The organism is Billgrantia desiderata, assembly GCF_900108215.1.
GTDB lineage: Bacteria > Pseudomonadota > Gammaproteobacteria > Pseudomonadales > Halomonadaceae > Halomonas > Halomonas desiderata.
On the sequence record NZ_FNVC01000014.1, the window covers coordinates 55676 to 113346 of the forward strand.

Consider the following 57671-nt stretch of genomic DNA (forward strand, 5'->3'; position numbering starts at 1 on the left):
GCGGGCTTGTGGCGAATGCCGCGCACGCGCGGATGGTCGCAGTGGGCGGCCAGTACTTCTGCCACATCGGGCCGGTCGAGCCGGGCCTGGGCGACCATCACCGTCGGTAGCCCTTCACGTTCGGCCAGCTCATGCACCCAGCGGGTTTCCGCCACCGGCGTGCGCGGGTCCCACTCCGTTTCCACGAACACGCTGCCGACCACGTTGAAGCCCCGAGTATCCTGGCGGTAATCCGCAGGCATGTAGTTGCGGCGAATGGCGCTGTAGTCGCCGTAGCGAAAGGGAATGGGCGTCTTGTCGCACAGCCAGGGCAGATAGTTGCGCTCGAGATCCCAGAAGTGCTGATGGGCATCGATGATCGGAAAGTCGTTCATGCTATGGCCTCTCATGCATTGCCCTGTCGCGCTTGGTCTTCCAGCAGGGTCACGATGGCGGCGCCATCGAGTTCGCCCTTGCCCTGGGCGATCAGCATGCTGTAGAGCGAGTTGGCCATGCCGGCCATGGGCATGGCGACGTTCAACGCATTGGCCGCGTCCTGCAGCATGTGCAGGTCCTTGAGGATCTGGCGCGCATAGCCGCGCGGCTCGAAGTCGTTCTCCACCATGCGTGGCAGCAGGTCGTTGAGCAGATTGCTGCCGGCGTAGCCCGAGGAGAGCGCCTCGGGGATCTTGCTCACGTCGATGCCGAAGCGGTTGCCGAGGTTGCAGGCTTCGGCGATCACGCAGTAGTTCGAGAGCACCAGCGCCTGGTTGATCAGCTTGGTGGCCTGGCCCGCCCCCACCTCGCCCATATGAGTGAACTGGCCGAGCCGCTCCATGATCGGCGTTACGGCTGCGATGGCCTCTGTCGTGCCGCCTGCCATGATGGCCAGGCGACCTTCCGCGGCGGCGCCGGGCCCGCCGGACACCGGGGCATCCACGAACGCCATGCCGTTGCGCCGCTCGAGCTCCGCTGCCAGGCGCCGGGTGGTCTCCAGCTCCGTGGTGGAGTGATCGACCACGACCTTGCCGCCATCCTGAGCGACCTCGGCGATGCCGTTCTCTCCGAGCACCACCGCCACCACGGCGGCGCTGGTGGTCACGCAGATCTGGATGAGATCGGCACGTGCGGCCACGGCGGCCGGCGAGCCGGCGATCTCGGCGCCGCGGGCTTTTGCCGCTTCGCAGTGAGCCGCTTCGATGTCGTAGCCGACCACGGCATAGCCTTCGTCGATCAGCCGCGACACGAAGCCGCTACCCATCTTGCCCAGTCCAATGAATCCTACGGTAGAAATCGTCATGGTGAACTCCTTGCATTCTCAGCGCATGAAGCTTGGCAGCCACAGCACCAGGTCGGCGGCGAAGGTGATGATGGCCAAGGTGGCGACGAGCGGAATGTAGAAGGGGATCAGCGCTTTCAACAGCTGTCGCAGCGATACCTTGGCGATGGATGAGACGAGGAACAGCGAGAGGCCCATCGGCGGCGTCAGCAGTCCGATCATCAGGTTGAAGATGCACACGATACCCAGGTGCACGGGATCGACACCGGCGAGCACCATGGGGGGTGCCACGATCGGGACGATCAGCAGGGTCGCGGTGGTGGAATCCAGGAAGATCCCTGCCACCAGGAAGATGAGGTTGGCGATCAGCAGCAGGACCAGCGGCTCGTGGGAGATCTGCAGAATGAAGGTGGCGAAGCGCTGGGGGATCTGCTCGACGGAGAGTATCCAGCCGAACATGGCTGCCGCCGCCACGATGATCAGAATGGCACTCGTCGTCCTGAGCGTGGCCAGCAGCGAGAACATGAGGTGCGACCAGGTGAGCTCCCGATAGAGAACGGCGCTGATGAAGACGACGTAGGCTGCCGTCACCGCGGCCGCCTCCGTGGGGGTGAACAGGCCCATGAGCATGCCGGAGATCATCAGTACCGGGGCCAGCAGGGCGGGCAGGGCGGGGATCAAGGCACGATTGAGCTCCATCAGCGTCGGCCAGCGCTCGGCTCTCGGCATGTCGTGGCGCAGCGCCAGCAGGGCCGCCGTGATCATCAGCAGCACGATGCAGATCAGCGCCGGCACGATACCGGCAAGCAGCAGCTGAACGATCGAGACGCTGGTGACCGAGCCGTAGACGATCAGCGGGATGCTGGGCGGAAAGATGGGGCCGACCACCGCGGAAGAGGCCGTGACGGCGGCGGAGAAGGGCGCTCCGTAGCCGCGCTTCTTCATTGCCTCTATCTCGATCTTGCCCAGCCCGCCGACGTCGGCAAGCGAGGCGCCCGACATGCCGGAAAAGATCAGACTGGAGAATATGTTGACCTGAGCCAGCCCGCCCGGCGCCCGGCCCACCAGGGTATTGGCGAAATGGAAGATCCGGTCGGTGATGCCCGACTGGTTCATCAGGTTGCCGACGAAGATGAAGATGGGTACGGCCACCAGGGGGAAGCTGTCCAGGGCATAGGTGACTCGCTGCCCCATCAGGCCCAGCGGCAAGCCCTCGAGTAACACGTAGATCGCAGAAGGAATCAGGATCGCGTAGACGACCGGAAACCCGAGCAGAAAGAGAACGAGAAAGATGCCGAGGATAATCAAGCCCATGGAGGTGCCTTATACGCCGGAGTCGGATTTGTTATCGGTCGTGCTCGTGCCTTGCACAAGATGCACCAGGGCTGCGCCCAGGAGGCCAAGAACGGTGGTGCCGAAAAAGATCCAGTAAGGGATTTTCAGTACCGGGGTCGCCCTGTTGAAATTTGTCTGTACGGTGGTGGCGGCGGAGTAGGCAACGAACAGGCAGATGATGATGGAGGCCACCATGATCAGCCGGTTCAGCCATCGTCTCGGTATTGCCGGAAGGGTGTCGCGCAGCTCCGACATCTGTATGTTCTCGCCGCTGGCGATGACCAGCGGGTAGGATGAAAAGACGAGGCAAATCAAGAGAAAGCGCGTCAGTTCGCCGGAGCCGGGGATCGAGGTACCGAGCAGGTCACGAGAAAGCACTTGCAGGAACGGGACCAGGATCATGCCGGCGAGAAGCAAGGCGCAGAAGATCTCGAGCCATTTTTGTCCGTATCTCATTTTTCACCCATCGGGTCATGTTCCGGCGAGAGGCCATTGCCCCTCGCCGGTGTATGGGTAGCTGGGTAGATGCTCTAGCTGGACCGTTACTCCACTTCCCCGATCATCTCGATGTAGGGCTCGAAATTGGGGTAGTCGCGGTTGATCTGTGCCAGTACCTGCTCGCGGAAGGCATCGATATCCAAGCCATCCTCTTCGGTGATGATGGTCATGCCGCGCTGCGTCAGCTCCTCGATGAGTTCCTCTTCGGTCTCTTGCGCCCAGCGCAGGGACTCTTCCGCTTTCTCCGTCAGCACGTTGGTGATGGCCTCCTGGTATTCCTCATCCAGGGACTGCCATACGTTCTCGTTGATGAAGACGGCGAGGATGGAGTGCATGTGGCCGGTCATGGAAACGTGCGACTGCACTTCGTGCAGGTTGTCGGAGCGGATCATGGTCAAGGGATTTTCCTGACCCACGACCAGTCCCGTCATCAGGGAAGTGGGGAGCTCCGAGACTTCTACCGGGGTGGGGTCGGCGCCAAAGCCTCGAACCATGGAGATCCAGATGTCGAGCGGTACCGCACGAAACGGCTTGCCCGCCAGATCGTCGGGAGATGTCACGGGGAAGTTGGCCGTGATGTGGCGAGCGCCGCGGTACATCCTGCCGATGATGCGCATGCCGGCCTCTTCGATCAGCTGCTCGTTCATTTCGCTGATGACCGGCGAGGTGGGGTCAGTGGCCCTGAGCGCATGCTCCGCATCGCGATATATGAAGGGCGCGTTGAACACGGCGATGTCCGGTACGGATTGCGCCAGGGAGGCGAACTCATGATGGGCCATGGAAATGGAGCCCAGCGAGACGCCATCCACCATCTCGGCCACGCCGCCCAACTGGCTGGCAGGGAAGATGGTGATGCTGACACCGCCGTTGGTGGCTTCCTCGATGGCGGCGGAGGCTTCCGAGGCGAAGCGGGTCTGCGCATCGCCTTCCGCGCCGACGTGGGCGTAACGCAAAGTAGTGGCGGAGACGGAAGCGGAGGCAAGCCCAAGGACAAAGGCTGCCGCAAGGGCGAGTGGGAACCGGTGTTTGAGCGTCATGTTGGACCTCGTTGTTGTTGTAGGACGGGTGCCGTGGCCTGGGCCTGGCCCAGGGCGCGGGCGTGCCTTCAAGGTGCTTATGTTATTATGAACTCATAATTCATTATTTTTATATAGACTTTCGTCTACTCCTCTCTGTCGATTGGGTTAAACGCCGCGGTTGCGGGCATGATGCGCCCCCATGCGGCAGGCGATGGCGAAGGCGTGGCGCATGGCCTCGACGCTGGCCTTGCCCTGGCCGACGATGTCGAAGGCGGTGCCATGGGCCGGCGTGGTGATGGGAATCGGCAACCCGCCCTGGACGGTGACGCCGCGCTCGAAGCCCAGCAGCTTGAGGGCGATCTGGCCCTGGTCGTGGTACATGGTGACGACGGCGTCGAACTCGCCGTCGCGAGCACGGCGAAAGAGGGTATCGGCGGGGAAGGGGCCCTGGGCCGGATAGCCGGCGGCGACACAGGCCTCGACGGCCGGCGCGATGACGTCGATCTCCTCGCGACCGCAGGTGCCGCCCTCGCCGGCGTGGGGGTTTATCGCCGCCACGGCGATGCGCGGCTGCGCCACGCCCGCTGCCACCAGGGCGTCGTGGATCAGGCGGGTGGCGTTCAGGATGCGCTCCGGCGTGACGTAGCGGGCGGCCTCGCTGAGCGGCACGTGGGAGGAGATGCGCGAGGTCCAGAGGCTGCCGAGGGTGTTGAACTCGGACACCTCGCCGGGCACCTTGAGGTATTCGGCGAAGAAGTGCAGCTCGTCCTCATGGCGCAGGCCGCCCTGCTTCATGGCCAGCTTGTTGAGCGGCGCGAAGCAGATGGCATCGATGCGTTCCGCCTGGGCGGCGTCCAGGCAGTGGGCCAGCACCTTCAGCACCGAGGCGCCGCAGGCGGCATCGACCCGGCCGAACTCGACCTCCTCTGGCCGGATGGTGTCCAGCGGCAGCAGTACGGGTCCGGCCTGGCCGCGGGCCTGCTCCCAGGAGGCGATCTCGGGCAGCGTTAGCGCGGTGCCGGCCACCCGCTGGCCTTCCTGCCACAGCCAGGGGTCGCCCACCACCACCACGTCGGCTCCATCGATTGCCTGGCGCTCGGCCAGCAGCTTGGCGACCAGCTCGGGGCCGATGCCCGCCGGGTCGCCCAGAGGTACGGCGATGCAGGGTCTTGCGTAGGTCATCTTGGGTCTCCTTCGCAGTGGGTCAGCCGTCCTGCCAGGCGGCGCCGTCCGGATAGGCGTGGCGCGACAGCGACTCGGGGTGGAGGCTGATGCTGTAGCCGGGGGCGGTTGGCACCTGATAGTGGCCGTTGCGGATCGTCACGGGGTGCAAGAAGTGCTCGTGCAGATGATCGACGTACTCGAGGATGCGCCCCTCGAGGGAGCCCGAAACGGCGATATAGTCGAACAGCGAGACGTGCTGCACGTACTCGCAGAGCCCGACGCCGCCAGCGTGGGGGCAGACCGGCACGCCATGCTTGGCGGCCAGCAGCAGCACCACGATGACCTCGTTCAGCCCGCCGAGACGGGCGGCGTCGACCTGGCAGTAGTCGAGGGCGCCGGCCTGCAGCAGCTGCTTGAACATCACCCGGTTGTGACAGTGCTCGCCGGTGGCCACCCCGATCGAGCCCAGCCGGCGGCGGATCTCGGCGTGGCCGAGGATGTCGTCGGGGCTGGTCGGCTCCTCGATCCACAGCGGATCGAATTCGGCCAGTCGGCGCATGTTGGCGATCGCCTCGTCGACGTCCCACATCTGGTTGGCGTCCATCATCAGGGCGCGCTCCCAGCCGATCTCCTCGCGCAGGATCTGGGCGCGGCGGCGGTCCTCCTCGAGGTTGCCGCCCACCTTCTGCTTGAAGTGTGTCCAGCCTTCGGCCAGCGCCTCGCGCGCCAGGCGCCGCACCTTGTCGTCGTCGTAGCCGAGCCAGCCGGCCGAGGTGGTATAGGCCGGGTAGCCCTGTTCGCGCATCTCCCGCTCACGGTCGGCGCGGCCGGCGGCATTGCGCCGGAGCAACCCCAGCGCTTCCTCGGGCGTCAGGGCATCGGTGACGAAGCGGAAGTCGAGGCAGCGGATCAGCTGCTCGGGGGGCATGTCGACCAGCAGCTTCCACACCGGCTTGCCTTCCGTCTTGGCCCACAGATCCCAGACGGCGTTGACGATGGCCGCCGTGGCCAGGTGGATCGCGCCCTTTTCCGGCCCGATCCAGCGCAGCTGGCTGTCGCCGCTGGTCAGCTCGCGCCAGAAGCGGCCCATCTCGGTGGTGATGTCGTCGAGCCGGCGACCCTCGATCAGATAGGCCAGCGACTCGACGGCCTTGACGCAGATTTCGTTACCGCGGCCGATGGTGAAGGTCAGGCCGTGGCCGCTGAGCCCGTTTCCGGCATCGGTGTGCAGGGTGACGTAGGTGGCGGAGTAGTCCGGTGCCGCGTTCATGGCATCGGAGCCGTCCAGCGAGCGCGAGGTAGGAAAGCGGATGTCCTGAACCTCGAGGCGGGTGATGGTGGTCATGGCGACAATTCCAGCAAGGTCTAAGAGAAGTAAAGATTTGTTGTCCAACCCAGCCTGGCGGCCAATTCAATAACCTGCCAATCGTTTTTTTCGTATCTACGTTAACCAGGGGTTATCGATTCGCGCTGCAGGGCCTGCCATGGCCCTCGAGGATGCGGCGCGTCCGGGTTCCTCTCGACGAAAGTATGATTCTTAATTTTGGATTCATAATTCAAAGTTCAAGATCATTCTATGTCAGACAGTCCGTGATTAAACAGTCCGTGGTCAGACAGCCCGTGATGCGAGAGGAGGCAGGAGAAGATGCGCGAGGACATGGGAAACGAGAATAGGGGAGACGAGGGCATTGGAGACGAAGACATTGGAGAAAAGCGCAGCGCGACCGGCGGTCGGCAGCCGCAGCTGCAGGACCCGGCGCTGTTCAGGCAGCACGCCTACATCGACGGAAGCTGGGTCGATGCCAGCGACGAGGCAATCATCGAGGTGGTCGATCCGGCCAGCAACACGCGGCTGGGTAGCGTACCCCGCCTGACCCAGGCCCAGGTGCGAGAGGCCATCGAGGCGGCCGACCGCGCCCTGCCGCAATGGAAGGCCAGGACCGCCAAGGAGCGAGCCGCCATCCTGCGGCGCTGGTACGAGCTGTGCATGGCCCATCAGGAGGATCTGGCCCGTATCCTGACCCTGGAGCAGGGCAAGCCGTTGGCCGAAGCTCGGGGTGAGATCGCCTACGGCTCTGCCTTCATCGAGTGGTTCGCGGAGGAGGCCAAGCGGATCTACGGCGACGTCATCCCGGCCCATGCCGGAGATCGCCGCATCGTGGTCACCAAGGAGCCGGTCGGCGTGGTGGCCGCCATCACGCCCTGGAACTTCCCCAACGCGATGATCACCCGCAAGGCCGCCGCCGCCATGGCGGCCGGCTGCACGGTGGTGGTCAAGCCGGCATCCAGCACGCCCTATTCGGCGCTGGCCCTGGCCGAGCTGGCCGAGCGCGCCGGCGTGCCCCGGGGCGTGCTCAACGTGGTGACCGGTAGTGCCCGCACGGTGGGTGACGAGCTGACCGCCAACCCGCTGGTACGCAAGCTCTCCTTCACCGGTTCCACCGAGGTGGGCAAGGTGCTGCTCGCCGCCTGTGCCCAGACGGTCAAGAAGGTCTCCATGGAGCTGGGTGGCAACGCGCCCTTCATCATCTTCGATGATGCCGATCTCGATCAGGCGGTGGCCGGGGTGATGGCGTCCAAGTTCCGCAACACCGGCCAGACCTGCGTGTGCGCCAACCGCATCTTCGTCCACGAGCGGATCTACGCTGACTTCGCCGAGCGCCTCGCCCAGGCGGTGGCGGCGCAGCGGGTCGGCAATGGCCTGGAGGAGGGGGTGACCCTGGGGCCGCTGATCGATCAGGCCGCGGTGGCCAAGGTCGAGGAGCACATCGCTGATGCCCGCGAGCGCGGTGCCAGCGTCTACCTGGGCGGGCAGCGACATGCGCTGGGCGGCAACTTCTTCGAGCCGACGATTCTCACCGACGTCTCCAGCGATGCGCGGCTGATGAACGAGGAGACCTTCGGTCCCGTGGCGCCGCTGCTGCGCTTCAGCGACGAGCAGGAGGTGGTGCGCCTGGCCAACGATACCCCATACGGCCTGGCCAGCTACTTCTATACCCGCGACGTGGGCCGGGTGTGGCGGGTGGCCGAGGCCCTGGAGTGCGGCATCGTGGGCATCAACGAAGGCATCATCTCCAGCGAGCTGGCCCCGTTCGGCGGCGTCAAGGAGTCCGGTATCGGGCGGGAGGGCTCCAAGTACGGCATCGAGGACTACATCGAAATCAAGTATCTCTGCATGGGTGGGTTGTGACATGAGCGACACGCAGTCGAAACAGCGAGTGGGCATGATCGGCATCGGCCTGATGGGCCACGGCATCGCCACCAACGTTCAGCGCGCCGGCTGGCCGCTGGCCTTTCTCGAGCACCCCGGCAACCAGCCCGTTGCTGCCCTGCTCGAGAACGGGGCGCAGGCGTTCGCCACGGGGGCGGAGCTGGCCCGGCATGCCGACGTCATCATTCTCTGCGTGACCGGCTCGCCCCAGGTCGAGGAGGTGCTGCTGCGCGAGGATGGCGTGCTGCAGGGGCTCAGGCCCGGTAGCGTGATCATCGACTGCTCCACGGCGATTCCCAGCTCGACGCTGCGCATCGCCGAGGCGGTGGCGGAGGCGGGCGGACGTTTTCTCGACGCCCCCATGACGCGCACGCCCAAGGAGGCCGCCGAGGGGCGGCTCAATCTGCTGGTGGGGGGCGATGCCGAGCTGTTCGCGGCGCAGCGGCCGCTGCTCGAGAGCTTCGCCGAGAACATCACCCATGCCGGCCCGGTGGGTGCCGGCCATCAGCTCAAGCTGCTGCACAACTTCGTCTCGGTGGGGTTCTCCACCGTGCTGGCCGAGGCGGCGGCATGCGCCGAGCGGGGCGGCATCGACCCGGAGGTCTTCGTCGACGTGCTGGCCAAGGGCGGCGGGGCGGGCACCGTGCTCGAGCGGCTGCGGCCCTACATTCAGGAGCGCGACACCTCGGGCTTCCGTTTCAGCATCGCCAACGCCCACAAGGATCTCGGCTACTACCTGGCCATGGCCGGCGACCTGGGGGCGGCGAAGGTGGCCGCGGCAGGTATCGACGAGGTGCTGGGGCAGGCCGAGGCGGCGGGGCATGCCCAGGCCACGCTCCCCGAACTGATCGGTCTGCTCGGCAGTCACGACGCCTGACGGCGGCGAAGGCGTGGTTGCTCCCGCTGGCAGCAGCGCCTATGTTGGTTGATCGGCATAGGTTATCAGAGGGCCGGAAAACGTGGACAAACTGTCATCGGCCGGCCTGTGCGGCTGGATGCGCTTCAAGCACCTGCTGCTGCTGATCCACCTCGACAAGCGCCGCAACATGCGCGCCGCCGCCCGGCACATGCATCTCAGCCAGCCGGCGGCGAGCAAGATGCTGCGCGACCTGGAGACCCATTTCGGTTTTGCCATCTTCGAGCGCCAGCCGCGGGCGATGGTGCCGACCGAGCTGGGGGCTCAGCTGGTGAGGCACGCCGAGATCCTGCTCAATGACATCGAGCGCATGGTCGAGGACGTCCAGCGCATGCGCGAGGGCGGCTACGGGAGGCTGCTGATCGGCGCCATCCCGGCGGCCGCCCCCGAGATCCTGCCGGCGGCCATTGCCGCCCTCAAGCGACAGCGGCCGCGGCTGTCGGTCAGCATCGACGAGCAGAGCAGCGATCGTCTGCTGCAGGCCCTCGAATACAAGCAGCTCGATCTGGTGATCGGCCGGCTCACGGCGGTGAATCAACACAATTTGTTCGACTTCGAGCCGCTGCTCGAGGAGCCGCTGCGCGTCGTGGTGGCTCACGATCATCCTCTGGCCGGCCAGCAGCGGGTCGAGCTCGCGGCGCTGCGCCACTGGCCGTGGGTCCTGCACCCGCCCACCAGCCCCATGCGCCAGGTCATCGAGGCCGCGCTGGCCGACGCCGGCATCGCCTCGCCCGACGATACCATCGAGACCACCTCGACCCAGACCACCCTGCAGTTGCTGCTGAACGCGCCGATGCTGGCGGTGCTGCCCTGGTCGGTGCTCAAGCGTCCCCTAGCCAGCGGCCAGTACGCGGTACTGCCGCTGACCATCGGCAAGCCGCTGGACTACTACGGCATCATCACCCGCAAGCGCGAACCGCTCTCCAGCGCCGCCGCCGAGCTGGTGACGGAGCTGCGCCGGCAGGTGGCATCCGCCAGACCGAGCGTGCCGCGCCCTGCCTGAAGCGCTGTCACTCGCCGCGGCTAGACCAAAGTCGACGTTGATGAAATGAATTATGAGTTCATAATTATTTTTAAGCGGAAGGAGACGCCCATCCGACCGTGCCCGTGAATACGCCAGTTGCCGCCATGTCTTGGCGATGGCTTCTGAACCGACAACGACAACAGGGTGATCGAGAGATGACGAAAACAGTGATGGTCGGCAAGACCGCACTCTGCGGAGTGCTCTGCCTGGCGCTGGTTGGCGGCGCCCATGCCTGGGAGCCGCAGCGCAACGTGGAGTTCGTGGTGCCATATAGCGCCGGCGGCGGCAGCGACATCAACGCACGCATGCTGGTCGAAGCGATTCGCGAGACCGGCATGGTCAACCGCAACATTCTGATCAACAACCGCCCCGGCGGCTCCGGTGCGGTAGGCAACAGCTATACCTACAGCAAGCGCGGCGATGGCCATACCATCACGACCTTCAACGGCGGTCAGATGATGAGCATGGTGGTCAACGACGCCTCGGTGCAGCTCGACGATCTCACACCGCTCGCCACGCTGTCGCTGGACACGCTGTTCGTCGGGGTCAGGGCCGAGAGCGACATCGAGAATCTCGACGACCTGATCGAGCGCGCCGAGCAGGACCCGGGCGGCATCACCGTTGGTGGGGCCGGTCGCGGCGGCGAGGACCACCTGGCCTTCGCCATGCTCGACGACAACCTGGGCGTCGACTTCCAGTACGTGCCCTTCGACGGCACCGGCGACGTCACCTCCGCCTTGCTGGGCGGCCATATCGATGCGGCCATCTTCAAGCTGGGCTCGCGGGTCGACCAGAGCATGGTGCGCTTCCTGGCCACCTATTCGGAGGAGCGCCTCGACGCTCCCTTCGACGAGGTGCCGACCTTCGACGAGCTGGGCTATGAAGGCCTCGAACTGATGATCTTCCGTGGCTATGCCGGCCCGCCCGACATGCCCGAGGAGGCCGTCGAGTTCTGGGAGGACGTCTTCCGTGCCGCTGCGGAAACCGACAAGTGGACCCAGGAGTACGTCGAGAACAACGGCCTGATCCCGACGTTCATGGGGGCCGAGGAGAGCGCCGAGTACTACCAGCGCGAGCAGGAGCGCTACCGGGCGCTGTTCCAGGAAGCCGGCATGATCGACTGAGGCTCGCGGGGCGCGGCCGCCGATGGGTGGCCGCGCCCCGCTCGTTGCTGCGGCCACCTCGTTCGTTTCCGGTCGGTCGCTACCGCAAGAGGCGCACACTATGTCAAGCGTGAATCAAGAGCCGGCCCATGAGGGCCGCTCCTGGCTCTCCCCGCTGGTCACACTGGGCATCATCGTGATGGGGCTCGCCTGGGCCGGCTTCGGTTGGTGGAAGTATGGGGTATGGATGCACAACGGCCCCGGGGCCGGCTTCTTCCCCGTGGTGATGGGGCTGGGGGCGGCTCTGCTCGGTGGCTACGAGCTGCTGCGCCGCCGGTTCGAGACGGATCGCGTGAGCTGGCGCAATCTATGGCCCGCCGTGGCCATGGGGCTGGCCATCGCCAGCATACCGCTGTTCGGCATGGTGCTGGCGATGACGCTGTTCATCGTGCTGTGGATGGCGCTGATCGAGCGGCAGTCGTGGCTCAAGTCCGTGGCGATCGGCGCCTGTGCGGGCGGTGCGATCTATCTGCTGTTCGGCATGTGGCTGATGGTGGCTTTCCCCGAAGGCGCGCTCATGGCGCCGTTCACCTAACCGAACGAAGAGTCGCATATGGATATCCTACAGTCCCTGATGCAGGGGTTCGCCACCTCGCTGACGTTCAGCAACATCCTGGCGGCCCTGGTCGGCGCCGGTCTCGGCATCATCGTCGGGGCCATCCCCGGCCTCGGTTCGGTCACCGGCATCGCCCTGCTGCTGCCGCTCACCTTCCAGATGGACCCCATCACCGGCATCATCATGCTCGGGGCGCTCTACTACGGCTGCATGTACGGCGGCTCGTACAGTGCCATTCTGCTCAACATCCCCGGCGATGCGCCGGCCGTGGTGACCTCGCTGGACGGCTATCCGCTGTCGCAGCAGGGGCATGGCGGCAAGGCCCTGTTCACCGCCAACATCTCCTCGTTCATCGGCGGTACCGTGGGCATCATCATGCTCACCTTCATGGGGCCGATACTGGCCCACGTGGGCCTCATGTTCGGGCCGGCGGAGGTGGCGGCGCTGATCCTGCTGGCGCTCTGCTCCATCGGCTGGCTGCTGGGGGACAACCCGCTCAAGGGCCTGATCTCGACCTTCATCGGCGTGATGCTGGCGACGATCGGCATCGGTACGGCCTTCGGCCAGCCGCGCTTCACGTTCGACTCCATGTATCTGCTCAACGGCATCTCCTTCATTCCGCTGGTGATCGGCATGTTCGGTTTCAGTCAGGTGCTGGTGATGATGGTCAACCGGGTCGATCCCTCGGCCAAGGGGCTGAGCGGCCGGCTGGGGCTGAAGGAGAGCCTGCTCGATCGCAAGGAGGCGCTCAGCATCCTGCCGGTTTCGCTACGCTCCGGGGTGCTCGGCAACCTGGTGGGCATTCTGCCGGGCGCCGGGGCCACCACCGGCTCCTTTCTCTCCTATGTGCTGGAGAAGAAGGTCGGCCGCAACGGCGACGAGCTGGGCAAGGGGCGCATCCAGGGGGTGGCGGCCTCGGAGGCGGGCAACAACGCCGCCGCCGCCGGTTCGTTCGCCCCGCTGCTGTCGCTGGGCATTCCCGGCTCGGGCACCGCGGCGGTGCTGCTGGGCGGGCTGATGATGTGGGGCCTGCAGCCCGGGCCGCTGCTGTTCCAGAACAATCCCGACTTCGTCTGGGGGCTGATCTCGTCCATGTACCTGGGCAACGTCATGGCGGTACTGGCGGCGCTGGCGATCATTCCGTTCCTGGTCAAGCTGCTGCTGATCCCGGCCTCGATCATGATCCCGGTGATCGCCGTGGTGTGCGTAGTGGGGTCCTACAGCGTCAACAACAGCATGTTCGACGTCTGGTTCATGCTCGGCGCCGGGGTGGTGGCCTTCTTCATGACTGCCGCCCGCTACCCGATCGCGCCGCTGCTGCTGGCCTTCGTGCTCACGCCTCGCCTCGAGACGAGCTTGCGCCAGGCGCTCGACATCTCCCGCGGCGATCCGATGATCTTTCTGCGGAGCCCGATTGCGGCCACACTGCTGACGCTGATCCTGCTGTTCGTGCTCTATCCGCTCGCCAAGCGGCTGTTCATGACGGTACGCCGGCGCGGTCACAAGGCAGCGGCCGAATGAGACCGAGCCAACCCACTCAGCACATCGAATCGTTTTCTGAAAAGAGATGCCGACATGACGCACCACGACGATGCCGTCGCCGCCTTCACCCAGCTGCTGGGAGCCAATGGGGTAATCACCGCGGCCGCCGACCAGGAGCGCTACGTGCGCGACTGGGCCGGCGCCCGCCTGGGCATGCCGCTGGCCGTGGTGCGTCCCCGGACCACCGAGGAGGTGGCGGCGGTGGTGGGTTACTGCCACCGTAACGGGATCCGCATGGTCGCCCAGGGCGGGCATACCGGCCTGGTGAAGGGGGCGTTGCCGGATAGCCGGACACCCGAGGTGGTCATCAGCCTCGAGCGCATGACGCGCATCCGTGGGCTCGATCCGCTCAACTTCAGCATGGCGGTGGACGGCGGCTGCATTCTCGAGGAGGTCAAGCGCGCCGCCGAGGAGGCGGACTGTTTCTTTCCGCTCTCGTTGGGCGCCCAGGGCAGCTGTCAGATCGGCGGCAACATCGCCACCAATGCCGGCGGGGTCAACGTGCTGCGCTACGGCATGATGCGCGAGCTGGTGCTGGGTCTCGAGGTGGTGCTGCCCGACGGCGAGATCTGGAACGGCATGAAGGCGCTGCACAAGGACAACCGCGGCTACGACCTGAAGCAGCTCTTTCTGGGCAGCGAAGGCACGCTGGGCATCGTCACCGGGGCGGTACTCAAGCTGACGCCGCGCCCCGAACAGTCGCAGACCGCACTGCTGGCGGTGCCTTCGGTGGAGGCCGCGGTGCGGCTCTATGCCCTGGCCAGGCGCCGCTGCAGCGACCTGCTCTCCGCCTTCGAGCTGATGCCGCGCCTGTGCCTGGAGCTGGCCTTCGAGGCCGCACCGCAGCTCGCCGACCCCTTCGATGAAGCGTATCCCTACCATGTGCTGCTCGAACTGACGGCCACCGGGCCGGTGGATCTGTCCGGGCTGCTCGAAGGGCTGCTGGAAGCGGGCATGGAACACGAGGTGGTGCTGGACGGCGTGCTGGCCTCCAGCGTCGCCCAGGCCGGTCAGCTGTGGGCGATTCGCGAGAGCATGGTGGAGGGTCAGTTGCTGCGCGGTGAGCACCTGCGCACCGACGTCTCGGTGCCGATCTCGGCGATTGCCGAATGCGTGGAGCAGGCCACGGCGGAGGTCGCGGCGCTGTCGCCCACCTCGCAGGTCATTGCCTACGGCCATATCGGCGACGGCAATCTGCACATCAACGTGCTGCCACCCGCCGAGACGCCGGCAGAGGCGCTGCCGGCCCTGTTCGAGCGCCTGGAGAGAGCGATCTTCACGGTGGTGGATGGCTTCGATGGCAGCATCAGCGCCGAGCACGGCATCGGCCGCAGCAAGCAGGCGGCCTTTCTCGACCGGCTCACCGTCACCGAGCGCCGCCTGCTGGCGGGCATCAAGGCGGTGTTCGATCCCGACGATCTGATGGGGGCAGGGCGCATCCAGCCGGCGAGCAAACGCTCCTCGTCGTCGTGACGGGGCCCCGGCCAGGGCTGGCGGCAAGGAGTTAGCAGCCAGGGTGAGCGGGCCGGCTGGCCCGCGGGTCAGTCCAACGGTGTCAGCTCGGCCAGGAAGCGTGCCTTGCGTTCCACGTAGCTCTGGCTGCTGGCGCTCAGGCCGGCTACCTCTTCCGGGCTCAGCTTGCGCACCACCTTGGCCGGCGTGCCCATGATCAGCGAATTGGGCGGAAATTCCTTGTTGGAGGTGATCAGCGATCCGGCACCGATCAGGCAGTTCTCACCGATACGCGCCCCGTTGAGGACGGTGGACTGCATGCCGATCAGGGTGCCGTTGCCGATGCTGCAGCCGTGCAGCATCACCAGATGACCGACGGTGACGTCGGTGCCGATGCTCAGCGGGAATCCCGGGTCGGTGTGCAGCACGCAATTCTCCTGAATGTTGCTGTTGTCGCCGATGCTGATGGGCTCGTTGTCGCCGCGCAGCACGGCGCCCGGCCAGATGCTGACGTCCTTGCCCATTCTGACGTCGCCGATCACGGCCGCTTCGCGGGCGATGAATACGCTGTCGTCGTGGCGGGGGCGGGTCTCTCCGAGTGCATACGTCGTCATGCGCTAGCTCCTTGTCGTCGTTCGTTCGGGCAGCCGCCGGTGGGGCCGCCGAGGCGTGGCTCATGCAGGGGATGGCTCCAACTTAGGGAGCCAAGTCCGAGACGTCAATAATTCAGAATTCATAACGAATTTCTCTCTGTTACTCTGATCTCGTTCATCTCATTGTTTTCATTAGGTAGTTCTTCGGCTCCTCATGCCAATGATAGCCAAAGGTCTAACTTGATGAAATGAATTATGAGTTCATAATTACGAAAAGAGGCGCTAGCTCGACTCTGGCGCCGGCTGAGAAGGCAGGTGAGGCCTAACGGCTGCTGCCAGCCGCTGATGAAGCAGGAGGTCAAATGGAGCCGAAATCGACGGCCGAGCTGGAACTCATCAAGGACGGACGCATCGCGTGGCTGATCTTCAATCGCCCCAAGGTGCGCAATGCCATGACCTGGGGCATGTACGACGCGCTCGAGCGGCACTGCCAGACCCTGAGCGACGACCCGGAGGTGGACGTGGTGGTGCTGCGCGGCAGCGGCGGTGAAGCCTTCGTTGCCGGCACCGACATCAAGCAGTTCACCGGCTTCGAAACGGCACGGCACGCGCTGGACTACGAGCACCGCATCGACGAGGTCATCGGCGCTCTGGAGTCGCTTGGCAAGCCCACCATCGCGCTGCTGGAGGGGTTCTGCGTCGGCGGCGGTGCGGCCATCGCCATGGCCTGCGATTTTCGCTACTGCACGCCCGATCTGCGTTTCGGCGTGCCTATCGCCAAGACCCTCGGCAACTGCGTCTCCATTACCAACGTGTCGCGCCTGGTCGATCTGGTCGGTGCCGCCAGGGCCAAGGAGGTGCTGATGCTGGCCAAGCTGTTCGGTGCCGATGAGGCGAAGCAGGCGGGTCTGGTCACCGAGGTCGTCGCCACCGAGAAGATCGAGGCGGAGGTCAGGCAGGTGGCCGAGAGGCTGGGTGGCTTTGCGCCCTTGACGCTGCGCGCCTCCAAGGAGGGGGTCAGCCGTGTGCTGGCGGCACGGCGGCCTCCGGCTGGCAGCGAGGAGGACCTGATCGCGCTCTGTTACACCAGCCGCGACTTCAAGAGCGCCGTCAAGGCCTTCGTCGACAAGACCCCCCATGTCTGGCGCGGTGAGTAGCGTCGGCTTCGCGAGTTTTTCCTCAGCACACCCCCAATCACAACGAGGTGGCAAGCATGCTCCCCTTAATGAAAATGAAGGTTCTCGACATTTCCCAGATCATGGCCGGTCCGTATTGCACCATGGTGCTCGGCGACCTGGGAGCGGACGTCATCAAGGTGGAGAAGAACGGCGGCGACGACAGCCGCCAGATGGGACCTTACGTCAACGAGGAGTCGACCTGTTTCGCCCAGATCAACCGCAACAAGAAGAGCATTTCGCTGAACCTCAAGGAGGAAGAAGGGCGCGAGATATTCTATCGCCTGGCCAAGGAAGCCGACGTCATCGTCGAGAACTACCGCACCGGCGTGGCCAAGAAGCTGAAGGTGGATTACGAGACCATCAAGGCCATCAACCCCGGCATCATCTACTGTTCCATCTCCGGCTATGGGCAGACCGGCCCCTACAGCCACAAGGGGGGCTTCGACCTGGTGGCTCAGGGCATGACGGGGCTGATGTCGATGACCGGGGAGCCGGGGCGGCGTCCGCTGAAGACCGGCATCGCCGTCTACGACATCGGGGCGGGCATCACCGCCGTCTATTCGATCCTGGCCGCCTACATCCACAAGCTGAGCACCGGGGAAGGGCAGCACGTCGACGTGGCCATCGCCGAGTGCGGCCTGCCCTGGTTCACCTGGGAGGCGGCGGCATTCTTCGCCGAAGGCACCGTGCCCGAGCCCACCGGCTGGCGCCACCGCGTATCGGCACCCTACCAGGCGATCAAGGTCAGCGACGGTTACATCATGCTGGGCTGCGCCAATCAGCGGAATTGGGAGCGGCTCTGCCACGAGGTGATCGATCGCCCCGATCTGCTGCAGGATCCGCGCTTCGTCAGCAACCACCTGCGGGGGCAGAACGTGGAAGCGCTCGAGGCGGTGCTGGAGGAGATCTTCGTGCACGACACGCGCGAGGCCTGGCTGGCCAAGTGCGATCAGGCGGGCGTGCCCGCCGGCCCGATCAACGACTTCGCCCAGGCGCTGGACGATCCGCACTATCAGGCCCGCGGCATGGTGCAGGAGATGGAACACCCGGTCATCGGCCGGATGAAGACCATCGGCTTTGCCAGCAAGCTTTCCGGCACGCCGCCGCAGATTCGCCGTCCGGCACCGCTCTATGCCCAGCACACCGACGAGATCATGGCCGAACTGGGCCTCGACGAGGCGCGCTGCGAGGAGCTGCGGCGCAAGGGGGTGATCAAGTGAAGCAAGGTCAGGGCGGCACGCCTGCTTGACATCGGTTCAAGGGCAGGACTACTGTCAATGAAGAATTTAGAATAAAGAATTCATTATGTGAGGTGCAACTTTTTTACGGCAAGACTGAAAGTCCGGTATGGCAAGACTGTAGTGCGCAAGCCAACATTAGAACAAGAGGAAACACGCCATGTATCTGCTACGTCTCACGGCGGTTGCTGCAGCTGTCGCCCTCGTCTCCGTTCCCCTCCAGGCCCGCGAGATCACCTTCGGTCATGTCGGCGGTCCCGACTCGCTGTTTGCCGACTCCGCCGATCATTTCGCCGAACTGGTCAACGAGCGCCTGCCGGAGCCTTACGAGGTGGTGGTGTTCGGCTCCAGCCAGCTGGGCACCGACTCGGAGCTGCTCCAGCGCATGCGGCTTGGCACCGTCGACCTTGCCTTGCCCTCGACCATCATGTCCTCGGTGGCGGACGAGTTCGGTCTTTTCGAGCTGCCTTATCTGATCCAGGACCGCGAGCACATGAAGCGGGTGGAGGAGGAGATCTTCTGGCCGCACCTGGCGCCGCTGGCCGAGCAGAACGGTTACCGCATTCTGGCCGTGTGGGAGAACGGCTTCCGTCACATCACCAACAACCGCCGCCCGATCAATACCCCGGAGGATCTGCGCGGCATCAAGCTGCGGGTGCCTCAGGGCGTATGGCGCGTACGGATGTTCGAGGAGTACGGCGCCGAGCCTTCGCCGATGTCGCTCTCCGAAGTGTTCATGGCCCTGCAGACCGGCGTCATGGATGGCCAGGAAAACCCCCTGGCCCAGATCGCCGGGCAGCGTTTCCAGGAGGTGCAGGACTACCTCTCCCTCACCGGACACGTCTACACCCCGGCCTATCTCACGGCCGGCCGTCGCTTCGACAATCTCCCCGATGAGGTGCAGGAGATCATCATCGAGGCGGCCAAGGAGACCCAGGCGTTCGTCTACGAGCACGCCGCCCAGCTCGACGAGGACCTCATCGATGTGATTCGCCAGGCGAATACGGAAGTGAACGAGGTCGATACCTCTGCCTTCATCGAAGCCTCCGAGGCGATCTACGAAGCCTTCTCCCGTGAAGTGCCCGGCTCTCAGGAGCTGATCGACAGGGTGCTGGAGCTTGGCGAAGGCTCCTGAGCCGCCCTGTGTGACGGCAAGGCTCCTGCCCACGTCCCTTCCGCGGGGCGTGGGACGCCCACCCCTCTTCCTGAACGAGTCGAGAGCCATGGGTACCTTGAATCGAATCTCCCGCACCCTGGAGCGCCTGCTCGAGATCATCACGGTAGTGCTGATGGTTTCGCTGACGTTGGTGGTGCTTTATGCAGTGGTGACCCGCTACGCCTGGCGCACCCCCTCATGGTATGACGAGGTGGCCGCCATCATGCTGGTGTGGCTGACCTACTACGCCGGGGCGCTGGCAGCGCTCAAACGGGGGCACATCGGCGTCGACGGGGTGCTGGCCGCGATGCCGATCAAGTTGCGCATGCCGGTCGCCTACTTGTCCGAGGCGCTGGTCATCGGCTTCTTTGCCGTCCTCTGCTGGGCCGGCCTGGTGGTGATCGAGGTGATGCAGGGCATGGCGCTGATCACCCTGCGCTGGGTGCCGCTCAGCTTCACCCAGTCGGTCATTCCCATCGGGGCGGGGCTGTTCATCATCGCCCAGCTGCTCAGCATGCCGGCTCACCTGGCCAAGGTGCGCTCCGGCCGGACTCAGGAAGAGGAGGAGATTCGTCACGCCATCACCGAGGCGGAGCGCGACAATGCACGGGCCGGCTTCACGGCGGATGCGCTGACCAAGAGGGAGCTGCCATGACACTTCCCCTGATGATCGTCGGCCTGCTCGGGCTGATCCTGATGGGACTGCCCATTGCCGTGGCGTTGGCGATCGTGGCGACGGTAGCCATCGTGGTTTTCCAAGGCGTGGAGATGCTGCCCAACATCGGCTTGACCATGTTCGAGGGGGCGAGCAGTTTTCCCCTGCTGGCCATCCCTATGTTCGTGCTGGCCGGGGCCATCATGAACACCGGCGGCATCTCCAAGCGTCTGATCGCTTTTGCCTCGGCGCTGTTCGGCTTCATCCGCGGCGGGCTGGCGATGATCAACATCGGCGTCTCGCTGTTCTTCGCCGAGATCTCCGGCTCGGCGGTGGCCGACGTGGCCGCCACCGGCTCGGTGCTGATCCCGGCCATGAAGAAGCGCGGCTATCCCAGTTCCTTCGCTGCGGCCGTGACCTCGTCGTCGGCATCCCTGGCGATCATCATTCCCCCCTCGATTCCGATGATCCTCTACGGGGTGATGTCGGGCGCCTCCATCGTCCAACTGTTCGTTGCTGGCATCGTGCCCGGGCTGCTGGGCGCGGCAGGCCTGATGGCGCTGAGCTACTACTATGCGCGCAAGTACAACTGGCCGGTGGAAGAGGTCTTCCAGTTCAAGCGCGTCAGGCAGACTGCCAGGGAAGCCGGCTGGGCGCTGACCCTGCCGATCATCATCCTCGGCTCCATCTTCGGCGGCTTCGTGACGGCCACCGAAGGGGCCGGCCTGGCGGTGGCGGCGGCGATCTTCATCAGCGCCGTGATCTACCGTGAGCTGGACCTGCGCACCCTGTACAAGGCCATCGTCGATGGCGGCCAGCAGACCGCCGTGGTGATGCTGCTGGTGGCGGCTTCGGCGCTGATCGGGGTGTTCCTGACCGAGATGCGCATGCCCCAGCAGCTGGCCCAGGCGGTGCTCAGCCTGACCGACAACAAGTACGCCATCCTAATGATGCTGAACGTCTTCTTCCTGCTGATCGGGCTCTTCCTGCACTCGGCGGCGGCGATCATCCTGGTGGTGCCCATCGTCATGCCGCTGGTCGGGGCGGCGGGCATCGATCCGGTCCACTTCGGTCTGGTGGTATGCCTCAATCTGGCCATCGGCCAGCAGACCCCGCCGGTGGCGAGCGTGCTGATCACGGCCTGCTCGATCGCCAAGGCGGATGTGTGGTCGGTGACCCGCTCGAACCTCGGTTTCATCACCGTGCTGCTCTTCATTCTGCTGCTGGTGACCTACATTCCCGCCATTCCGATGGCCTTGGTGGAGTTCTTTTACCGCTAGCCGGGTGGCATTCAATGGCCGCGCCGCCTGCGGCCTATGACAACGATCAACGCTGGAGCACTTGCGATGCTGAACCTCGACTTCCACCCATCGGGCCGCCACTTCCTGCAGATCCCCGGGCCGTCGCCGGTGCCGGATCGTATCCTGCGGGCCATGAGCCTGCCCACCATCGACCACCGCGGGCCGGAGTTCGGCGCCCTGGGCCTGGAGCTGCTGGCCAAGCTCAAGCAGGTGTTCAAGACCGAAGGGCCGGTGATGATCTATCCGGCCTCGGGTACCGGCGCCTGGGAGGCGGCACTCGCCAACGTTCTCTCCCCCGGCGACCGGGTACTGATGTACGAGACCGGCCATTTTGCCGCCCTATGGCACAAGATGGCGCTGCGCCTGCAGCTCGAGCCCGAGTTCATCGGGCTGCCGGGCTATGAAGGCTGGCGCCAGGGCGTGCAGGCCGACATGATCGAGGCGCGCCTGCGGGAGGATGCCGAACACCGGCTCAAAGCGGTCTGCGTGGTGCACAACGAGACCTCCACCGGCGTGACCAGCGACATCGCCGCGGTGCGTCGCGCCATCGATGCCGCCGGCCACCCGGCGCTGCTGCTGGTGGATACCATCTCGGGCCTCGCCAGCGCCGACTACCGGCATGACGAATGGGGCGTCGACGTCACCATCTCCGGCTCCCAGAAGGGGCTGATGCTGCCGCCGGGCATCAGCTTCAACGCCCTTTCCGACAAGGCCATCGCGGCCAGCCGCGAATCGACCATGCCCAGGAGCTTCTGGGCCTGGGACGAGATCCTCGAGGCCAACCGCAACGGCTACTGGCCCTATACCCCCAGCACCAACCTGCTCTACGGTCTCAACGAGGCGCTGGACATGCTGCTCGACGAAGGGCTGGAGCACGTCTTTGCCCGCCACCAGCGCTGGGCCGCGGGGGTGCGCACGGCGGTCGAGGCCTGGGGCCTGGAGATCCAGTGCCAGGATCCGGCGCTCTACTCGCCGGTGCTCACCGGGGTGGTGATGCCGGATGGGGTCGATGCCGACGCCGTGCGCAAGATCATCTACGAGCGCTTCGATCTGTCGCTGGGCATGGGGCTCGGCAAGGCCAAGGGCAAGATGTTCCGCATCGGCCACCTGGGCGACTGCAACGACCTGACGCTGATCGCCACCCTCGGCGGCTGCGAGGCCGGCATGAAGCTCTGTGGCGTGCCCCTGGCGGGCAGCGGCGTGGCGGCGGCGCTCGAGTACTTCGCTGACAACCCGCTGAGGTCGAGCGATTCCTGCAACGGCTGAGGAAGGCACGATGACGTCTCTGACGGACAAGAGCGTTGCCCCGGATGCGCGGGTCAAGCCGGTGACCGAACTGGCGGCCCGGCTGTCCCGGGAAATGGAGGGCGAGGTGCTGTTCGACCACGCCGCGCGCGGTCGCTACTCCACCGATGCCTCGATCTACCAGGTGATGCCGTTGGGCGTGGTGATCCCGCGCCACCAGCGCGACCTGACGACGGTGCTGGAGGCCGCCCGCGATGCTCAGGTGCCGATCCTGGCGCGGGGCGCCGGTACCAGCCAGTGCGGCCAGACGGTGGGCGAGGCGCTGGTGATCGACACCACGCGCTGGCTCAGGGAAATCGTCGAGTTCGACCGCGAGGCGGCCACCGTGGTGGTCGAACCGGGCATCGTGCTCGACCACCTCAATGCCTGGCTCAAGCCTCATGGGCTCTGGTATCCGGTGGATGTCTCCACCAGCGCCCAGTGCACCCTGGGGGGGATGGCCGGCAACAACTCCTGCGGCTCGCGCTCGATCCGCTACGGCAACATGGTACACAACGTGCTGGGCATCGAGGCCTGGCTGGCCGACGGCAGCGAGGCCCACTTCGGCTTCTTCGACGAGCTGCCGCTCAAGGGCCGCGAGCGCGCACTGGCCGAACGGGTCAAGGCGATTGCCGAGGGGGTGTCCGCCGAGATCCGCGAGCACTTTCCCAAGGTGCTGCGCCGGGTTGGGGGCTACAACCTGGATCTCTTCGACTGCCAGAACCCCAAGCCCTACGACCCGCAGGGGCGCGTCAACCTGGCCCATCTGCTGGTGGGCGCCGAAGGTACCCTGGGAGTTAGCCGGCGCATCAAGCTGCGGCTCTCGCCGCTGCCGACGCACAAGGTGCTCGGTGTGGTCAATTTCCCAACCTTCTATCAGGCGATGGACTTCACCCAGCACATCGTCACCCTCGACCCCACCGCGGTGGAGCTGGTCGATCGCACCATGATCGACCTGTCGCTGGAGAATCCGGCGTTCCGTCCGGTGATCGAGAAGGCGCTGATCGGTCGGCCCCAGGCGGTGCTGTTGGTGGAGTTCGCCGGTGAGGAGCGGCAGACCCAGCTCGCCTCGCTCAAACGTCTCACCGAGCTGATGGCCGACCTGGGCCTGCCCGGCAGCGTGGTGGAGATGCCCGAGCCCGCCGCACAGGCGGCGCTGTGGAACGTGCGCAAGGCCGGTCTTAACATCATGATGAGCATGAAGGGGGACGGTAAGCCGGTCTCCTTCATCGAGGACTGCGCGGTGCCCCTCGAACATCTGGCCGAGTACACCGACAAGTTGACCGAGGTGTTCCATCGCCACGGCACCGAGGGCACCTGGTACGCCCACGCCAGCGTCGGCACGCTGCACGTGCGGCCGATCCTCGACATGCGGCGGGGCGGGGCGCGCAAGATGCGCGAGATCGCCGAGGAGGCTTCCGCTCTGGTGCGCCAATACAAGGGAGCCTACTCCGGCGAGCACGGCGACGGCCTGTGCCGCGGCGAGTGGGTGGCCTGGCAGTTCGGCGAGACCCTCAACGACGCCTTCCGGGCGATCAAGGGCGCCTTCGATCCGCAGAACCTGCTCAACCCGGGCAAGATCGTCGATACGCCGAAAATGGACGACGAGCGCTATTTTCGCTTTTCCACCCGCTACCGGCGCATTCCGCTCACACCGCTGTTCGACTGGTCGGCCTGGAACGTCACCCGCGACCCGCTCACCGGCGAGCTGGGCGAGCCCGGCAGCGCCGGCGACGCCACCCATGGCCTGGCGATGGCGGTGGAGATGTGCAACAACAACGGCCACTGCCGCAAGTTCGATGCCGGCACCATGTGTCCCAGCTACCGTATTACCCGGGACGAGCAGCACCTGACCCGGGGCAGGGCCAACACCCTGCGTCTGGTGCTCTCCGGGCAGCTCGGCGAGCAGGGCCTGGCCGACGATGCGGTCAAGGAGGCGCTCGACCTCTGCGTCTCCTGCAAGGGCTGCAAGCGCGATTGCCCCACCGGCGTCGACATGGCCAAGTTCAAGATCGAGGCGCGTGCCGCCCGGGTGCGCACCAAGGGGCTCGCCCTGCGCGATCGCCTGATCGGTGAGATGCCGCGCTATGCGCCATGGGCGAAACGGTTCGCGGGGCTGCTGGGCGCAGTGGAGCGTCTCGACTTCCTGGCGCATCCGCTGAAGCGGGCGCTGGGTTTCGCCCCGCAGCGCCGTTTCCCGGCCTTCACCGGCGATTTCCTCGGCGAATATCACGGCACGCCGGCCCTGGCCGCGGGCGAGGTGGTCTTGTTCGTCGACACCTTCAACAACTATATGGAGAGCGACAACGCCCGGGCCGCCAAGCGGGTACTGGAGGCGGCCGGCTATCGCGTTCATCTCAACCTCAAGCCGGGGGAGAGGCCGCTGTGCTGCGGGCGTACCTACCTCTCATCCGGCCAGTTCGACAAGGCGAAAGCCGAGGCCAGGCGAACGCTTGACGCCCTGATGCCCCATGTCGAGCGCGGCGTGGCCGTCGTCGGGCTCGAGCCCTCCTGCCTGCTCGGCATGCGCGACGAGTTCCTGCAGTACGGCTTCGGCGAGCAGGCGCGAGCCCTGGCGGATGCCGCGATGCTGTTTGAGGAGTTTCTGGTCAAGGCCCGGCAGGCGGGCGAGCTCTCGCTCGATCTCAAGCCGCTGCCCGGGCGCGCGCTGCTGCACGGCCACTGCCACCAGAAGGCCTTCGACGCGCTGCGTCCGGTGGAGCAGGTGCTATCCTGGATTCCCGATCTCACGGTCGAGATCGTCGACTCTTCCTGCTGCGGCATGGCGGGCAGCTTCGGCTACGAGGCGGAGCACTACGACGCCTCGCTGCAGATGGCCGAACTGTCGCTGTTGCCGGCGATCCGCGAGGCCGACGACGACACCGTGCTGGTGGCCGACGGCACCAGCTGCCGCCATCAGATCCGCGACGGCAGCGGCCGCGAGGCGATTCACGTGGCACGGCTGCTGGAGCGGGCGCTGGTGTGAAAAAAAGCCCCCAATGGCAATGCCATGGGGGCGCAAGCGTGCGGGTAAGGTAAGGTCGGCTTAGTCTTCCAGCTCCGCCTCTTCGAAGGGCTCCGGCTCAGCCTCGGCCTCTGCCTCCTGCTCCGCTTCCTCGTCCGGCTCAGCCGCTTCCGCAGGCTCCTGCTCCATCTGCTCGATGGCGGCAGGCTCCGTGGCACCCACCTCCATCAGCGGGTCGCTGACGTTGAGCACATAGAAGCCGATCATGGCGATCGCCCCGGCGAACACCAGGTAGTAGATCGTCGGCAGGATGGTCTTGCGAATGGTCTCGCCTTCACGGCCGAGCAGGCCGACGGTGGCCGATGCCGCCACCACGTTGTGGATGGCGATCATGTTGCCCGCTGCGGCACCCACGGCCTGCAGTGCCACCATGAACGCCGTGGAGAGACCGAGCTGCTGGGCGACGTTGAACTGGAACTCGGCCAGCATCAGGTTCGCCGCAGTGTTGGAGCCGGCGATGAAGGCCCCCAGGCCACCCACGGCGGGAGCGAAGAAGGGATAGACGTCGCCCACCCCGTCGGCAACGAACTGCGCCATGGCCACCGGCATGGAGACCAGGTCGCCGGCATTGACCCCGGAGTTGATCAGGATACGCACCATCGGGATGGTGAAGATCAGTACGAAGCCTGCGCCGAAGATGGTGCGCGAGGACTCGCCGAATGCCGCCTTGAGCTCACCGGCACGCATGCGGTGCAGCACGGCAGTGACCAGCACCACCATCAGCAGGATGCCACCGGGCAGGTAGAGTGGGGCAAGGCTGCCCGAGACACCGGCTTCACCCAGGATGTTGTTCCAGCCGAAGGTCCAGGCATTGAGCGCCTCGCGCAGCGGTTCGATGGTGCGCGAAGCGACCAGGAACACGGCCAGCAGCACGTAGGGGAGCCAGCCCATCCAGGTGGAGAGCGGGGTCTTGCCGGCGATGTCGTCGATCTTGATCTCGATCTTGCCGATCCAGTTGTCCGGCCAGCTGCTGCGCTCGGGGAAGTCCCAGGTGTCCTTCGGGATCAGGAAGCCGCGACGGGCGGCAGGAACCACGATGGCCAGACCGACCATGGCGCCGATCATCGACGGGAATTCCGGCCCCAGCAGCACGCCTGCCAGCATGTAGGGCACCACGAAGGCGACCCCGGCAAAGAGGGCGAAGGGGGTGATCGAGAGCCCCTCTTTCCACGATTTGTTGGCGCCGAAGAACTTGACCATGATCACGACCATGATCAGCGGCATGAGGATGCCGATGATGCCGTGCACGATGGCCACTTCCGCCGCGATCAGGCGGAAGTACTCGAGCCAGGTGTAGCCGCCGGCTTCCAGCTGCTCTGTGATGGCGCTCTGGTTGATGCCGCCTGTTACCCCCACCACGATGGGCGTGCCCACGGCACCGAAGGAGACCGGAGTGGACTGGATCATCATGCCGACCACGACGGCGGCGAGGGCGGGGAAGCCGAGGGCCACCATCAGCGGTGCGGCCACCGCCGCGGGGGTGCCGAAGCCCGAGGCGCCTTCGATGAAGCAGCCGAACAGCCAGGCGACGATGATCGCCTGTACGCGGCGGTCGGGGCTGATGCCCGAGAAACCATTACGGATCGCGGTGATGCCGCCCGAGTGCTTCAGGGTGTTGAGCAGCAGTATGGCGCCGAAGATGATCCACAGGATCGAGGCGGTGAGTATCAGGCCCTGAAAGGTCGAGGCCAGGACCCGATTGAAGCTCATCTCCCAGGCGAACAGGGCGATGACGGCCGTGACCAGGTAGACGATCGGCATGGCCGTCTTGGCCGCCATGCGAAAGCCGATGAGTAGCACGCCGGCGAGTATCAGCGGCGTGAAGGCTAGTAGCGCTAGTGTCGTATCGGTCATGACGTTTCCTCGGTTTTCTCCTTGTTAGGGAAGCGCTGAACAAATCGGCGAGCGGGATGAAGCACAAGGCGCACGGAGCACAGGAACCGGAGCATATGGGGTATATGTGAGGATTCCGCGCACCGCGCAACGCAGTGATTCGCTCGCGCAGGCATTTGTGCAGTGTTTCCTTAGAGCTGGCGGGTGAAAGCCACCCGACAAGGGTCACTGCCGAGCCTTCGCCGGCAAGGGAGGCAACGATACGAAGAGCGGGCGCAAGTTGCCATCCGTGGGTCATTGGTCTGACCAATCCATGTTGCAGCGCGGCAATTAAAATTAGGATTTTTTCCCAGTAAAAACAAATGTATGCACCTGAGTGGCGGACGACGATTGCCGCCGGGGAGGAATTGGTTATTAGACTAATGGACAGGCTTCCGCTTCCAGCGTAGTCGAGCCCGGCTCGGTTGGCATCCCATGGGCAAGGCTGGCACTATCCCAGAACGGCGAAACATCCGAGAACGACGAAACGACATCCATCGGAGGCGGCATGGCACGGGTTCTCTACGATCTCTGCGGTATCGATGAAGGGCTTCGCTTCTCCCCCTACTGCTGGCGCGTACGCTATGCGCTGGCGCACAAGGGGCTCGAGTTCGAGACGCGGGCCTGGCACTTCACCGACAAGGCGGCCCTGGCCTTCGCCGACTACGACAAGGTACCGGTGCTCGTCGACGGCGAGGCGACGGTCACCGACAGTTATGCGATCCTGCGCTATCTCGATGACACCTACCCCGAGGCGCCGCTGTTGGGAGAGGGGGTGGCCGAGGCCCGGGCACGCTTCTTCAAGCACTACGCCGAGCGCGCGCTGCACCCGGCCATGATGCGCACCATCGTCATGGATCTGCTCAATGCGATCGATCCCCGGGATCGCGACTACTTTCGCGAGACGCGGGAAAAGCGCTTCGGCCGTACGCTGGAGGAGTTCCACTCGCCGGCCAAGGGCCTGGCCCAGCTGGATGCGGCGCTCGAGCCGCTGCGGGGCTGCCTGAACGACGCCGACTTCATCGATGGCCGGACGCCGGCCGCCGCCGACTACCTGGTATTCGGCGCCTTCATGTGGGCGCGGGTGGTGTCGACCGCCGATCTGGTGTCGAATGCCGACCCGGTCTACGGCTGGATCGAGCGAATGCTGGATCTGCACGACGGCCTGGGGCGACAGGCCATGAGAATTACCGACATCGAAGGCGCCTACCGGTGAGGCTGCCCCGAGGAATCGTCGCGAGAAAGAAAATGTTGCACTGCACAAAACGAACTGCTATGTTGCACTGCAACAAGGCGCATTCCTGCCTTGGCAACGCAACGTAGGAGATGTCCCATGAGCAAGACCCAAGACAAGGCAACTCAGCAGTTCGAAAGCCTGTTCATCGCCCCGGCGCGCGCCTATGGCTCGCTGACGCTGGAATACTACGAGAAGCTGCTGTCGGCCCAGATGGAAGCCTTCCGCAGCTACTCCGATCTGAGTCTGGCCCAGGCCCGCGCCTGGATCGACGTCAAGGACTCCGACAGCCTCAAGCAGGTTCTCGAGACCCAGCAGAAGGCTGCCAAGGAACTCGGCGAGCGTCTGCAGGGCGATACCAAGAAGGTGGTCGACCTGAGCCAGGAGTTCCTGCAGAAGGGCCAGCAGCTGGCCGAGCAGAACGTCAAGGCCGCCAGCGCCGCGACCAAGTAAGTCGCCGCCGGCATCGAGCGAGGCCGTCGCCCATCGGGGCGGCGGCCTTTTTCGTGCTGGGGGGCTTTCGCGGCCGGGCGTCACTCCTCGAGCAGCTCCATCACCTCCGCCTCTTCGACCTGACCGAAGTCGACATAGAACTGTCCGACGGCCATGAACCTCGGCGGCACCTCCAGACACACCACTTCGTCGGCCACCGCCGCCAACCTGTCGACGGCGCTGGTCGAGGCGACCCCGAGCGCGGCGATCAGGTGCTCCGCTCGGCCTTGCAGGGTCTTCAGCGCGGCCTCCATGGTGGCGCCCGTGGCGCTGCCGTCATCCACGATCACCACCGTTCGGCCTTCCGGCGCAATCGGTGGGCGCACCGGGTTGTAGCGTTCACGCCGCTGCTGCAGCAGCTTGCGCTGCTGTTCGGCTTCGCGCTCGATCGCCGCTTGCGGATAGTGCGACGCCGCCTCGTCGAGCTTCATGGTGCCGTCCTCGCTGATGGCCCCAATGGCGAACTCGGGATTGCCGGGGGCGCGCAGCTTGCGCACCAGCACCACATCGAGCTCGCCTTCCAGGGCGTCGGCCAGGTAGCGCCCCATGGGCACTCCGCCGCGAGGAATGGCCAGCACGAGAGGGTTGGAACCCTTGAGATGGGAGAGTCGCTCGGCGAGATGCTCGGCGGCGTCCAGACGGTCACGAAACATGTCGCATCCTCCACGTGGGTGGTGGTGCCACCAGTGTAGATGCCTCCTGCCCATCGGTCGGGCGCAACGGCAGGAAAAGTACGGAGGGGCGCGGGCGGGTAGGGCCGGTCGGAACCTGTCCGACCGGCCCCTGCGTTCAGGGAGTGGGACTGACTTCTTCGCCTTTGGCTGTCGCCGCTTCCGGCGCGTTTCGCTGCGGCTTGCCCGGCAGCAGCGCGTCCAGCAGCAGCGCCGCGAGGGCCGCCGGTACCAGGCCCGACTTCAGCAGCAGGCCGGCCTGGCCGGGCATGGTCTCGGCGATGGCCTCCACCGCCGGCAGGCCGATGCCCAGGCTCATGGCCACGGCAATGATCAGCATGGCGCGCTGGTTGAGCTCGCACTCCTGAATGATCTTGAGCCCGGCCGAGGCGATCATGCCGAACATCACCACCCCGGCGCCGCCCAGCACGGCATGGGGCATGGCGGCGACCAGACCGCCCAGCTTGGGGAACAGGCCCATGCAGATCAGCAGGATGCCGCCGATGGTCACCACGTGGCGACTGACCACGCCGGTCAGGGTGATCAGGCCTACGTTCTGGGCATAGGCGGTATTGGGCAGCGTGTTGAACACCGCGGCGAAGGAGGTGGCCACGCCGTCGGCCATCACGCCCCCGGAGAGTTCGCGGTCCTTGGCCTGACGACCGGCGCCGCCGATGGTGATGGCGGAGATGTTGCCGATGGTTTCCAGGCCCACCACGAACATGATCAGGGTCATGCCGATGATGGCGGTCAGCTGGAACTCCATGCCGTACTGCAGCGGCCTGGGAATGGCGAACCAGGCGGCATTGCCGACGCTGGAGAAGTCGACCATGCCCAGCGCGATGGCCACCAGGTAGCCGCTCACCAGACCCACCAGGATGGAAGCGGCCTTGAGGAAGCCGCGGCCGAACTGGTGGACGAGGATGATCACCACCAGCACGAACAGCGCCAGCCCCAGGTTGGTGGGCGAGGCGAAGTCGTCGGCGCCGACCCCGCCGGCAGCATAGTTGAGGCCCACCGGCATCAGGGTGATGCCGATCAGCAGCACCACGATGCCGGTCACCACCGGCGAGAACCAGTGGCGAATCTTCTTCAGGAAGGCCCCCAGCCCTACCTGCAGGCAGCCGGCCACCAGGGAGGCACCCAGCACGGCGGGTAGGCCGAAGGTGCCGGCCAGGGGCAGCGCCACCGGCAGGAAGCCGAAGCTGGTGCCCTGCACGATGGGCAGCCGGGCGCCGATGGGGCCCATGCCGATGGTCTGGATCAGGGTGGCGACCCCCGCCACGAACAGGGCGACCTGGATCAGGAAGATCTGCTCGCCGGTAGTGGCGCCGATGACACCGGCGATGATGATCGGCGGCGTCACGTTGCCGGCAAACATCGCCATGATGTGTTGGATGCCCAGCGGGATCGCCTTGCCCAGCGGCGGCATGGCGTCCGGGTTCTGGTTGACGGTGCGTGAGGGCTTGGTTGGCTGAGGAGCGGGTCCAGCGTCGGTCATGATCAGGCTCTCGGGGTTGTTGTTGTCTGGGTAGTGAGTGTCTGTGCACCACATTCCGAAATTAATGTACACAATCGATGGGTCTTTAAAAGACAATTTGAAGTTATTTTTGTCTACCTTGGTGGAAACTACTTCCATATCAAAGTATTATGCTTGTCGTTTTGACCGTTTGGTCATGTTTTTCATGGCTGGGCGGCAAGGGAGAAGCAGAAGGGAAGAGGGCGGGAAGGAGAGAAGGAAAGGGAAGCGGAGAGCGGAAGGCAGAGAGCGGAAGGCAGAGAGCAGAGAGACAGCGCCGGGGGCCGGCGCTGTCATGGCGGTCACGGCCGTGACGCGCGATCGTCCAGGCGGAAGCGGGCGATGCGGTTGATCTGTTCGACGGCGGTGCGCCGCTCTTCGGCGGGCGTGTTTTCCAGGCGGGTCTCGAAGGCGGCGAGAATGGCATGCCGGTCGCTACCCTTCACGGCCATGATGAAGGGAAAGCCGAACTTCTCCTTGTAGGCGCCGTTGAGCCGCTCGAAGCGTGCCATCTCTTCGGGCGTGCACTGGTCCAGCCCCGCGCCGGCCTGCTCACGGGTCGAATCGTCCGTCAGTTCTCCGGCAATGGCGGCCTTGCCGGCCAGGTCGGGGTGGGCGCGGATGACTTCCAGTTGGCGCTCCTCGGAAGCCTCACGCAGGGTTTGCCCCATGGCTTCCGCCAGCCCGGCCGGCGTGTCCTGGTCCGGCTGCAGCCTGCGCTCCCAGGTCAGCTCTGCCACCCAGGGCGAGTGTTCGTAGATGTCGCCGAAGCGGGAAACGAATTCGTCGCGTGTCAGCGTGCTGGGGCGTGGTTCCAGAAAGGTGTCTGTCATGGTGGTCTCCGTAGTCAGCATGCTTGGGAAACGCTGCACAAATGCCTGCGCGAGCGAATTGCTGCGTTGCGCGGTGCGCGGAATCCTCACATATACCCCATATGCTCCGGGTCCTGTGCTCCGTGCGCCTTGCACTTCATCTCGCTCGTCGATTTGTTCAGCGTTTCCCTTGTCGGGCCGTGCCTTGTGAAAGTGTATACAAAAAAATTTTGAAATGTACTACCAAAAGAGCTAAAACTGTCTCCATGACGATGGCGGTCCTTGCGCCCGCCCAGCACTGGCCAGCCCGGGCCCGCTCCACGGCTCTCGGGCCAACGAAAGGGAGTAATGCAATGGGACGACTCACCACCCACGTTCTGGACACCGCCCAGGGCCGCCCCGGCGAGGGCATTCGCATCGAGGTCTTTCGGCTCTCGGGCAGCGGGCGCACGCCGCTCAAGACGGTCACCACCAACGACGACGGCCGCTGCGATGCGCCCATTCTCGAGGGCGACGACTTCCAGCCCGGCGAATACGAGCTGGTCTTCCACGCCGGCGACTACCTGCGTCAGCAGGGCATTCAGGCCGACGAGCCGCGCTTCCTGGACGTCATCCCGCTGCGCTTCGGCGTGGCCGACGCATCTCAGCACTACCATGTGCCGCTGTTGCTTTCGCCCTATGGGTATTCCACTTACCGCGGTAGTTAAAAAGCTGGCTGTGCTGGCCCCGGGCCCCTGAACAACAACACCGACCGAGACCCCTCAGATGCAAGCTTACCTACTCGAATTCGTCAATTTCATGCTGCGCTGGCTGCACGTCATCGCGGCCATCGCCTGGATCGGCGAGTCGATCTATTTCGTCATGCTGGACAATGGCCTGCGCAAGCCCAAGGCCGCCGAGGACCGTGAGAAGGGCGTCTTCGGCGAGATGTGGGCCGTGCACGGCGGCGGTTTCTACCACAACCAGAAATATGCCACGGCACCTGCCAAGCTGCCCGAGGACCTGCACTGGTCGTTCTGGAAGTCCTATACCACCTGGCTGTCGGGCTTCGCCCTGTTCGTGCTGATGTACATGACCAACCCCGGGTTCTATCTGGTCAATCCCGACAGTAGCTGGGAGTGGGCCGCCAACATGAGCGGCTGGCAGGCCAACGTGCTGGCGCTGGCGTTCCTGCTGGCGGGCTGGGTGGTCTACAACGAGATGTGCAAGCGCATCAGCCCCAACATGGAGCGCGACGGCATCCTCAGCCTGGCGGTCGCCGTGCTGATGGTCGTGGTGGCCTATCTCAGCGTGCAGATGTTCTCCGGCCGCGCGGCCTTCCTGCTGACCGGGGCGGTGATGGCCACGGCCATGTCCGCCAACGTCTTCTTCTGGATCATTCCCGGCCAGCGTCGCATGGTCAACGCGATGAAGGCCGGCGAGCAGCCCAATCCGCTCGACGGCAAGCGCGGCAAGCAGCGTTCGGTGCACAACACCTATTTCACCCTGCCGGTGGTGCTGCTGATGATCAGCAACCACTACTCCTTCGTGTACAACCACGAATACGCCTGGGTGCTGATGGCGCTGTTCATCTTCGCCGGTGCCCTGATCCGCCAGTTCTTCGTGCTGATGCACGCAGGCAAGATCCAGCCGGCCTATCCGGCGGCCGGTACGGCGTTGATCCTGGTGGCGTTCTGGCTGGCGATGCCGGGCGGTGCGACCCCCGCCGCCAACGGCACGGCCGAGGCGCCCAGCCAGGAGGAGGTGCATGCCATGATCGACCAGCACTGCGTCGCCTGCCACTCGCGAGAGCCGACCCAGCCCGGCTTTGCCTCACCCCCGGCCGGCGTGGCCTACGACAACTGGGATCAGATCCTGCGGCAGAAGAGTCAAATCCAGCAGGTGGTGGCCAGCAAGTACATGCCGCTCGGCAACATGACCGGGATGACCGACGAGGAGCGCGAGGTGATCGCTGCCTGGTCGGAATAGCCCTGACCGCTCCACACTGGTACGCCCCCGGGCCGCTCGCTGCGGTACCGGGGGCGTTGCCGTCGGTTCGATACTTCCAGGAAGATGCGTATACAATAGCAGCCAGGAATGGGCTGCGAGGAGGGGATCATGAATCAGCGGCAGAGCATGACCGATGCCGGCGAGTCGGGCGGCGCCAAGCCTCGGCGCCTGGGCAAGAATGGCGACGGGGCGGAGCGCCACGAGGCGATCTATCGCACCATCAGCGATGCCATCATCGAGCACCGCCTGAAGCCCGGCGCGCGCCTGCGCGAGGATGCCCTGGCCGAGGTGTTCGGCATCAGCCGTACCGGTGTGCGCAAGATTCTCCAGCGCCTGGCCCTGGAGCAACTGGTGACCCTCACGCCACGGCGCGGTGCCAGCGTGACCCGGCCCACCGCCGAGGAAGCCAAGGACGTGTTCGACGCCCGCCAGATGGTGGAGTGCGGCCTGATGCCGGAGGTCGCCCGCCGCATCAAGCCCGACGACGTGCGCGAACTGCGCGACATGGCCCGGCGCGAGCGCGAGGCGCTCAAGTCGGGCGAGCAGAGCCGCGCGATCAAGCTCTCCGCCGCCTTTCACGAGCGCCTGGCCCAGCTCTCGGGCAACGCCACCCTGGCGGCCTTCGTTGGCCAGCTATGTTCGCGCTCTTCCTTGATTCTCGCCGTCTACGGCAGCTCGGGGCACCTGGGCTGCGAGTCCCACGACCATGACGACCTCATCGGCTTTCTCGAAGCGGGCGACGGCGAGCGGGCAACTGCGTTCATGGGTCGCCACCTGAAGGCCATCGAGGCCTCGCTGTCGATCGTCGAGGAGGAGCAGGAGGCACCCGACCTGCACCAGATCTTCAATCTTTGATGCACGCTGCCGGTGCGTCTCGTCATTTTGTTCGCACCGACTCGGTGCGTCCCTATGCCCTCATTCCTTACCTGTCAGCACCGTGCTTGATCGCAGCACGGTGTTTTTCCGTGTTCTCCCCAACGATCGGAAAATTTTCAGTCCCATGTTTGTATACTAAATTTCAGTAACTTGTATTTTTGGTTTCTGCGCACCTTTGCATCCTTCCGCGGATATCGCTTCCCTTGGCCTCGTAATTGCATTGGTCAAGAGGAGCTGTGCATCGACGATGCCGGCATTTCGACCAAGAAGAGGGGGAGCGTGAAAAATGGTATACAAAAAAATCGCAGCAGCCCTGCGCCAGGCTCGCCGTGCGGCAGCGGTCACCATCAGCCTGACGGTACTCTCCATGCCGGCTATGGCCGACGGTCAGGTGCTGCGCATCGCCATGACCGCCTCGGACATTCCGTTGACCACCGGCCAGCCCGACAGCGGCTTCGAGGGCTATCGCTTCCTGGGCTATACGGTCTATGACGCGCTGATCAACTGGGACCTGTCCTCGGCCGACGAGGTCAGTGGCTTGACTCCCGGCCTGGCCGAATCCTGGGAGGTCGACGAGGAGGACACCCGGGTGTGGACCTTCACCCTGCGCCAGGGCGTGAGTTTCCATGATGGCAGCGAGTGGAATGCCGACGCCGCCATCTGGAACCTCGACAAGGTCTACGACGAGGAGTCGCCGCAGTTCGACGCCCGTCAGGCGGGTAACGTGCGCGGCCGCATCCCGGCCATGGACCAGTACGAGAAGGTCGACGACCATACCATCCGCTTCACCACGCGGGAGCCGGACGCCTGGTTCCCGTATCAGCTCACTTTCCTGCTGTTCTCGAGCCCGGCGCAGTGGGAGGCGCTCGGCGGCGACTGGGATGCCTTCGCCCGCGAGCCTTCCGGCACCGGGCCGTTCCGGTTGACGCGACTGGTACCGCGGGAGCGGGCCGTGCTCGAGCCCAACGCCGATTACTGGGATGCCGAGCGTGTCCCGCGTATCGAGCGCATCGAGCTGATCCCCATGCCCGAGTCGAGCACCCGCACCTCGGCGCTGCTGTCGGACCAGGTGGACTGGATCGAGACCCCGGCACCCGACGCGATTCCGCGCATGCAGTCTCGGGGCATGAGCATCACCAGCAACCCCTATCCGCACACCTGGCCCTATCAGTTCTCCATGCTCGAGGGCAGCCCGTGGCGTGACATCAACGTGCGCAAGGCGGCCAACCTGGCAGTGGACCGGGAGGGGCTCGAGGCTCTGCTGGGCGGCCTGATGGTGCCTGCGGCGGGAATCGTCACACCGGATCACCCCTGGTACGGCGAGCCCGAGTTCGAGACCCGCTACGACCCGGAGGAGGCCATGCGCCTGCTGGCGGAGAGCGGCTACGGCCCGGACAACCCCGTAGAGGTGAAGGTGCTGATCTCCACCTCCGGTTCCGGTCAGATGCAGCCTCTGGCCATGAACGAGTACATCCAGCAGAACCTGGCCGAGGTCGGCATCGCCCTCGACTTCGAGGTGCTCGACTGGGAGTCGCTGTTCCCCAACTGGCGGCGCGGCGCGGAAGACCCGAGCAGTCGCGGCGCCCATGCCACCAACATCACCTTCGGCTGGCTCGATCCGTTTGCCGCCTTCTATCGCTTCATGCATTCGAGCATGGCACCGCCCAACGGCTTCAACTGGGGCTACATGGACGACCCCGAGTACGACCGCCTGCTCGATGAGGCACGGGTGACCTTCGATCAGGAGGCGCAGGACGCCATTCTGGCCGAGTTCCACACCCGCATGGTCGACGACGCCGCCTGGCTGTGGGTGGCCCATGACGTGGGCCCCCGCGCCATGCAGCCGCGGGTCAAGGGCTTCGTCCAGGCCAAGAACTGGTTCCAGGACCTGACCCCGGTCTACATCGAGGAGTGAGTCGCAGCGGCGGCAGGTGAGGGTTTGCCTGTCGCCGCCGGCCTGGAGGCAAGATGAGTACCTATTTCCTCAAGCGCATTCTCTATGTGATGCCGATCACCCTGGCGGTGAGCTTCTTCTGCTTCTCGTTGGTGCACCTTTCGCCCGGCGATCCCATGGATGCGGTGGTATCGGCCGATGCCCCGCGAGAGGTGGTGGCCATGGTGGAGCGCGCCTACGGCTTCGATCGTCCGCTGCCCGAGCAGTTCGCCCTGTGGGTGAGCCGTGCGCTGCAGGGCGACCTGGGGCTGTCGGCAGCCAACGGGCGGGCGGTGACCACGGAGGTCTTCGGCGCGCTGAAGAACACCCTGCTACTGGCCCTGGCGGCCTCGCTGATCGGCTTCACCCTGGGCTGCACCTTCGGCATGTTGGCCGGCTACTGGCAGGGTTCGCTGCTCGACCGCCTCGTCACCGGCTTCGCCGTGGGTGGAGTCAGCGTGCCCCATTACTGGCTGGGCATGCTGCTGGTGATCGTGTTCTCGGTGGAGCTCAACTGGCTGCCCTCGTCTGGGGCGGGGCCGGGAAGCTCGAACGACTGGGCCTTCGAGTGGGCCTACCTGCGCCACTTGATCCTGCCGGCCGTGACCCTGTCGGTGATCCCCATGGGGGTGGTGACCCGCACCGTGCGCGCCATGGTGGCCGAGATCCTGGCCCATGAGTTCGTCGAGGCGCTGCGGGCCAAGGGGCTGGCCGAGAAGCGCGTGTTCCTGCACGTGGTCAAGAACGTGGCGCCCACGGCGCTGGCGGTGATGGGGCTGCAGCTGGGCTACCTGCTGGGCGGCTCGATCCTGGTGGAGACGGTGTTCTCCTGGCCGGGCACGGGGCTTCTGCTCAACAACGCCATTTTCCAGCGCGACCTGCCGATCCTGCAGGGGACCATCCTGGTGCTGGCGCTGTTCTTCGTGCTGCTCAACCTCATCGTCGATCTGGCCCAGGCCAGGCTGGACCCGCGCATTCAGCGCAGCTGATCGCAAGGAGACACGCCCATGTCGCTCACTCTCGATACCGCCGTGTCGCCCATGGCGGCACCCCCCGCGGAGCCTGGCTACTGGCGCAGCGTATTCGCCCGCTTGCGGCGCGACCCGGTGGCCATGGTCGCCGGCCTGATCCTGCTGGCCATCGTGCTGATGGCGATCTTCGCGCCCTGGCTGGCGCCGCAGAGTCCTTACAGCACCAGCATGCTGCACCGCCTCCAGCCCATCGGCTCGCCGGGATTCCCGCTGGGCAGCGACGAGCTGGGGCGCGACGTGCTGTCGCGCTTGATCCACGGTGCGCGGCTATCGTTGCTGATCGGCGTGATGCCGGTGATCAACGCCTTCGTCATCGGCAGCGCCATCGGCATCGTCGCCGGCTTCGTCGGCGGGCGCACCAATACCGTGATCATGCGCGTGATCGACGTGTTCTACGCCTTTCCCGCCGTGCTGCTGGCCATCGCCCTGGCCGGCGCCCTGGGGGCCGGGCTGGTCAACTCGCTGTTCTCGCTCACGGTGGTGTTCATCCCGCCCATCGCCCGAGTCGCCGAGAGCGTGACCACCCAGGTGCGCAGCGTCGACTACATCGAAGCGGCGCGGGCCAGCGGCGCACGCAGTCTGACCATCATTCGGCGTCACGTGCTGGGCAACGTGCTGGGGCCGATCTTCGTCTATGCGACCTCGCTGATCAGCGTCAGCATGATCCTTGCCTCGGGGCTCTCCTTCCTCGGCCTCGGGGCGCGTCCGCCGATGCCGGAGTGGGGGCTGATGCTCAACACCATGCGCGATGCGATCTACGTCAATCCATGGGTGACGGTGCTGCCCGGCATGATGATCTTCACCGTCTCGATCTGCTTCAACATGCTCAGCGACGGGCTGCGCTCCGCCATGGACGTCAAGCTATGAGTCATCAAGCTATGAGTCATCAAGCTATGAGCCATCAAGCCAGGAAAGAAGACGGCAGAAATGCCGCGCCGCTGGTGACGAGCGATCCCCGCGACCGCGGCGGCCGGGCCCAGCCGCTGTTGCGGGTCAAGGGGCTGCGCAAGCACTTCGTGATCAAGCGGGACCTGCTGGGGCGGCCGCTGAGCCGCGTGCACGCGGTGGACGGCATCGACTTCGAGGTGCGCAAGGGCGAGACCCTCGGCATCGTCGGCGAGTCGGGCTGCGGCAAGTCGACCACCGCGCGCCTGCTGATGCATCTGCTGCAGCCGGATGGCGGCGAGGTGATCTTCGACGGCGACCCGGTCGGCACGCGGGGCGGCCTGTCGCTGCGCGAGATGCGCCGCCAGATGCAGATGGTATTCCAGAACTCCTACGCCTCGCTCAACCCGCGCATGACCATCGAGGAGTCGATCGCCTTCGGCCCGCAGGTGCACGGCGTCGGGCGGCGTGAGTCGCGTCAGCGCGCCCGGCGGCTGCTCGATCAGGTGGGGCTGCTGCCGGAGCGCTTCGCACAGCGTTATCCCCACGAGCTCTCCGGCGGCCAGCGCCAGCGGATCAACATTGCCCGGGCGCTGGCGCTCGAGCCGCGCCTGCTGATTCTCGACGAGGCGGTATCGGCGCTGGACAAGTCGGTGGAAGCCCAGGTACTCAATCTGCTCGGCGATCTCAAGCAGGAGTACGGGCTGACCTACCTGTTCATCTCCCACGACCTCAACGTGGTGCGCTACATCAGCGACCGGGTCATGGTGATGTACCTGGGCAAGATTGCCGAGGTGGGTGACAGCGAGGCGCTCTACCGCGCCCCGGCCCACCCCTACACCCGGGCACTGATGTCGGCCATGCCGTCGCTGGAACCGGGGCGGCGCACCCAGACGGCGCCGCTGGCCGGCGATCCCCCCAATCCCATCGACCTGCCGCCGGGCTGCCGGTTCTGTCCGCGCTGCCCCCTGGCCGTCGATCTCTGCCGTGGCAGCGAGCCCGAGCTTGCGGCGCTGCCGGGCGGCGGGCACCTGTCGGCCTGTCACCGCGCCGACGAGGTGCAAGCCGCGGTGACGAACACGCAGCCCAGCGTCGAGGAGAGCGTTCGATGAAATCCGACGTCATGACCCGAGCGGCCGTTCAGGTGCCGATGGCAGCACCTGCCGATCCCATGGCCGAGATTCGCGATCTGCACGTGCACTTCGGCACGCCTCGGCGTCAGGTGCAGGCGGTCAACGGGGTCGACCTGACCCTGGCCCGCGGCGAAGTGCTGACCATTCTGGGCGAGAGCGGCTCGGGCAAGAGCGTCACGCTGCGCAGCCTCATGCGCCTGCTGCCGGAGCGCAAGACGCGCCTGACGGGGAGCGTTCGCGTCGACGGCCAGGACGTGCTGGCCATGTCGCGGCGTGAGCTGTCCCGCTTTCGCGGTCGCACGGCGGCGATGATCTTCCAGGAGCCGATGCTGGCGTTCGACCCGGTGTTCACTGTGGGCGATCAGATCGCCGAGACCGTGTGTCGTCATGAAGGCGTGAGCCGGCGCGAGGGATTGGCGCGTGCCCTGGAGCTGTTCGACCGGGTGCGCATTCCCTCGGCCAAGCGGCGGCTGGCCAACTACCCTCACGAACTCTCCGGCGGCATGAGCCAGCGGGCGATGATCGCCCTGGCCCTGTCGTGCCGGCCCAAGCTGCTGCTGGCCGACGAGCCGACCACCGCGCTGGATGCCACGGTACAGATCCAGATCCTGCTGCTGCTTCGGGAGCTGCAGCGGGAACTGGGCATGTCGGTGATCTTCGTGACCCACGACATGGGCGTGGCCAACGAGATATCGGATCGCATTGCCGTGATGTACGCCGGACGGCTGGTGGAAACCGGGGCCGTGGATACCGTCATCGCCCAGCCGCGCCACCCCTATACCCTGGGGCTGATGCACTCGCGCGCCTCCGGCGAGCTGCGCGGGCAGCGTCTCAGTGCCATTCCCGGGGCGCCGCCGGACATGTCGGCGCCGCCGCCCGGCTGTGCCTTCGCCCCGCGCTGCCCCCATGCCGACGCGACATGCACCCAGGCCCTGCCCGGCATGAGCGAGCTGGGCGACGGCCACCGGGCGGCCTGCTGGCGGCTCGGGGAAACGGCGAGCTGACGGCTCGTCACCACGGCATGGGCAGGTCCAGCAGCGTGCCTCGCGGTGGCGTCAGGCGCATCAGCGTGAACATGCCCTGGGCGACGGCGTACACCGCCATCCCGTAGAGCAGGGCGGTGTGCCAGCGCATCCGCGCGCAGCCGAGCAGCAGCCAGCCCAGCAGCAGCGGCGTGGCCAGGTTGAAGCCGATCAGCCACATGGCCAGGCCATAGCTCAGGATGCCGCCCAGGATGGGCAGTTCGCGGCGGCTGGCCAGGTTGGCAACGCGCCCCTGACGATGAAGGCGGAGCAGCTGGCGCCCCAGTACGTAGAGGCTCAGCAGCAGACCGGGCACGATGCCCAGGCTCGGCATCAGCCGGGCGTTGGGGCGAAAGCCCAGCATCTCCACCAGTGCATAGCCGAAGGCCGCCACCATCAGCAGTGCGGTGAACAGCACGATGCCGCTGTCGTGGCCCGGTGGCTCCTCGCCGGGTACGGCGGTCTCCGTCTGGGGCACGGCGGTGCGACGCCGACGCAGCCAGCGCACCGCGTTCAGCACCAGGGGAATGGCGATCAGCGAGGCGATGATCAATACGCCGGGGCGAGTCAGCCAGGTGAAGCCGTGGATCTGGGTGGTCAGCCAGAAGTACTGCTCCATGGGCGTGGCCAGCACGAAGCCGACCAGCACCGGCGCCCGGGGAATGCCGGCATTCTTCATCAGCCAGCCGACGATGCCGAGCACCAGCAGGGCGAGGATGTCGCCGAAGGTCTGGGTGCCCTGATAGGCGCCGGCCACCATGATCAGCAGCAGCGGGGCGGCGATCAGGGCGAAGTTCACCCGGGTCAGCCGGGCGATGTAGGGCGTCACGGCGAAGCAGATGGCGGCACCCAGCACCGAGGCCAGCGCCACGCTCCACACGATCATGTACATCAGGTCGGGCGATTCGCTGACCATGCGCGGGCCGGGATAGAAGCCGAACGAGAACAGTGCGCCGAGGAAGATGGCCGCGGCGGGGCCGCCCGGTACGCTGAACAGCATGGTGGGCACCAGATCGGAGATCACCGTGGCGTTGTTGGCCCCCTCGGCGCTGGCCACGCCGCGGATCTCGCCCTTGCCGAAGCGACGCTTGTCCTTGGTGGTGCTCATGGCGTGGCCGTAGGCGATCCAGGTGGAGGCGCTGGCACCCACCGCCGGGACGAAACCGCCGAAGATCCCGATCACCGAAGCACGGCAGATCAGCCACCGGCTGCGCCAGAATTCGCGAAAGCTCTCGCCCCACTTGCCCAGGGCCATCGGCTTGCCGGCGATGCCGCCGCCCGTGGCGACCATGCTGATCAGTTCGGCCACGGCGAACAGTCCCAGTGCCACGATGGGTAGCGACAGGCCGTCCATGAGATAGGACTGACCGAAGATGAAGCGGTAGTTGGCGGCGGCCGGTGCGGCGCCGACCACGCCCAGCAGAATGCCGAAACAGGCGGCAGCCAGCCCCAGGGCGATATCCCTGCCGACCATGCTGGCGGCAAAGCACAGCCCCACCAGGGCGAACATGAACAGCTCCGGCGTACCCAGGGCCAGTACCAGCGGGCCGGCAATGGGGATGGCGACGGAGAGAATCAGCGCGCCGAACAGCCCGCCCACCATGGAGGCGAGGAAGCCGACCCCCAGCGCCAGCGACGCCTTGCCCTGCTTGGCCAAGGCGTGGCCCTCGATGGCGGTGGGCGCCGAGGCCGGGGAGCCGGGTGCGCCGAGCAGCACCGAGGTGATGGTGTCCGAGGTATAGATCACCGAGATGGCACCGAGCAGCATGGCCAGGCCGGCATAGCCGTCCATCAGGTAGATGAACGGCAGCAGGATGGACACGGCGGCCACGCCACCCAGCCCCGGCAGCATGCCGAACACCATCCCGGCCAGCATGCCGGCGAAGAGCGCTAGCAGCCGTGCGGGCTGGAACAGGATGTCCAGGGCCGAAACGATATTCTCGAGCACGTTGCGATTCCTATGCGGGAGCGTCGAGTACGGCCAGCCCCGAGAGGCCGGCCGTATCGGTTGCGAGCCTACAGCTCGACGTCGTACTTCTCGCTGAGCAGGGTGCGCAGGTAGTCGCGCACCTCGTCGGAGGGCTGCAGGGCCTCACTCAACGAGTCGGTGACCGCCGAAGCCGGCAGCAGGTCGTAGCCGCCGATGGCGTCCTGGCTCTGCTCCTGGTAGTCGGGATCGTCGTTGATGGCGGCGATGGTCTGCTCGAAGATCTCGATGACCTCGTCCGGCGTACCCTCCGGCAGGTAGGCGGTGAGGCCGAAGTTGAAGGTAGTGGCGCCGATGGCCTGGAAGGCGTCCCACTCCACGCCGGAAGGCGGCTCGCCGTGGAGCTCCTCGTAGACCTCGTAGACCGAGGGGTAGTCGGGGAAGGCCAGGTCGCGGGCGCTCAGCACGCCGTCGTCACCCACCGAGCCGCCGGTCATGATCGGCACCGCGGAGCCCGCCTCGACCATGTCCACCACCTGCGACATGTAGGCCGGGGTGAACTGGAAGTCGATGTTGGTTTCCCCGCGCTCGAAGGCCAGGCGGGCCGGGCCGCGGCCGTCGAAGCCGAGCACCGCGCGCAGGTCGAGGTCGAGCAACTCGAAGGCCAGCAGCACGGGCAGGTCGCTGGCGGCAGCGGCGATACCGCCGTAGATCAGCGGCATGTCCGACGAGTGCAGGTCGGCCGGCGTCTCGATGCCGGTGCGCGGCGAGACGTAGATCACGGCGCCGAAGGGCAGGCTGTAGGCCGGTCTCATCGCGGCCAGGTCGTACTCCACCTCTTCCATACCCAGCACGTAGGGGTTCGAGGTGGAAGAGGTGGTGAACAGGATCGTCTCGCCGTCGGGCTCGGCATTCTGCTGGAACCAGTTGGCCCCGAGGATCGAACCGCCGCCCGGGCGGGTGCGTACGTTGACCTGCGGGTTGCCCGGCAGATGCTTCTCGAGGAAGGGTTCGAGGAACTTGGCCGCCACGTAGGTGGCGCCGCCCTCGCCGAACGGCACCACCATCTCGATGGTCTTGCCGGCGTAGAAGTCATCGGCCATGGCGGGAGCCGCGGCGAGCCCCCCGGCAGCGACCAGCACGGCGGCGGAGAGGGACTTGAGTGGAGTATCGGGAAGGATCATGGCGTGCTCCTGGTATTGTTGTGGCGCGCGATGCCCACGATGAACCTGGGCTCGACGCGTTCAGGTCGGTCAGCGGCCGACCCGGTTTTCCAGTGTGCCCAGGCCAGCGACCTCGATACGCACGATGTCGCCGGTCTGCAGGAATCTGGGCGGGGCGAAGCCGATGCCGACGCCCACCGGCGTGCCGGTCAGGATCACGTCGCCGGGCGCGAGCGCGATGCCGGCCGAAAGGGTCTCGATCAGCGTCGGCACGTCGAAGATCAGCTGGTCGAGGCGAGCGTCCTGGCGCAGTTCGCCATTGACCCAGCACTTGATCGTGGCAGTGTCGCGATCCACCTCGTCGGCAGTGACGAGCCACGGTCCCATGGGGCACAGGCCGTCGAGCGACTTGCCGAGATGCCACTGCTTGTGGCGCTGCTGCAGGTCGCGGGCGGTGACGTCGTTGGCGATGGTGTAACCCCAGACGTGATCGTAAGCGTCGGCCTTCTTGATGCCGCGGCCGCCCTTGCCGATGATGACGGCGAACTCCGCTTCGTAGTCGAGCTGCTCGGTGACCCCGGCATGGCGTGGAATCTCATCGCCATGGGCGATCAGGGTATTCCAGGCCTTGGTGAAGACGATGGGGTGCTTGGGTACCACGTCGTCGGCGCTGGTACTGCTGTCGTAGCCGGAGCTGCTGAACTCGGCGGCATGCTCGAAGTAGTTCTTGCCGACACAGAACATGTTGCGATGCGGGTGAAGCGGAGCTTCGAGGCGTGTACCTTCGAGAGGCTGGCCTTCGCCCTTGGGGGAGATACGACCGCCCAGCTCGGACCAGTCGCGAATCAGCTGCTGCATGTCGCCCTGAAAGTCGGGAAGCAGGGTGCTCAACGGCCAGTAGCGCTGGCCCGTGGCGTCGATCAGGGCGACGAGAGTGGGCTGGTCGGGCGCCGGCCGCAGAGTGGCGAATTTCATGTGAATTGGCTCTCCTTGGTTCTGGTTTGGTTCCGTAATGAACGAGCCTAGAAGGCGATTGGTACTCTTTCAAGTACTAATTCAGCCCGAAATTTTGCCTTGATGTACCAAATGGACTAGATTCAGCAGGGATTGGACCCGTAATGGTTGATGTGAAAAGGAAGCCAAGTGACCGATAGGCCAGTGCGTACCGTCGATGACAGCGATTTCCAGGAGTCCCTGGCCGAGAGCGGGATCCGCTCCGATGGCGCACGAGCCCTGGCGCGATACATCCAGGCGGAGATTGCCAGCGGGCGTTTCCCCCCCGGTCACCGCTTGCCTACCGAGCGTGAACTGAGCGAGCGCTTCGGCGCGTCACGCGGCGCGGTACGCAGGGTGCTGGGCCACTTCAAGTCCCTGGGCTTGATCACTCAAGTGGTGGGGAGCGGTACCTTCGTGGCGGAAGGGGGCGCGCCGCTCGGCCCGGCGGCGAAAGCCACTGGCATGGTCGAGTCGGGCGGCATGGCGGGGCAGGTCAGCCCGGCCCAGTTGATGGATGCCCGCCTGCTGATCGAGCCGCAGATGGTTTCCCTCATCGTGCGCTTCGCCACGGCCGACGACTTCGAGCGCATGCAAGAGTGTCTGGTGAGATCCGAGGCGGCCGCCAGCATCGAGGAGTTCGAGCACTGGGATGGCGCCCTGCACCAGGCCTTTGCCGAAGCCACGCACAACAACTTCTTCCTGCGTATCCTGGAGCTGACCAACGTGGTGCGCGAGGAAGGGGAGTGGGGGCGGCTCAAGCGGATCTCGCTGACGCCGGAGCGGCGTGAGCGCTACGAGATGCAGCATCGCGCCATCGTGGCCGCGCTGCGCGACCGCGACGAAGACACGGCAAGGGGCTTGCTGGAAGAGCACCTGCTGGAGGTGCAGCGCAACCTGTTCGGCCGACGCTGATATCGACGCGGCACATGCCGGATAACCAAGCCGCCGGACGCCCAAGGCGTCCGGCGGCTTGCGTTGTGGTCAGCGTGAGACCGCTTGCCGTGTCGATCCCACGTTTTTCTGGTAGTGGGCTCTTACCTTGCCGGCCAGCTATCTTGCCGGTGCTTCACTGGCGGAAGCGCTGGCAGGGCGCCCAGTGCTTCATCAGCAGGTAGTAGGTCAGGCCGGCCGGGATCAGGCTGGCGTACCAGGAGACGGCGGAGAAGGTGAGGGCGGCGGCGATGCCCACCAGGGTGGCGATGAGCGCGGCGTAGTTGACGCCCTGATAGGGGCCGGTCTCGTCATAGAGCTTGCCGAGGTCCAGCGTACGACGGCGGATCAGATAGTAGTCCACCACCAGGATGGCGAAGATCGGGCCGAGGAAGGCGGAGTAGGTCTGCACGAAGAGCTGCAGGCCGGCGGCGGATTCGGGCTGCACCAGCTTCCAGGGGAAGGTGGCGAAGGCCAGCAGGCCGACGATCACCGTGGAGGTGGCGAACTTGAGCTTGAACACGTCCATCAGCACGTAGGTCGGCGGCACCACGTTGTTGAGCACGTTGGTGGTGACCTGGGCGAAGGCGATGAACAGCAGCGTGGTCATCAGTAGCGGGGTGTTGTCCACCGCGTTGGCAAACACCTGGATGGGGTCGGCGGTGCCGGTGGCTTCGGAGACCATGTAGCCGATCAGGCCCATGAACAGGGTGCAGGGCAGGATCGACATGGCATAGATGGTGGTCAGGATGCTGGGGCGGGTACCGTGCTTGTGCTCCCGCGAATAGTCGCTGACGTTGAGCATCATGGTGCTGTAGATGCCGAGGAACAGCATGGTGGCACCCCAGAACGGCATGCCCCACGAGCCTTCCATGGTCAGCAGGTTGGCCGAGAGCTCGTCGCCGTAGCGCTGCACCGTGGCGTAGAACATGTAGGTCAGCGAGGCGAGAATGAACACGCTGCCGATGTTCTCCAGCCACTTGATGCCCTGGAAGCCCATCACCGACAGGCCGATCTGCAGGAACTGGAAGGCGATGAAGTAGAAGATCAGGTTGTCGAAGCCGAACAGGGTGGCCGACACCATGTTCAGGGCGCCGGCGCCGATCCAGCTCTGGAAGCCGTACCACACCACCGCCGGCACCGCGCGCACCAGGCCGGGAATGCGCGTGCCGGCGAAGCCGAACGCACTGCGGGCCTGAACCATGAAGGGAATGCCGTACTTGTAGCCGGCGGCGCCATTGATGGCCAGCGCGATACCGATCACGAAGCAGCCGATGGCGATGGCCAGAGTCGCCTGGATCAGGTTCAGCGTGCCGACCACGCTGGAGCCCATGGCGAAGGTGCCGATGGAGACACAGCCGCCGAACCAGGCCAGAAAGTAGGAGGTCCGCCCCATGATGCGGGTTTGCTGAGGAGCGAGCGATTCGGCCCCCGGGGCCTTGGTGGCCCCAGCGGTCGTTCCGGCAGTGGGCGATGCCGGGGCAGTGGCGGGAGCGGCCGCCGTGCTGTGCGGGTTGTTGTTTTGCATGTGTCTATCCTCGCAGGTCATGGCTCTGTTGTGTTTGTGCCCAATGCTGCCAGCGGGCTTGGCGTGACGTGCTCAAGGTGCGGTGCGTTGCGGTGATTCGTAGTCCTGATGCGTTGTCCTGATGCGTTGTCCTGATGCGTTTCAGCGCTCGTTGGAAAGCTGCGAATACCTTTCGAAGCGGCCGGTGAAGGGTTTGGGGCGCGGGAAGGCCAGGTCGCCGTGCTTGCTGGTGCCGAGGCCCAGCCCAACGAGCGCCTCGGCCAGCTTCACGGCAGCCGTGACGCCTTCGACCACCGGCAGCCCGACTTCCTGGGAAATGCTCTGGGTCAGGTCGGCCATGCCGCCGCAGCCCAGCACGATGGCACCGATGCCATCCTCGTCGCGGGCGCGGCGGCACTCGTCGATGATGCGACCCAGAGCCGCCGAGCCATCCTCCTCCAGATCGAGCACCGGTATCTCGGCGGCACGCACCCGGCGGCAGTGATGGCGAAAGCCGTACTGCTCCAGCAGGTGCTCGGCGATGATGCCGGTACGCGACAGGGTGGTGACGACCGAGAACCGGGTGCTGATCAGGCTGGCGGCATGGAAGGCCGCCTCGGCGATGCCGATCACCGGGGCGCGGGTCAGCTCGCGAGCCGCCAGCAGGCCCGGGTCACCGAAGCAGGCAATCACATAGGCATCGGTGCCTTCCTTCTCTCCCGCCAGCACCTCTTCCAGCACGCCCACGGCACTGATCGCTTCATCGAAATGACTCTCGATGGATACCGGCCCGTCGGCGGGCTGAGTGGCGACGACGGTCGTGCCGGGGGCGGCGATCCGCTGTGCCGCTTCGCCGATCTTGCGGGTCATGGCAGCCGTGGTGTTGGGGTTGATGACGCGCAGTCGCATGCAGTCTCTCTCTTTGTGAACAATAAAAAATGTCTTTGTACACAAAATAGGTGCTGCGACTCTTCAGCGCAAGAAATTTGTCACCCTCGGGAGCTACGAGAATTTTTTGTTGTCTCTCAATGGGTTGTCTGTAAATTGAGCAGGAGTGCCGGATGGCTAGACTGTTATACATAGGTCTAAGAGAGCGAAGAGTATTGAGAATTTGGGTACCGAATGTGACTTGTATTGTATACATGATAAATTTTCCCAGCTTCACCTGCGGTTTGTCTCGGTATCGAGCAAGCGGAGAGCCGGGGGGCTCGAAGCGCATGATGTGGACTTGTCAGTAGAGTGATTTTTGTATACAAAAATATGGTGATGGCGTCCGGCCAAGCCAATCCCCGAACAATGCCTGCTGGCGCGAAGCGCCGTCGCTGCCGCCCTGGACTCGAGGCATCGCGCTAGCCTGCGAGGGCCGGTATGCCTGGTTGCAACACTGATGGATACAGTCTATTTTCTATCCTGTATACATTTTGCTCGCGACGCCGCCTGGCCCGGTATTCGTACAGCGGCACAGAACTGCGCGACATAGATTGCGCAAAACAGAACCGCGCAACACAGAACAAAGAGGAAGGTGCTAGATGAGCATTGATTACCCCCGTGACCTGGTCGGCTACGGCCGTAACCCACCCCACGCCAACTGGCCGGGGCGGGCGAAGATCGCCGTGCAGTTCGTGCTCAACTACGAAGAGGGCGGCGAGAACTGCGTGCTGCATGGCGATGCCGGCTCCGAGCAGTTTCTCTCCGAGATCATCGGCGCGGCCGCCTATCCCGATCGCCACCTGAGCATGGAGTCGATCTACGAGTACGGCTCACGGGCCGGCGTGTGGCGCATCCTGCGGGAGTTCGAACGGCGCGGCCTGCCGCTCACCGTGTTCGGCGTGGCCATGGCCCTTGAGCGCCACCCGGAAGTGGCTCAGGCGTTCAAGGAGCTGGGCCACGAGATCGCCTGTCATGGCTACCGCTGGATTCACTACCAGGAAGTGCCCGAGCACGTCGAGCGCGAGCATCTGCAGCGCGCCATGGAGATCTTTCAGCGCCTCTACGGCGAGAAGCCCCAAGGCTGGTACACCGGCCGCGACAGCCCCAACACCCGGCGGCTGGTCCTCGACGAGGGCGGCTTCCTCTACGACAGCGACTACTACGGCGACGACCTGCCGTTCTGGACCCGGGAGGCCGACAGCCAAGGCGTCGAGCACGACCATCTGATCGTGCCCTATACCCTGGACAGCAACGACATGCGCTTCGCCGCGCCCCAGGGCTTCAACACCGCCGACCACTTCTTCACCTACCTGCGCGACGCCTTCGACGTGCTCTACGCGGAAGGCGAGGAGTCGCCCAAGATGCTTTCGGTGGGCATGCACTGCCGGCTGCTCGGCCGCCCCGGGCGCTTCCGCGCCCTGCAGCGCTTCCTCGATCACATCGAGGCCCATGACCGGGTGTGGGTCGCCCGGCGGGTGGACATCGCGCGGCATTGGGTGGAGCATCATCCGGCACAGTCGCGTTGAGGACACCCCAACCATGGAGGCCGGAAACGGGATGCAATGACACCCCACATAGGACAGCGCATAGCCGCTCAATATGACTCGCTGAGCGCCCAGGAGCAGCGGGTGGCGAGTTTCATACTCGATCATTTCGAGGACTTTGCCGTCTACAGCGCCGCCGATCTGGCACGCCTGACGGGCGTGTCCAAGTCAACGGTAAGCCGTCTGTTCAAACGTCTTGGCTTCGCCCATTACCGGGACGTGAAGGACCATGCCCGGCAACTGCGCAACTTGGGCGTACCGATGGTAACGGATGCCAACGCCATGCAGGGGGAGGCTGGGGCGCCCTTTCAGCGGCACCATCAGCGCGAGCAGGAAAATCTGCAGCGGCTGCTGGGTAGCCTCTCTGCCGATAGCTTCGCACGGCTCGTCGAGAGGCTCGCCGAGGCGCGCTCCATCGTCGTGGTGGGTTTTCGCAACAGTTTTCCCTTGGCCTTGCACTGCCGACAGCAACTGATCCAGGCTCGCGGCGGGGTGCGCCTCGCGCCGCAGCCCAACCAGTCCATGGCCGAGGAACTCATCGGGCTAGAGGCCGACGATGCGGTCATCCTGTTTGGCTTTCGGCGGCGTCCCACCCCCTTTGCGCATCTGGTCAGTGAGCTTGAGCGCTCCCCGGCCAGCACCGTGCTGATCGGTGACCCGACGGCCGTTGGCTTCGCCGAGCAGGTCGATTGGTATCTGGAGGCGCCGCTGGAGAGTATTTCGGCGTTCGACAGCTATGCCAGCGCCATGAGCCTGATCTGCCTGCTAGCCAATGGTGTCTTGCATCACAATCTGGCTCAGGGGCGGAAAAGAATTGCTGCCATCAGCGATCTCTACGACGATCTCGGCGAGCTATCCACCTCGGTGATGTAGGCCACGGCGACCGCCTCGCTCCATTGCGGTGCATCCTTTCAGGAGGCGCCCCATTTAGTTGCGCTCGACCATCCCCCGCAATTCTCCCCAGGTGCTTTTCCACCCACCGGTACCTTTCCAGTCTTTTGATTTCTCTACCAACTCCATGGGTTGGTGCTTCTTTTGCTTTGGGTGAAACGAAAGTTTCTTTCATGGATCGTCATGCAACGAAACTTTCATTTCCTTGGCCTAATACAACGATACCCACTGCGGAGAGCAAAATGAGCGCCATATTTCGTCATGTGACGTCCCTGACTTCACGACTCCTGGCTACGGCCCTGGCTGTCGTTGTCGTGTTCGGCGGCATGAGCACGGCCACTGCCGACGCCCTGGAAGCCATAGAGTCCCGCGGTATTATCCGTATTGCGGTGCCCCAGGATTTCCCGCCGTTCGGCTCGGTGGGAACCGACCTGCAGCCGCGTGGCTATGACATCGACATGGCCAACTACCTGGCCGAGCAAATGGGGGTAAGGCTGGAGCTGGTTCCCGTCACCAGTGCCAACCGCATTCCTTACTTGCAAACCGGTATGGCGGATCTGGTGATCTCGAGTCTGGGCAAGAACCCGGAGCGTGAAGCGGCAATCGATTTCTCCGCTGCCTATGCGCCGTTCTTCCTCGGCGTATTCTCCGCAGGCGCCGATGAAAGCGTGAGTTCCCCGGAGGATCTTGCGGGTAAGACCATTGGGGTGACCCGCGGTGCCGTGGAAGACATGGAACTGTCGGAAATCGCACCCTCCAGCACCACCATTCAGCGTTTTGAAGATAACGCCACCACCATTGCGGCGTTCCTGGCGGGCCGGGTGGACTACATCGCCACTGGTAACGTAGTCGCCGCTGAAATTGCGGCACGCAACAGCGGCCGGGCACCGGAGTTGCTCTACCAACTGCGTGATTCACCTTGCTATATCGGGCTCAACAAGAACGAGCCAGCGTTGTTGGAGGAGGTCAACCGCCTGATCGCTCAGGCGTTGGAAGACGGTAGTCTCAACGAGTTCTCTCAGCGCTGGTTCAGTGCCGATCTGCCCGAAAACTTCGGTAGCTGAGGCGAGCTATGGGAGTAACGCTCGATTTTCTGACGCTACTGCCGTACGCCAGCGAACTCGTGCGTGGACTGACCACCACGGTCATCTTGACCGTGGTGACCACGCTGACGGGGATCGCCTTGGCGGTGGTGGTGGCCTATCTTCGTCTGCACGGGCGGAGCTGGACGCGGTTTTGCATGGGCAGTTACGTGGAGGTCACCCGTAACACTCCGTTCATCGTGCAGCTTTTCTTCATCTTCTTCGGCTTGCCTGGACTTGGAATCCAGATCGATGCCATTACCGCTGCCTTTCTTGCCATGACACTCAACCTGGCTGCCTATAGTGCCGAGATCCTGCGGGCGGGGATCGGTGCGACGGCGCAAGGGCAGTTGGAGGCGGCCAGGGCGCTGGGCATGACGCGTCTCCAAAGTTACCGTCATGTCGTGCTGATCCCTGCCTTCGCACGTGTCTATCCGGCGCTGATCAGCCAGTCGGTCATCGTCATGCTCGGCTCGGCGGTGGTGTCGCAGATTTCGGTATTCGACCTCACCTATGCCGCCAATTTCATCCAGTCGCGCAACTTCAGAAGCTTCGAAGTCTATCTGGTGATCACGCTGGCCTATCTACTGCTGGCCTTTGTCATGCGCCGTGTCTTCATGCTGGCTGGTAACCGGCTGTTCGCCTATCAGCAGGGAGAGTCACGATGATTGAATTCTCACTCTGGGATATCCTGCGCAATCTGCTATTGGCCACCCGCTGGACCATTGTACTGTCGCTGATCGCCTTCGTGGGTGGTGCCACGGTTGGACTCGTGCTGACGTTCATGCGTCTTTCCAGCAGTCGTATCCTGCAGCGCTTCACTTCGCTGTATGTGGACCTTTTCCAGGGCACGCCACTGCTGATGCAGCTGTTTCTGATCTTCTTTGGCGCGGCAGCGCTGGGACACCCTATCTCGGCATGGCTGGCCGCCTCGGTGGCCTTGACGCTCTTCACCAGCGCCTTCCTGTGCGACATCTGGCGCGGCTGCCTGGAAGCCGTGGCCAAGGGTCAATGGCATGCGGCAAGGGTGCTGGGTATGAACTATTTCCAGACCATGCGGCATGTCATTCTGCCTCAGGCGCTGCGGTTGTCGGTGCCGCCGACCGTGGGCTTCTCCGTGCAGGTCATCAAAGGCACGGCGCTCGCGTCGATCATCGGCTTCGTCGAACTGACCAAGGCCGGCACCATGCTCAACAACGCCACCTTCGAACCCTTCACCATCTTCACGCTGGTGGCTCTTCTGTACTTCGCGCTGTGCTATCCGCTGTCCTGCTATGCGCGCCATCTGGAGAAAAAGCTCTATGACGCTGGTCTGCGTTAAGAACGTGCACAAGGCTTTTGGCGACCTGGAGGTGCTCAAGGGCATCGACCTCGAGGTCGGTCAGGGTGAGGTGGTGGCGATCATCGGTCGCAGCGGCTCGGGCAAGAGCACCCTGCTACGCTGCCTGAATCAGTTGGAGAAGCACGACCGGGGCGCTATCACCATTGCCGACAAACGTCTTGACGGTGAGGCCATGTCGCCGAAGGAACTCAGCGAGAACGTCGGCATGGTATTCCAGAGCTTCAACCTCTTTCCTCACAAGACGGTGGGGGAGAACGTCTGCCTGGCGCCGGTGGTGGTGCGCGGTGAGAGTCGCGCAAGCGCAGAAAAGGTGGCTCGCGAGGTATTGGCGAAGGTGGGGCTATCGGACAAGTACGACAGCTACCCCGCGCAGCTTTCCGGTGGGCAGCAGCAGCGGGTCGCCATTGCCCGGGCGCTGGCCATGCGGCCCAAGGTGCTGCTGTGCGATGAAGTGACCTCGGCGCTGGATCCTGAGCTGGTGGGCGAAGTGCTGCGCGTATTGGAAGCGCTGGCGGCAGAGGGCATGACGCTGATCCTGGTAACCCACGAGATGGGCTTTGCCCGTGACGTTGCCGATCGTGTGGTGTTCATGCATCAGGGACGCATTCATGAAGCCGGTCCGCCCGCTGACTTGTTCGGCAATCCCCAGACGGCGGAACTGAAGCAGTTCATCTCGGCGGTTCTTTGACTCGGTATTCTTTGGCACAAAGCGGAAAGTGTGTTCAACTCCCCATCTTTTTTGTATACGATAATATCTATCCTGCCTGACCTCGATGAGGGGTGCTGGCAGTTTGAGAATAATTTCCAAATTTGTGTCAGAGGATGAGCGATGACCAACCGCACCTATTACGCCCCCCACGGCGGACATCCGCCCCAGACCCAGTTGCTCTCCGACCGGGCGGTGTTCACCGAGGCCTACGCCTTCATTCCCAAGGGCGTGATGGGCGACATCGTGACCAGCAATCTGCCGTTCTGGGAGCAGACCCGGCTGTGGGTGCTGGCGCGTCCGCTCTCCGGCTTCGCCGAGACCTTCTCTCAGTACATCATGGAGGTGGGGCCGGGCGGCGGCAGCGAGAAGCCCGAGCTCGACCCCGGTGCCGAGGGCGTACTGTTCGTGGTCGAGGGCGAGATGACCCTGACCATTGCCGGCGAGCGCCACGAGATGGCGCCGGGCGGCTACGCCTTCCTGCCGCCGGGCTGCCACTGGCAGCTGCGCAACGAATCGAATGCGCCGGTGCGCTTCCACTGGGTGCGCAAGGCCTACGAATTCGTCGAGGGCATCGAGGTGCCGCAGGCCTTCGTGGTCAACGAGAACGACCTCGAGCCCAATCCCATGCCGGGCACCGAAGGGCGCTGGGCCACCACTCGCTTCGTCGATCCCAATGACGTGCGCCACGACATGCACGTCAACATCGTCACCTTCCAGCCCGGGGCGGTGATCCCCTTCGACGAGACCCACGTCATGGAGCACGGCCTCTACGTGCTCGAGGGCAAGGCGGTCTACCATCTCAACCAGGACTGGGTCGAGGTCGAGGCGGGCGATTTCATGTGGCTGCGCGCCTTCTGTCCGCAGGCGTGCTACGCCGGGGGGCCGGGGCCGTTCCGCTACCTGCTGTACAAGGACGTGAACCGTCACGCGGTGCTGCGGCTGGGTACTCGCTGAGACACAGGGGGCTTGCAGTAACGTTGCCGCTCGAGGCTGATCCGGCGACAGGGTTTCGAGGGGGCGCTGTGAACCCATCCCTGGGCGCTACCGATGCCATCCATGGCATCGAACCCCCTCTCCACCCTGTCCCCGGCGCCTCTCGCTCGGATGGCGGCTTTGCTCCGCCATTCGAGGTTTTATCCAAGGCCTGGGAAATGGAGTCTATATGCTGGAACTCAAAGCCGAGCCGCTGACGCCTGAGGCCTTTGCGCCCTTCGGTGACGTCATCGACACCCGCACGGCGGGCTACTTTCACATCAATGCCGGGCGCACCCGGCGCTACCACGACCTGGCCAAGGTCGAGACCCTGGGCGAGCAGGCGAGGGCGCTGATCAGTATCTTCGTCAGTCAGCCGGTGTCGATCCCGCTGGAACTCGACTTCCTCGAACGCCACCCCCAGGGCAGCCAGGCCTTCATGCCGCTGCACGAGGAGCGCTTCGTGATCGTGGTGGCGCCGCCGGGCGACAGCATCGACCCGGCCGAGGTACGCGCCTTCGTCACCGATGGCCGCCAAGGGGTGAACTATCGCGCCGGCACCTGGCACGCCATCCAGTCGGTGCTCGACCGCGAAGGGGAGTTCCTGGTGGTGGATCGCGGCGGTGAGGGCAACAACTGCGACGAGCATCCGCTGGCGCTGCGCATCACGCTCTGAGCTCTCGGGGAAGAAGACCCAGGCTGCTGTTTTGGCCTGGGTTTTTTGTGTCTAAATGAATTTATGAAAATATTTTCCAGTATGCGTTGACGGGGCGGGTTGCGGCTTCTAATCTCGAAATACAGAAATATTTTCCAAAAACAACTTTTCACAAGAACAAGGCCACCCACGGGAGGAACCGTCATGGCTCGAATGACCGCAGCAGAAGCCGCCGTTCACGTGCTCAGGAAGGAGGGCGTCGATGTCGCTTTCGGCGTGCCGGGTGCCGCCATCAACCCGTTCTACGCTGCCTTGCGCAAGGTCGGCGGTATCGATCACGTGCTGGCGCGCCACGTCGAGGGCGCCTCGCACATGGCCGAGGGCTACACCCGCACCAAGGCCGGCAACATCGGCGTGTGCATCGGCACCTCCGGCCCCGCCGGCACCGACATGATCACCGGGCTCTATTCGGCCAGCGCGGACTCCATCCCGATCCTATGCATCACCGGCCAGGCGCCGCGCTCCAGGCTGCACAAGGAGGACTTCCAGGCCGTCGACATCCAGGCCATCGCCGGGCCGGTGACCAAGTGGGCGGTCACCGTGCTGGAGCCGGCCCAGGTGCCGCGCGCCTTCCAGCAGGCCTTCCAGCTGATGCGTTCGTCGCGGCCGGGCCCGGTGCTGATCGACCTGCCCATCGACGTGCAGATGAGCGAGATCGAGTTCGATCCGGACACCTACGAGCCGCTGCCGGCCTACAAGCCGCGTGCTTCCCGCACTCAGGCGGAGAAGGCCATGGCCATGCTCGACGAGGCCGAGCGGCCGCTGATCGTCGCCGGCGGCGGCATCATCAATGCCGACGCCAGCGCGCTGCTCCAGGAGTTCGCCGAACTCACCGGCGTGCCGGTCATTCCCACCCTGATGGGCTGGGGCAGCATTGCCGACGACCACCCGCTGATGGCCGGCATGGTCGGGCTGCAGACCTCACATCGTTATGGCAACGCCACGCTGCTCGAGTCCGACTTCGTGATGGGTATCGGCAACCGCTGGGCCAACCGCCACACCGGCAACCTCGAGACCTACACCAAGGGGCGGAAATTCGTCCACGTCGACATCGAGCCGACCCAGATCGGGCGCATCTTCGGCCCCGACTACGGCATCGTTTCCGACGCCAAGGCGGCGCTGGAGCTGTTCGTCGAGCTGGCCCGCGAGAGGAAGGCGGCGGGCACGCTCAAGGATCGCAGCGCCTGGGCCGAGTCGTGCCAGGAGCGCAAGCGCACCCTGCTGCGCAAGACCCACTTCGATGACGTGCCAGTGAAGCCGCAGCGGGTCTACGAGGAGATGAACAAGGTCTTCGGCAGGAACACCCGCTATATCAGCACCATCGGCCTGTCGCAGATCGCCGGCGCCCAGTTCCTGCATGTGTACAAGCCGCGTCACTGGATCAACTGCGGCCAGGCCGGCCCGCTGGGCTGGACCATTCCCGCTGCGCTCGGCGTGTGCAAGGCCGACCCCAGCGCGGAAGTGGTGGCGCTCTCCGGCGACTACGACTTCCAGTTCATGATCGAGGAGCTGGCCGTGGGCGCGCAGTTCAACCTGCCCTACATCCACGTGCTGGTGAACAACTCCTACCTGGGGCTGATTCGCCAGGCCCAGCGCGGCTTCGACATGGACTACTGCGTGCAGCTCTCGTTCGAGAACGTCAACTGCCCGGAGATCAACGAGTACGGTGTGGATCACGTCTCGGTGGTGGAGGGGCTCGGCTGCAAGGCCCTGCGCGTCACCCGGCCGGACGAGATCGTGCCTGCCCTGAAGGAGGCCCGCGAGCTGATGGCCCAGTATCGGGTGCCGGTGGTGGTGGAGGTGATCCTCGAACGGGTGACCAACATCGCCATGGGCACCGATCTCGACGCCATCAACGAGTTCGAGGCGCTGGCCGATGAGGGCGCGGATGCGCCGACTTCTATCGCCCAACTCACCTAGGAAACC

General features: G+C 65.0%; 51 protein-coding genes (1 of these 51 cut by a window edge). 34 read left to right on the forward strand and 17 right to left on the reverse strand.

Going from position 1 to position 57671, the window contains the following annotated elements; genetic code table 11:
* From C4S71_RS13500 to C4S71_RS13530, 7 genes are all read right to left on the reverse strand, one after another.
* Positions 1 to 374: the beginning of an amidohydrolase family protein gene (locus C4S71_RS13500; RefSeq protein ID WP_103969485.1), read on the reverse strand. Its footprint begins 538 nt before the window's first position; only the first 374 of its 912 coding nucleotides appear in the window; its start codon is at positions 372 to 374; the stop codon falls past the left edge of the window.
* A gap of 11 nt (positions 375 to 385) precedes the next feature.
* A complete protein-coding gene (locus tag C4S71_RS13505; protein WP_103969486.1) occupies positions 386 to 1279 on the reverse strand; it encodes an NAD(P)-dependent oxidoreductase in 894 nt (297 codons plus the stop codon).
* Between the two features lie 18 nt (positions 1280 to 1297).
* Positions 1298 to 2572, reverse strand: coding sequence for a TRAP transporter large permease (locus tag C4S71_RS13510; RefSeq protein ID WP_103969487.1), 1275 nt, complete (start codon positions 2570 to 2572; stop codon positions 1298 to 1300).
* 9 nt (positions 2573 to 2581) lie between these two features.
* Entirely contained in the window at positions 2582 to 3049 is a 468-nt protein-coding gene (locus C4S71_RS13515; protein ID WP_103969488.1) for a TRAP transporter small permease, read from the reverse strand.
* Positions 3050 to 3135: 86 nt separating this feature from the next.
* Complete coding sequence (locus C4S71_RS13520) at positions 3136 to 4128, reverse strand: TRAP transporter substrate-binding protein (protein ID WP_103969489.1); 993 nt, start codon at positions 4126 to 4128, stop codon at positions 3136 to 3138.
* Between the two features lie 147 nt (positions 4129 to 4275).
* A complete protein-coding gene (locus tag C4S71_RS13525) occupies positions 4276 to 5292 on the reverse strand; it encodes a 4-hydroxythreonine-4-phosphate dehydrogenase PdxA (protein WP_103969490.1) in 1017 nt (338 codons plus the stop codon).
* 22 nt (positions 5293 to 5314) lie between these two features.
* Positions 5315 to 6619, reverse strand: coding sequence for an L-fuconate dehydratase (locus C4S71_RS13530; RefSeq protein ID WP_103969491.1), 1305 nt, complete (start codon positions 6617 to 6619; stop codon positions 5315 to 5317).
* A gap of 300 nt (positions 6620 to 6919) precedes the next feature.
* Here C4S71_RS13530 and gabD point away from each other — a divergent pair, with 300 nt between their 5' ends.
* From gabD to C4S71_RS13565, 7 genes are all read left to right on the forward strand, one after another.
* Positions 6920 to 8464, forward strand: coding sequence for an NADP-dependent succinate-semialdehyde dehydrogenase (gabD, locus tag C4S71_RS13535; protein ID WP_235014386.1), 1545 nt, complete (start codon positions 6920 to 6922; stop codon positions 8462 to 8464).
* 1 nt (position 8465) lies between these two features.
* Positions 8466 to 9362: an NAD(P)-dependent oxidoreductase gene (locus C4S71_RS13540; RefSeq protein WP_146064604.1), complete on the forward strand. Its 897-nt coding sequence runs from the start codon at positions 8466 to 8468 to the stop codon at positions 9360 to 9362.
* Positions 9363 to 9444: 82 nt separating this feature from the next.
* On the forward strand, positions 9445 to 10404 hold the full coding sequence (locus C4S71_RS13545; protein WP_103969493.1) for a LysR family transcriptional regulator: 960 nt from the start codon (positions 9445 to 9447) through the stop codon (positions 10402 to 10404).
* 176 nt (positions 10405 to 10580) lie between these two features.
* Positions 10581 to 11549, forward strand: coding sequence for a Bug family tripartite tricarboxylate transporter substrate binding protein (locus tag C4S71_RS13550; RefSeq protein WP_234239473.1), 969 nt, complete (start codon positions 10581 to 10583; stop codon positions 11547 to 11549).
* A gap of 100 nt (positions 11550 to 11649) precedes the next feature.
* Entirely contained in the window at positions 11650 to 12123 is a 474-nt protein-coding gene (locus C4S71_RS13555) for a tripartite tricarboxylate transporter TctB family protein (protein WP_103969494.1), read from the forward strand.
* Positions 12124 to 12141: 18 nt separating this feature from the next.
* A complete protein-coding gene (locus tag C4S71_RS13560) occupies positions 12142 to 13665 on the forward strand; it encodes a tripartite tricarboxylate transporter permease (protein ID WP_176342950.1) in 1524 nt (507 codons plus the stop codon).
* Between the two features lie 54 nt (positions 13666 to 13719).
* Complete coding sequence (locus tag C4S71_RS13565; RefSeq protein ID WP_086511807.1) at positions 13720 to 15159, forward strand: FAD-binding oxidoreductase; 1440 nt, start codon at positions 13720 to 13722, stop codon at positions 15157 to 15159.
* Between the two features lie 68 nt (positions 15160 to 15227).
* Here the strand turns inward: C4S71_RS13565 and C4S71_RS13570 are convergent, their stop codons facing one another.
* Complete coding sequence (locus tag C4S71_RS13570) at positions 15228 to 15752, reverse strand: gamma carbonic anhydrase family protein (protein ID WP_103969495.1); 525 nt, start codon at positions 15750 to 15752, stop codon at positions 15228 to 15230.
* Between the two features lie 341 nt (positions 15753 to 16093).
* On the opposite strand from C4S71_RS13570, the gene C4S71_RS13575 reads away from it, so the two are divergent.
* The 7 genes from C4S71_RS13575 to C4S71_RS13605 all read left to right on the forward strand — a co-directional run bounded on the left by C4S71_RS13575 (position 16094) and on the right by C4S71_RS13605 (position 25529).
* Positions 16094 to 16888, forward strand: a complete 795-nt coding sequence (locus C4S71_RS13575; protein WP_103969496.1) for an enoyl-CoA hydratase/isomerase family protein — start codon at positions 16094 to 16096, stop codon at positions 16886 to 16888.
* 68 nt (positions 16889 to 16956) lie between these two features.
* Entirely contained in the window at positions 16957 to 18129 is a 1173-nt protein-coding gene (locus C4S71_RS13580) for a CaiB/BaiF CoA transferase family protein (protein ID WP_235014390.1), read from the forward strand.
* 178 nt (positions 18130 to 18307) lie between these two features.
* Entirely contained in the window at positions 18308 to 19282 is a 975-nt protein-coding gene (locus C4S71_RS13585; RefSeq protein WP_176342951.1) for a TRAP transporter substrate-binding protein, read from the forward strand.
* Positions 19283 to 19370: 88 nt separating this feature from the next.
* Positions 19371 to 19958, forward strand: coding sequence for a TRAP transporter small permease (locus tag C4S71_RS13590; protein ID WP_103969498.1), 588 nt, complete (start codon positions 19371 to 19373; stop codon positions 19956 to 19958).
* The gene (locus tag C4S71_RS13595) at positions 19955 to 21238 is read left to right on the forward strand and encodes a TRAP transporter large permease (RefSeq protein ID WP_103969499.1); all 1284 of its coding nucleotides are present in this window, start codon (positions 19955 to 19957) and stop codon (positions 21236 to 21238) included. Before C4S71_RS13590 ends, C4S71_RS13595 begins: the two co-directional genes overlap by 4 nt.
* A gap of 66 nt (positions 21239 to 21304) precedes the next feature.
* The gene (locus C4S71_RS13600) at positions 21305 to 22525 is read left to right on the forward strand and encodes a pyridoxal-phosphate-dependent aminotransferase family protein (protein WP_086511813.1); all 1221 of its coding nucleotides are present in this window, start codon (positions 21305 to 21307) and stop codon (positions 22523 to 22525) included.
* Between the two features lie 10 nt (positions 22526 to 22535).
* Positions 22536 to 25529, forward strand: coding sequence for an FAD-binding and (Fe-S)-binding domain-containing protein (locus C4S71_RS13605; protein WP_103969500.1), 2994 nt, complete (start codon positions 22536 to 22538; stop codon positions 25527 to 25529).
* Positions 25530 to 25589: 60 nt separating this feature from the next.
* Here C4S71_RS13605 and C4S71_RS13610 read toward each other — a convergent pair whose 3' ends face one another.
* Entirely contained in the window at positions 25590 to 27422 is a 1833-nt protein-coding gene (locus tag C4S71_RS13610; protein WP_086511817.1) for an L-lactate permease, read from the reverse strand.
* Positions 27423 to 27948: 526 nt separating this feature from the next.
* Here C4S71_RS13610 and C4S71_RS13615 point away from each other — a divergent pair.
* The gene (locus C4S71_RS13615; RefSeq protein ID WP_103969501.1) at positions 27949 to 28656 is read left to right on the forward strand and encodes a glutathione S-transferase N-terminal domain-containing protein; all 708 of its coding nucleotides are present in this window, start codon (positions 27949 to 27951) and stop codon (positions 28654 to 28656) included.
* Between the two features lie 117 nt (positions 28657 to 28773).
* A complete protein-coding gene (locus tag C4S71_RS13620; RefSeq protein ID WP_086511819.1) occupies positions 28774 to 29127 on the forward strand; it encodes a phasin family protein in 354 nt (117 codons plus the stop codon).
* Positions 29128 to 29207: 80 nt separating this feature from the next.
* Here C4S71_RS13620 and C4S71_RS13625 read toward each other — a convergent pair whose 3' ends face one another.
* From C4S71_RS13625 to uraD, 3 genes are all read right to left on the reverse strand, one after another.
* Positions 29208 to 29819 carry a phosphoribosyltransferase gene (locus C4S71_RS13625; protein ID WP_103969502.1) on the reverse strand — a complete coding sequence of 204 codons (612 nt, stop codon included), beginning with the start codon at positions 29817 to 29819 and terminating at the stop codon, positions 29208 to 29210.
* Between the two features lie 136 nt (positions 29820 to 29955).
* Complete coding sequence (locus C4S71_RS13630) at positions 29956 to 31338, reverse strand: uracil-xanthine permease family protein (RefSeq protein ID WP_103969503.1); 1383 nt, start codon at positions 31336 to 31338, stop codon at positions 29956 to 29958.
* Positions 31339 to 31658: 320 nt separating this feature from the next.
* Positions 31659 to 32189: a 2-oxo-4-hydroxy-4-carboxy-5-ureidoimidazoline decarboxylase gene (gene uraD, locus C4S71_RS13635; protein ID WP_103969504.1), complete on the reverse strand. Its 531-nt coding sequence runs from the start codon at positions 32187 to 32189 to the stop codon at positions 31659 to 31661.
* A 332-nt stretch (positions 32190 to 32521) separates the two neighbouring features.
* Between uraD and uraH the strand changes: the two genes are divergently transcribed.
* The 8 genes from uraH to C4S71_RS13675 all read left to right on the forward strand — a co-directional run bounded on the left by uraH (position 32522) and on the right by C4S71_RS13675 (position 41019).
* Positions 32522 to 32875, forward strand: a complete 354-nt coding sequence (uraH, locus tag C4S71_RS13640) for a hydroxyisourate hydrolase (RefSeq protein ID WP_103969505.1) — start codon at positions 32522 to 32524, stop codon at positions 32873 to 32875.
* 58 nt (positions 32876 to 32933) lie between these two features.
* Positions 32934 to 34136 carry a urate hydroxylase PuuD gene (locus C4S71_RS13645; RefSeq protein ID WP_103969506.1) on the forward strand — a complete coding sequence of 401 codons (1203 nt, stop codon included), beginning with the start codon at positions 32934 to 32936 and terminating at the stop codon, positions 34134 to 34136.
* A 147-nt stretch (positions 34137 to 34283) separates the two neighbouring features.
* The gene (locus C4S71_RS13650) at positions 34284 to 35012 is read left to right on the forward strand and encodes a GntR family transcriptional regulator (protein ID WP_086510195.1); all 729 of its coding nucleotides are present in this window, start codon (positions 34284 to 34286) and stop codon (positions 35010 to 35012) included.
* 307 nt (positions 35013 to 35319) lie between these two features.
* Positions 35320 to 36948, forward strand: coding sequence for an ABC transporter substrate-binding protein (locus C4S71_RS13655; RefSeq protein WP_103969507.1), 1629 nt, complete (start codon positions 35320 to 35322; stop codon positions 36946 to 36948).
* A 53-nt stretch (positions 36949 to 37001) separates the two neighbouring features.
* Complete coding sequence (locus tag C4S71_RS13660) at positions 37002 to 37955, forward strand: ABC transporter permease (protein ID WP_103969508.1); 954 nt, start codon at positions 37002 to 37004, stop codon at positions 37953 to 37955.
* A gap of 18 nt (positions 37956 to 37973) precedes the next feature.
* A complete protein-coding gene (locus C4S71_RS13665; protein WP_086510188.1) occupies positions 37974 to 38864 on the forward strand; it encodes an ABC transporter permease in 891 nt (296 codons plus the stop codon).
* Positions 38865 to 38890: 26 nt separating this feature from the next.
* Positions 38891 to 39994 (forward strand): ABC transporter ATP-binding protein, encoded by a 1104-nt coding sequence (locus C4S71_RS13670; RefSeq protein WP_103969509.1) that lies wholly within the window; start codon positions 38891 to 38893, stop codon positions 39992 to 39994.
* Positions 39991 to 41019 carry an ABC transporter ATP-binding protein gene (locus C4S71_RS13675; RefSeq protein ID WP_103969510.1) on the forward strand — a complete coding sequence of 343 codons (1029 nt, stop codon included), beginning with the start codon at positions 39991 to 39993 and terminating at the stop codon, positions 41017 to 41019. The genes C4S71_RS13670 and C4S71_RS13675 overlap by 4 nt, the downstream gene beginning before the upstream one ends.
* A 7-nt stretch (positions 41020 to 41026) precedes the next feature.
* Here the strand turns inward: C4S71_RS13675 and C4S71_RS13680 are convergent, their stop codons facing one another.
* From C4S71_RS13680 to C4S71_RS13690, 3 genes are all read right to left on the reverse strand, one after another.
* Positions 41027 to 42985 (reverse strand): tripartite tricarboxylate transporter permease, encoded by a 1959-nt coding sequence (locus C4S71_RS13680; RefSeq protein ID WP_103969511.1) that lies wholly within the window; start codon positions 42983 to 42985, stop codon positions 41027 to 41029.
* A gap of 68 nt (positions 42986 to 43053) precedes the next feature.
* Entirely contained in the window at positions 43054 to 44148 is a 1095-nt protein-coding gene (locus C4S71_RS13685) for a type 2 periplasmic-binding domain-containing protein (protein ID WP_103969512.1), read from the reverse strand.
* Between the two features lie 69 nt (positions 44149 to 44217).
* Positions 44218 to 45102, reverse strand: a complete 885-nt coding sequence (locus C4S71_RS13690; RefSeq protein WP_103969513.1) for a fumarylacetoacetate hydrolase family protein — start codon at positions 45100 to 45102, stop codon at positions 44218 to 44220.
* Positions 45103 to 45270: 168 nt separating this feature from the next.
* On the opposite strand from C4S71_RS13690, the gene C4S71_RS13695 reads away from it, so the two are divergent.
* The gene (locus C4S71_RS13695; protein ID WP_235014404.1) at positions 45271 to 46035 is read left to right on the forward strand and encodes a FadR/GntR family transcriptional regulator; all 765 of its coding nucleotides are present in this window, start codon (positions 45271 to 45273) and stop codon (positions 46033 to 46035) included.
* Positions 46036 to 46189: 154 nt separating this feature from the next.
* Here the strand turns inward: C4S71_RS13695 and C4S71_RS13700 are convergent, their stop codons facing one another.
* Entirely contained in the window at positions 46190 to 47581 is a 1392-nt protein-coding gene (locus C4S71_RS13700; protein WP_010626999.1) for an NCS1 family transporter, read from the reverse strand.
* 141 nt (positions 47582 to 47722) lie between these two features.
* On the reverse strand, positions 47723 to 48469 hold the full coding sequence (locus tag C4S71_RS13705) for an aspartate/glutamate racemase family protein (protein WP_103969515.1): 747 nt from the start codon (positions 48467 to 48469) through the stop codon (positions 47723 to 47725).
* 620 nt (positions 48470 to 49089) lie between these two features.
* Between C4S71_RS13705 and puuE the strand changes: the two genes are divergently transcribed.
* The 9 genes from puuE (at position 49090) to gcl (ending at position 57665) form a co-directional block, all read left to right on the forward strand.
* Positions 49090 to 50016 (forward strand): allantoinase PuuE, encoded by a 927-nt coding sequence (gene puuE / locus C4S71_RS13710; protein ID WP_086510180.1) that lies wholly within the window; start codon positions 49090 to 49092, stop codon positions 50014 to 50016.
* 36 nt (positions 50017 to 50052) lie between these two features.
* Positions 50053 to 50907: a MurR/RpiR family transcriptional regulator gene (locus tag C4S71_RS13715; protein ID WP_103969516.1), complete on the forward strand. Its 855-nt coding sequence runs from the start codon at positions 50053 to 50055 to the stop codon at positions 50905 to 50907.
* A 260-nt stretch (positions 50908 to 51167) separates the two neighbouring features.
* Positions 51168 to 51989, forward strand: a complete 822-nt coding sequence (locus tag C4S71_RS13720) for a transporter substrate-binding domain-containing protein (RefSeq protein WP_103969517.1) — start codon at positions 51168 to 51170, stop codon at positions 51987 to 51989.
* A gap of 8 nt (positions 51990 to 51997) precedes the next feature.
* On the forward strand, positions 51998 to 52675 hold the full coding sequence (locus tag C4S71_RS13725) for an amino acid ABC transporter permease (RefSeq protein ID WP_103969518.1): 678 nt from the start codon (positions 51998 to 52000) through the stop codon (positions 52673 to 52675).
* A complete protein-coding gene (locus C4S71_RS13730; protein ID WP_103969519.1) occupies positions 52672 to 53328 on the forward strand; it encodes an amino acid ABC transporter permease in 657 nt (218 codons plus the stop codon). The genes C4S71_RS13725 and C4S71_RS13730 overlap by 4 nt, the downstream gene beginning before the upstream one ends.
* A complete protein-coding gene (locus tag C4S71_RS13735) occupies positions 53309 to 54037 on the forward strand; it encodes an amino acid ABC transporter ATP-binding protein (protein ID WP_103969520.1) in 729 nt (242 codons plus the stop codon). The genes C4S71_RS13730 and C4S71_RS13735 overlap by 20 nt, the downstream gene beginning before the upstream one ends.
* 141 nt (positions 54038 to 54178) lie before the next feature.
* Complete coding sequence (locus tag C4S71_RS13740; protein WP_103969521.1) at positions 54179 to 55012, forward strand: bifunctional allantoicase/(S)-ureidoglycine aminohydrolase; 834 nt, start codon at positions 54179 to 54181, stop codon at positions 55010 to 55012.
* 208 nt (positions 55013 to 55220) lie between these two features.
* Positions 55221 to 55706, forward strand: coding sequence for an ureidoglycolate lyase (locus tag C4S71_RS13745; protein ID WP_103969522.1), 486 nt, complete (start codon positions 55221 to 55223; stop codon positions 55704 to 55706).
* A gap of 183 nt (positions 55707 to 55889) precedes the next feature.
* Entirely contained in the window at positions 55890 to 57665 is a 1776-nt protein-coding gene (gene gcl / locus C4S71_RS13750) for a glyoxylate carboligase (protein WP_103969523.1), read from the forward strand.
* Positions 57666 to 57671: the final 6 nt, after the last annotated feature.

Bases quoted from the DNA above. Each gene is read 5' to 3' on its own strand.
- C4S71_RS13540 (WP_146064604.1), top strand. From the start codon at position 8,466: ATGAGCGACACGCAGTCGAAACAGCGAGTGGGCATGATCGGCATCGGC.
- gabD (WP_235014386.1), top strand. From the start codon at position 6,920: ATGCGCGAGGACATGGGAAACGAGAATAGGGGAGACGAGGGCATTGGA.
- C4S71_RS13555 (WP_103969494.1), top strand. From the start codon at position 11,650: ATGTCAAGCGTGAATCAAGAGCCGGCCCATGAGGGCCGCTCCTGGCTC.
- puuE (WP_086510180.1), top strand. From the start codon at position 49,090: ATGAGCATTGATTACCCCCGTGACCTGGTCGGCTACGGCCGTAACCCA.
- C4S71_RS13550 (WP_234239473.1), top strand. From the start codon at position 10,581: ATGACGAAAACAGTGATGGTCGGCAAGACCGCACTCTGCGGAGTGCTC.
- C4S71_RS13630 (WP_103969503.1), bottom strand. From the start codon at position 31,338: ATGACCGACGCTGGACCCGCTCCTCAGCCAACCAAGCCCTCACGCACC.
- C4S71_RS13570 (WP_103969495.1), bottom strand. From the start codon at position 15,752: ATGACGACGTATGCACTCGGAGAGACCCGCCCCCGCCACGACGACAGC.
- C4S71_RS13565 (WP_086511807.1), top strand. From the start codon at position 13,720: ATGACGCACCACGACGATGCCGTCGCCGCCTTCACCCAGCTGCTGGGA.
- C4S71_RS13515 (WP_103969488.1), bottom strand. From the start codon at position 3,049: ATGAGATACGGACAAAAATGGCTCGAGATCTTCTGCGCCTTGCTTCTC.
- C4S71_RS13725 (WP_103969518.1), top strand. From the start codon at position 51,998: ATGGGAGTAACGCTCGATTTTCTGACGCTACTGCCGTACGCCAGCGAA.
- C4S71_RS13730 (WP_103969519.1), top strand. From the start codon at position 52,672: ATGATTGAATTCTCACTCTGGGATATCCTGCGCAATCTGCTATTGGCC.
- C4S71_RS13740 (WP_103969521.1), top strand. From the start codon at position 54,179: ATGACCAACCGCACCTATTACGCCCCCCACGGCGGACATCCGCCCCAG.
- C4S71_RS13505 (WP_103969486.1), bottom strand. From the start codon at position 1,279: ATGACGATTTCTACCGTAGGATTCATTGGACTGGGCAAGATGGGTAGC.
- C4S71_RS13660 (WP_103969508.1), top strand. From the start codon at position 37,002: ATGAGTACCTATTTCCTCAAGCGCATTCTCTATGTGATGCCGATCACC.
- C4S71_RS13735 (WP_103969520.1), top strand. From the start codon at position 53,309: ATGACGCTGGTCTGCGTTAAGAACGTGCACAAGGCTTTTGGCGACCTG.
- C4S71_RS13605 (WP_103969500.1), top strand. From the start codon at position 22,536: ATGACGTCTCTGACGGACAAGAGCGTTGCCCCGGATGCGCGGGTCAAG.
- C4S71_RS13670 (WP_103969509.1), top strand. From the start codon at position 38,891: ATGAGCCATCAAGCCAGGAAAGAAGACGGCAGAAATGCCGCGCCGCTG.
- C4S71_RS13715 (WP_103969516.1), top strand. From the start codon at position 50,053: ATGACACCCCACATAGGACAGCGCATAGCCGCTCAATATGACTCGCTG.
- C4S71_RS13595 (WP_103969499.1), top strand. From the start codon at position 19,955: ATGACACTTCCCCTGATGATCGTCGGCCTGCTCGGGCTGATCCTGATG.
- C4S71_RS13675 (WP_103969510.1), top strand. From the start codon at position 39,991: ATGAAATCCGACGTCATGACCCGAGCGGCCGTTCAGGTGCCGATGGCA.
- uraD (WP_103969504.1), bottom strand. From the start codon at position 32,189: ATGACAGACACCTTTCTGGAACCACGCCCCAGCACGCTGACACGCGAC.
- C4S71_RS13720 (WP_103969517.1), top strand. From the start codon at position 51,168: ATGAGCGCCATATTTCGTCATGTGACGTCCCTGACTTCACGACTCCTG.
- C4S71_RS13560 (WP_176342950.1), top strand. From the start codon at position 12,142: ATGGATATCCTACAGTCCCTGATGCAGGGGTTCGCCACCTCGCTGACG.
- C4S71_RS13610 (WP_086511817.1), bottom strand. From the start codon at position 27,422: ATGACCGATACGACACTAGCGCTACTAGCCTTCACGCCGCTGATACTC.
- C4S71_RS13645 (WP_103969506.1), top strand. From the start codon at position 32,934: ATGCAAGCTTACCTACTCGAATTCGTCAATTTCATGCTGCGCTGGCTG.
- C4S71_RS13650 (WP_086510195.1), top strand. From the start codon at position 34,284: ATGACCGATGCCGGCGAGTCGGGCGGCGCCAAGCCTCGGCGCCTGGGC.
- gcl (WP_103969523.1), top strand. From the start codon at position 55,890: ATGGCTCGAATGACCGCAGCAGAAGCCGCCGTTCACGTGCTCAGGAAG.
- C4S71_RS13690 (WP_103969513.1), bottom strand. From the start codon at position 45,102: ATGAAATTCGCCACTCTGCGGCCGGCGCCCGACCAGCCCACTCTCGTC.
- C4S71_RS13580 (WP_235014390.1), top strand. From the start codon at position 16,957: ATGAAAATGAAGGTTCTCGACATTTCCCAGATCATGGCCGGTCCGTAT.
- C4S71_RS13655 (WP_103969507.1), top strand. From the start codon at position 35,320: ATGGTATACAAAAAAATCGCAGCAGCCCTGCGCCAGGCTCGCCGTGCG.
- C4S71_RS13525 (WP_103969490.1), bottom strand. From the start codon at position 5,292: ATGACCTACGCAAGACCCTGCATCGCCGTACCTCTGGGCGACCCGGCG.
- C4S71_RS13530 (WP_103969491.1), bottom strand. From the start codon at position 6,619: ATGACCACCATCACCCGCCTCGAGGTTCAGGACATCCGCTTTCCTACC.
- C4S71_RS13745 (WP_103969522.1), top strand. From the start codon at position 55,221: ATGCTGGAACTCAAAGCCGAGCCGCTGACGCCTGAGGCCTTTGCGCCC.
- C4S71_RS13620 (WP_086511819.1), top strand. From the start codon at position 28,774: ATGAGCAAGACCCAAGACAAGGCAACTCAGCAGTTCGAAAGCCTGTTC.
- C4S71_RS13510 (WP_103969487.1), bottom strand. From the start codon at position 2,572: ATGGGCTTGATTATCCTCGGCATCTTTCTCGTTCTCTTTCTGCTCGGG.
- C4S71_RS13590 (WP_103969498.1), top strand. From the start codon at position 19,371: ATGGGTACCTTGAATCGAATCTCCCGCACCCTGGAGCGCCTGCTCGAG.
- C4S71_RS13705 (WP_103969515.1), bottom strand. From the start codon at position 48,469: ATGCGACTGCGCGTCATCAACCCCAACACCACGGCTGCCATGACCCGC.
- C4S71_RS13700 (WP_010626999.1), bottom strand. From the start codon at position 47,581: ATGCAAAACAACAACCCGCACAGCACGGCGGCCGCTCCCGCCACTGCC.
- C4S71_RS13625 (WP_103969502.1), bottom strand. From the start codon at position 29,819: ATGTTTCGTGACCGTCTGGACGCCGCCGAGCATCTCGCCGAGCGACTC.
- C4S71_RS13575 (WP_103969496.1), top strand. From the start codon at position 16,094: ATGGAGCCGAAATCGACGGCCGAGCTGGAACTCATCAAGGACGGACGC.
- C4S71_RS13615 (WP_103969501.1), top strand. From the start codon at position 27,949: ATGGCACGGGTTCTCTACGATCTCTGCGGTATCGATGAAGGGCTTCGC.
- C4S71_RS13520 (WP_103969489.1), bottom strand. From the start codon at position 4,128: ATGACGCTCAAACACCGGTTCCCACTCGCCCTTGCGGCAGCCTTTGTC.
- C4S71_RS13585 (WP_176342951.1), top strand. From the start codon at position 18,308: ATGTATCTGCTACGTCTCACGGCGGTTGCTGCAGCTGTCGCCCTCGTC.
- C4S71_RS13600 (WP_086511813.1), top strand. From the start codon at position 21,305: ATGCTGAACCTCGACTTCCACCCATCGGGCCGCCACTTCCTGCAGATC.
- uraH (WP_103969505.1), top strand. From the start codon at position 32,522: ATGGGACGACTCACCACCCACGTTCTGGACACCGCCCAGGGCCGCCCC.
- C4S71_RS13685 (WP_103969512.1), bottom strand. From the start codon at position 44,148: ATGATCCTTCCCGATACTCCACTCAAGTCCCTCTCCGCCGCCGTGCTG.
- C4S71_RS13665 (WP_086510188.1), top strand. From the start codon at position 37,974: ATGTCGCTCACTCTCGATACCGCCGTGTCGCCCATGGCGGCACCCCCC.